Genomic DNA, 57,671 nt, shown 5'->3' on the forward strand with positions numbered 1-57,671 from the left:
AGCCGGATCCACCTGAGCCATGCGCAACTGCTGGCACTGGTGGAGGGTATGGACTGGAAACGGGTGCACGCGGTGACTGAGAGCCGGCCGCAGTCGGCTGGGTAAAAGCCTGCGGCAGACTGACTCACTGACGCAAAATCCCAGGCAATCCGGGGTGTTTTGTGCTACAATGCGGTTATGGCTCCGACCGATCCGCAACAGCTCCCAGATGACATTGACGCGCTCAAGGCGATGATCGCTGCTGCCCATGCCGAGATCGCCGAACTCAAGGTCATCAACGCCACGGCCGACGAGCGTATAGCGCGACTGACCTCGATCGTCGCCATGCTGCAGCGCGCCCAATACGGCACACGCTCGGAACGGCTGCGGCACGACCCGCTCAACGATGAGCAGATGGCCTTCGTGTTTGACGAGATCGAAACCGGCATTGAGGAGATCAAGGCTGGGCTGGAGGCACGCGACAGGAACAGTGCCGCTCCCCGTCCATCGCGGCCGCGAAAAGGCTTTGCTCCACACCTGGAGCGCATCGAGCAGGTCATCGAGCCCGAGGTGCCGGCCGACTGCGTTGGTCTGGAGGCCGTCCGCATTGGCGAAGACGTCTCCGAACGGCTCGATGTGACCCCGGCGACGTTCCGCGTTATCGTCACCCGTCGTCCCAAATATGCCTACCGCCTGGCTGACGGCGAAGATCGCATTGTACAGGCGCTGGCGCCCGACCACCTGATTGTCGGCGGCATCCCCACCGAGGCGCTGCTGGCCCAGGTGGCAGTCAGCAAATATGCCGATGGCTTGCCGCTTTACCGGCAAGAGGAAATTTACGCCCGCGATGGCGTGGAGCTGGACCGCTCGCTGATGGCCCAGTGGATGGGGCGGCTGGGCTTCGAACTCGAACCGCTGGCCCAGTACGTCCTTCACACCATCAAACAGGGCGAACGGATCTTCGCCGACGAGACCCAGTTACCGACCCTGGCGCCGGGCTCGGGCAAGGTGAAGACCGCCTGGCTCTGGGCCTATGCCCGGGACGATCGACCCTTTGGCGGATCAGGACCACCTATGGTGGCCTACCGGTTCGAAGACTCTCGGTCCGGCGATTGCGTCGCCCGGCACCTGGATGGATATCGCGGTATCCTGCAGGTTGACGGCTATACTGCCTATAACCGGCTGGGCAAGCAGAGCGGCGCCAATGACGCGGTGACCCTTGCCGGGTGCTGGGCCCACGCGCGGCGCAAGTTCTTTGATCTGCATGCAAGCGATGCCTCGCCCTTTGCCAGCGCCGTAGTCAAGGCCATGGCTCCGCTCTGGACCATTGAGGAGGATATCCGCGGCCATCATGCTAAATTGCGTGCCAGCGTCCGGGCAGAGCGCTCCAGTCCCATCGTGGCCGAGCTGTTCAACATGCTGGACCGGGAGCTGCCACGCCTGTCAGGCAAATCCAAACTCGCCGAGGCCATCCGCTATACCCTCAGTCGCCGCGTCGCACTCGAACGCTTCCTTGTCGATGGTCGTATCGAGATCGATTCCAACATTGTCGAGCGCGCCATCAGGCCCCAAACCATTACCCGCAAAAATGCTCTCTTCGCCGGATCGGATGGTGGTGGTCGGACCTGGGCCACGATCGCCACGCTGCTGACAACCGCCAAGATGAACGGCGTCGACCCCAATGCCTGGCTGGCACAAACCCTCAAGAGCATCGCCGCCGGTTGGCCAAACAGCCAGATCGCAGACCTCATGCCATGGAACTTCAAGCCGTAACGGCCTCGGCTACGCGCTGACGTCCGGCGCCGGCGCGGCGGGCCAAAGCGCGATCTGATAGGTATCGATCGGTTCCGGACCTTCATTGGTATCGGCCTCGGTGGCCTTGTCCATGGCGCGGGCGGAAAAGCGCACGCGATATGGGCCCGCCATCACCGCGAGCGGGATGGGATCATCGCTCGCCCATTCAAGCAGCGCCACTTCGCGGCGAGAGGCCTGCAGCGAGATTTCTACGATTTCGTCCCAGCTATCGTCGATTGGCGGCTCGGAGACTTCGAGCAAAACGGTGACGCCGACGATACCGGTATGGAGGCCCGTTGTCGCAAACAGCAAACCAGGCACGCGGGCGCCCAACAGGCCATTGCTCTGCCCCTTGAAGCAGCGCGCCATTTCGCCATCGAACCGTGTTCCGGCTTCGAGGTAAAACTGGCCATATTGAACGTCAAGCAGGCCGGAGAAGAGCGTGGTCAATGCGCTATCTTCGTCATCTGGATCGGACTATCTGGCCGAGCACGGTGGCCTGCCACTCGAAGCCGACAGGCGGAGAGTGGCGGAGGAAAAGGAACTGGCATCCAACGTTCTCCAGGCGGTTGCAGTGACCGTTGCCGAGCTATAATGGCCGGACTGCTTTAGCGCGGTCTATTGGTGCACGATCTTTAAGCTGCCTGGTGAAATCAACGATGCCCGTTTGCCTTTGGCACCCATCCACAAAGAGAAGCCCTCCTCAACAAGTGCAGCCGCTTCTTCAAGGGTCTTTGCATAGACCGCTTTGTCGGCATGATGCTTTTGCGAACCCCACTTCGGATCGCCAAGCTTGTAGCCACGTGGGGTAATTTCAGGCTCCTCGCGAACGCCAGCACGAGAGGACAACCGTTCGATCCTGAGCACCTTCCTTGTTGCTTGCATTCTTCCTACTTATTCTTCAGCCAATGCGCAGAGCCACTGATCAGCACGTCCATGACCGCCTGCCGATTCTTACTTGGCCACCCTTGAGGGTGTTTGGTTATTATCGCTCTAGGTCCGTCCATGTGCTGCCAGATAAGCGTCCAACCATCAGCCACTCTGTGATGGGAAGCTTCTGCATTTAGCGCTTGATCGAAGCTGGATCCCACTCGCGAGCCTAGAGGCCCCGCGCTCTTGCCGACATACAGTACACTGCTATGACCTCCAACTTCATAGGCTGGGCCGACGCCAGGACCAAATACGCCTGGCTCTGCCCATCCGTTTGCGACGGCTCTTTCGTTAGCGGAGACCAAGGCGGACCAGACCTCGTCAGAGATGATGCTGGGCATTGCAGGCTGCTCTATGTGTTTGTAATTGGCCGAAGTAGTGCCGTCAGTTAACCCGGCTTGCGGTGTCAGTGGATGGACGGACAATCTGCTGCAATCGTTCGATGATGCCTTCGGTAGTGCCAACATCAACACTGGCGGTCTGAAGAACCGTGTCGTGCCCCGTAACTTTGAACTGGGCCTGTATTCCTTCCCTATCTGCTAGCCCGTCGTGGTGAGGATAGAGCAGCGTCAGGATGGGGGACTTATACACGTGAGCGTAAGCCATCATCTGGTAAACGTCGGCCTGAGAAACCCCCTGTTTAGGGTCGTCAATCCGCGCCGAAATCCGTTTCCATTTTGTGTCGAGGACATGGACCACCTCTCTTCCGTGCCAGATCAATATGTCGGGCTTAGTCTGGAAAACCGCCCGCTCTGAGTCCAGTGCAGTGAGGCAATACCGAAGGCCGCCTTGTAGGGTAACTCTGTAGTCAGTTCCGGCTAGTGCGCGAGCAATAAGTCGGCCCACATACTCTTCGAAAAGATCATTCATTTCGAACAGCAAAGCTGTGCCCTGCCCTGAACCGCCACTGGTATTTTGATACTTGTCTCGCAGGAACAGCTGCGCCATTGCGAATAGATCCTGCCACTGGCGGTTTGTTCTGTCGATGAGCACATCCGCCCATCGCAGTGCTGGCGTGGGAACATCCGCAATTTCGGCGTAGACGAACGCTAGCTCCCGAAGACGCTGCTGGTTGGCGGCAGTGCGGGACATCTTAGATAAGTGGGTCACACACGCTTTCATGATGCGATTTAAGGAGATGTCGTCGGACAACTCGTCGAAACGGCACCCGAGGAGCGCGGGATTAGCAGCGTTTACGGTGAATTGGCGCACTACGTTGAGCGTCCCGCGCAGCGCTGCCAGATCGTCCTCCCGACCGACATACTGCCGGGGGATCCCACCTCGGACAGCCTGGGTCAGCTTTTCGCAATATATTCGGATGAGGATCTCGAGAAGCGTTTCGCGTTGCCAGTCCAGTTCGGTGATGCGTCCCGTTTCGACTTTCAAGTTGAGAGCCACGGCCAGCATGTGGACGAGCCGTTTGCGTATTGCCGCTGTTTGGGCGTCTGAGCTTGCATCATTGGCTACGTCGATCTTCGGCAGTATCTCTAATGTGCATTCCGGGGCAGCGAGAACTCCGACCACTCCGCGCGCACGCAGATCCCGGCGTCGATCTTCCAACACCCCTGACCCGCCCCTTCCAGAAAGAGAAGAACCTTTAGCTATCTCGACGAGGCGCGTAGCATGCCGCTCAGGGATGCAGCCAGCGCCCTCACCGTGCGGCAGCGTCTCCCATTCTCTAACCAAGTAGGATGTCATTGAGCATGGAATTCTGAAAAATCGAACTTGCTTTTCACAAGCCACCGCTGCTTCTCATCGCCTAGATCGTCCTGCGCTAACCCTGCAGGCGCCCTTAGCGGACGAGCCTCTATGAACCGAGAACCGCTCTGCCCTGTGTCACCAAGAACCGCAGCAACGCGAGACCAATCCTCATAGAAATATTCGGCTAGCAGCGGGATGACCCTGTAGCGCACCGCGTCTTCGACATCAGCCCGCGTCTTGCAGCTAGTAAAATACGCGTGCCCGATCTGATGCTCTCGATCAAACAGATACTCCACACGCTCGTTGATAGTGGCAAGAAGCTTGCGGACGTTTATGCCACCTACATTCTCTGATAGCACTGATAGATCCGGCATCAGCTCTTCGAACGTAAAGCGGCGGCGTAAAGCGGTATCTAGAAGCGCAATCGAGCGGTCTGCAGTGTTCATCGTGCCTATTATGTGAAGGTTTGCAGGTACGGCGAACGGCTTTTTTGAATAGGGCAGCGTTAGGCGTATCTCATTTGGCATGCCGAGCCGCTTATCTGGCTCAAGCAAGGTGATTAGCTCTCCGAGCACCTTAGAAATATTGGCTCGGTTGATTTCGTCAATGATTAGCACGTAGTTGAGCGTAGACTGGCTACCCTGAGGCACATCGCCGCCGAACACGATGTCGTCCAATGCCTCCCAATCCACGAGCGACTGATTCAGCTTGTAGATCGAGTGCCGCCTGAAGGTTTTTGGATAGAAACGGCTGCGCTCAGTTCCTTTGTCGTCGCGCCAAAGCCACTCCACCCTACGTCTGTGGGGGTGGAATGCCGCCAATTCGTCATAGAAATACTCACCCGTGACCTTTCCAAATGCTTGAATGCGGTCGCGTCCGTCAGACACTACAACGTAGTCGCCTACCTGCATATCGGCCCGGAGCGAGTAAGTGATCACCACATTTCCATCGAGGCCGGTCGCCTGTGGATCTTTTCTTTTCCACTCGGAGAAGATTTCGCTGAACTCGTCGAAACGTTCATCAGACCAGTCGATGTTTCCGCCCCAGCCGACGTGAATTAAGCTGTTGTCCAGACCGAAGCGGATACGCTGTCTGTCCTCCTCGATCTGACGGTTCCCCAACGCAACCTTGAAAACTCTCGCTGAGCGATCAAGCCTCTTTGCTGAATTCGCTGCGCTGCGATTGATCCTTGCGTTCTCGCTGACGCGCTTGAATACGCCGTCGAAAGGTTCAAGGCGGAAACCCGCACTGGATGAATTCTGAGAAAGCCCTTCAGCATCCTCCTCCATAGGAACTGGTCGGAGGCCTTCGACAAACTCCTCATAGGACATGGACTGGTGAAAGGTGACGAACTCAATCCGATGATTGTCTACTAGCTTTCGATATCTCTCCATCAAGGCAGCACGCTTGTCGTCTCCCTTGAGTTGTTCTGCGACGTGCTCACCTTCGCAGAGCCGCACCGCCTCCCACGCAGTACGGTAGGTCTTCCCGGTCCCTGGCGGGCCGTAGAGGATCAGGTTGGTTGGCGAACGAGGTGGTGTCAAAGTCGATTGAGTCACAGTCGCTTGGTCCGCCTGAGAGGATAATTGATAGGTGAATACGGTGGAGCTACTAGGGTTCGGTTCAGTATAGGTCGGGGGCGACACCTGGGCTAAGTGCTGGAACTTCTCACCGCCCAGTGCTTGACAGATGTTTGGGGAAGCGTCGGATAGGCTCAGTGCCCATGCAATATCGCTTACGACTATCGAGACTTCTTTCGCGGCGTTTTCTCGTGCTGGGGCTATGAAATAGTTCAGCGCACAAAGCCGAATTCTGTCGGCGCCCTTTAGTACGTAATCTCTATCCGGCGGCTGAATGGGTAAGTCGTTGCTGTCGACTATAACGAAACCGCTGTTGTGAAGGCGCGAAACAGGACCAGTAGGCTGGTTCCAGCCCCCGTGGATGTCTTTAGTACTTAGTACATGCCCAACAATAGCTTTAGTAGGATACACGCGATTCATACGGTGCCGCGTTGATCGTACCCAGTAGTCCCGCGGCTCGCCGAAATGATCGAACAGGTCACTCGCCTCTCCTTGGAAGCGATAACGGTCGAAAGCGTCCATGGCTGTCTCAACAGCAGCACGCGACAAGTCAACAGGCGTCGGGTCGGCATCAGGCCTAAGTAGCTCGTACCCGAGTTCCTCAAGCTTGCGAAACGCTTGACTCTCTCCGAACCCTCCGAAGAACTCCTTGGCCGAAAGAGCCCGACCGTTCGGCAGATACCGCAACGCGGCCGCGACAGTGGCTTTAGCCGGATGTTTCGGTTCCTCACCGGAGCTTTTGATCCAAACTTGCGGGCGTACAAAGCCACTGCGCGCAAGAAAGGCGTTCAGTCCTAGCTCGTCGCACTCCTGCATTGCGGCGTCGATTTCTGCACGTGTGAGAAGATCGAGCAAATTCTGCTGCGATCCGGCACCGGCGACGACAGTGAGATTGTGTACAGCAGGTACGCTCAACGCTGTAGCGATCTCGGGACCTATCTCGTAGCTCACCAGTTTCTCGGCGCCGAAGCGTAAGTAGTTCACCGGCCCGCCGCTTAAGGCCTTGCACCGAACAGCAAGGCCATCGACCAACATCGCACGAGCAACTTCTAGAATGTCGTCGGTCTGTATCGCCTCATCGGCTCGGTTGCTCGCTCCCGCTGGCTTAATCTTGAAAGCAGAGCGACCAGTAAGCCTATCTCCGTGTCGAACTGGCTGGTAGGCGACGCCGTCAGCATCATAGAAGACGACCCGGCGCTCTGCGGTCAGTCCACTCATTGAACACTTTCCAAGGCACAGAGCGAGTTCACTAGTCGCATCTGCTCTATAGACGCGCATTTTGCCTGGCGCAGCCGAGGTGACCCGAAGACCAAAGCCAATCCTTTGGCCCGAGAAACCGCGACGTTGATGCGATTCAGCGAAAACAGGAACTCCATTCCGCGGGAGGTTTCGTCAGCCGACGAAGCAGCCATTGAGACAATGCAAACCGGCGCTTCTTGACCCTGAAACTTATCTACCGTTCCAACCCGAAATCCGGCCGGCAAAGCTGCTCTCAATGCATTCACCTGTAGATTATAGGGGGCTACGACAATGATGTCAGACTCTTGCATGGGACGTGTGGCCCCATTCTTATCAGTCCAGCGTCCAGCTAGCAGGCTCTCACTTGCAGCTCGAATTGCTTCTACTTCTTCATAGGAGGTTTGAGCATTACCCTCGTGCTCGACGGGCACCCAGAACGCACCTGTGCCTGGGAATGCAGTCCCGCTGACACACTGACTCTCAGTATCAGGATGGCTCTGAAGCCGGCCTTCATAAACCTGCTCTGAAATAAATCGGCAAACGTTTGGGTGCATCCGTCGCGTCGTGCCGAGAAAGATGCCTTTGTCAGCAGGTACGGTTGCGTGGTCACCCAGCAGCCATTCCAGACAGGACATGTTGGCCGGCTCAGGATGCGACCCTTGGATCACCTGCGGCAGCTGGCGTGGATCACCGACAAGGACGATGTTGCGCGCTGCACGCCCCATCGCAGCCATGTTGGCCAGGCCAACCTGTCCAGCTTCGTCCACAAACAGCCAATCAAATGCTTGGATGTTTTCGTCTCGCGCGAAGAAGAAGGCCGTACCGCCCACAACATTGCCGCCCGCTGCAGCATTCGCATTATCGGTAGTGCGACGCACAGGAGAATTGTCAGGGTACCCGTCATCGTCACTCGAGACTTTATGAATAATATCTAGGGTGCGAGTGAGTTTGACATCCTTCAGTGCGTCCACGCATCCCATCAGCACGTTTCGGATCGCCTCGTGGCTGTTTGAAGCTACGCCCACCCGGTACCCTGCCTCGACGAGCGACAAGATGGTCCGGGCGGTCACATACGTCTTCCCACTTCCCGGAGGTCCTTGAACCGGAAGAACTGTGTTTTCCATCCTGTGCACAGCGGCGATTGTGCCAGCCACAAGATCGCTACCACTCAGGATATCCCCTGCCCCGCTCGACAACCGCGGCGCTCTGGCCTCCAGGAGGTCGCCTAGAGCCTGGTAACGGCTTGGCCCACACTGGTCTTCGATTACATCCATGAGCGCCGCTGCAATGACTTTAGTGTCAAGCGGCGGATCAGGATGAAGCGTCAGGTTTTCGGCCAGTAGAGCTCGTCTAGCCGCCCCAACTTTCAGCGTTACTGTCCGCCTGTGTCGATCCATTGCCTCAATGTTGACCGAGGCAAAGCCCTCGCTGGTGGGGATGGTAGCAGTTCGCCCCTCCCGCAGTTTGGACTCTTGAGGTGGGAATTCGTACGTTCGGGCTACTGAGCGCTTGATCGGTTCAATGTCGCTGATGGCCGTTAGGCCAGCGAGTGCATCGAGATCATCGATCAGTTCGTCTTCTTCTCGACCAAGGCTGTCAAAGATCGCCCACCAGGCGGGCTTGGCTTCTCGCTTGTGAAACAGGCCCAGATTGAACAGGCGCTGCTGCAGGGCTTCAGGAACGCCAGAGCTGGCTAGGCGTGCTCGCAAGGCGGCGGCTTCTTCGTCTTCCAGTACCTGCTTGTCAGCTGCGTCTACGGCCCTTACCGGCCAGGGTCCTTCAGGGCGGATCCGCACAAGCCAATTGCGAAGCATCTCTGTGGAGACACAGTCCACGCGATTGTAAGCCTCGATCTCGTCAAGGATCTGTTGATCGCCGCTTTCTCGCCAACGTTCGTAGGCCACCACAGACCCGCCTGCTGTCTTGACCTCTCCGTCCCGCTGCAAACCATAGAATGCCTCAAGTGACTTGATAGAGTAGTTTGGCTCGGAAGCTATCAAGCCACCGCGCACTACGGCATATAGGTCTACAAAGCGGCGCTCTCGCAGGAGACGATCAAGGAATGCTTCCCCAATCCCATACTTCGCGGTGAGCCGCCGCAGGGCGGTGATCTCGTAGGGTGCATAGTGGTAGAGGTGGGCGGCCGGATAGCGGGCGAGACGGTCACGAAAGAAGTCCAACAGCTCTGCTAAGGAGCGGGCTTCAGCGGCATGGTCGTGGGCCCAGAAGGATCTGAACCCGCCATCAAACCAGACACCATGGAGGTACTCTAGCCCACCTTCAAAATGTGGATCACCTTCAATGTCGTAAAACACATCGCCCGGCTGCGGGGCCGGTAAGAGATCGAACCCTTTGCCTGGCTGTGGTGGACGCAGCTGATGTTTCGGATCTCCGCTTTTGCGGGCCTGTTGCAGCCGAGCTTGTGAGCGTAACCTGTCCAAGGTGGCTTGTGCCATCCCGCGCACGCTGGCCTCGCTCGCAGCAAGTCCTTCCATTGTCACGATGCCGGCTGCTTCGAGCTTCTTCACCTGCCCCTTCGCAATATTGGCCACATTGAAGAGGCTATCTTCGGTCTTCCAGGTGCTGTTGCAGTGATCAGACCAGCGGCACAAACCACAAATGGCGGACGGCACCGCACGTGTAGAGGGTGGGTTGGCAACAAATGCTTCTAGCCGACCACGAGCCATGCGCGCATATGCGGAATAGTCCTTCAGCCGCAGACTGGCTCGCATGCCGTTTCCGAGTTCAACGTGCGCATACTCCGGCGCGACGCCTTGAACCTCCGAGAGAAGATCCGAGTAGAGGGCAAGCTGCAGGACATGGGTCGGATGTGGGCGGCGCTTGAGCTTGGTGTCCGTGACCTCATAGCTGAAGTTCCCGAGTGCTGAGGGTTTGTCTACCCGGTGCAGGAAGTCTGACCATCCGCCCCACTGCCCCGAAAGGAAGGCGCCCTGGTAGATTACTTCCGCACCCGACCGAAGAGCATCGAGCGTCGCACGAGTGCTGGATGACAGGTCACTGCGCTTGATCTCCATCACGCGCTTGCCGCTTGCTTTTAAAGCTTCCAAATGAGCGGCCTCGTGAGCATCGCCTTGCTTCTGAAGAAGCTCTGCGTCTTCAGTCGCTGCCGTCGGCTGGGGTCCAGCACCGCGCATGTGCTGCAGATCCAGCACCGTCGAGTGACTGCAGCCCATGAACCGCATGAGGTCCGAGGCTGAAAAAAGCATGCTTCCGTCGATGTTCCTCATGCCCCGCTCCCAAGCTTTCGATACAGCAACTTTCACCCGGCAGGCTACTAGCCTGTCGTATTGATTCCGTTACAGAGTGGGATTTGAGTAGTGCTACGGGGACTCGAACCAAATGGCGCCATATGATGGCCAGAAACTGCTCGAAGATGAGATCGTTCGAGTGCTGACAGGACTGACTTCGTCCTTCGAACCCAATGAGCTGGCCTATTTGGCTCTAACATCCAAAGTGGAAGCGCCTGTCCGTGATCGCCTGGCATTTACTCTCCATCAATCCGTGGGCTCGGACTATTTGGTCGCTCGTGAGTGGGACCGCGTTGACCTTGCGATACTCAGTCGGTCACAAGTGCCCGTTGCTCTGCTTGAGCTCAAGGCGATGTACTCATTTGATGATGCGATGCGCTATTGCCTTATCACTGCAGAGGACGAGGCAAAAACCCGCTCGTTTGCGCCTCAAGCTAGCGCCGTCTACTCTCTTTTGCTTGCCACCCACGTGAGTAGTCAAGTTCCACAGGGCCTAAGGCGAGTGGTCAAGTATGATGGGCACATAAACCGGGCTGCTCGAAAGGTCGGCGACCCTGAACTCGTGCGCACCGCGTTGTTAGCGCGGATGGATGAGGCGCTGAGGGAGCGTAACCTTGTGGCTTCGGGCAATCTAGCTGGCGGCATAGCTTTCGAACTGCCTGTGGATGTATTCTACTGGCTGGTGCGCGACCCCGGTCCTGTGCCGGTAGCTCTTGAGTTATGAAGCAAGTGTTTCGGGGCAATAGGGAGCGAGCCGCCACTGCGCATGCGGTCTGTTGGAAAGCCGAAAGCCAATCTTGACCCGTCTACGGCAACGTCCACTGCTGAAGTTTCTAGCTGATCCCTTCGGCACGTCCGCCCGCACCATGGAGCTCGACGGGAACTACATACGATTGACGCGCCGCCGCCGGGTCGAGTCGCTGTCGCTGCAGTCGTTAGCGAGGGCGCCGGCCGTTACGAGGGGTATGCTTGGAACCACGCTGACCGTCTTTACTGATAAAATGGACGAGGTCGCGTTGAAAGGCGCCAGCCACCAAGATGCCCGTGACTTCTCGCAACGGATCAAAGAAGCGTGGACCCGCTTTAACCTCGCGGCCCTTGAGAAAGAAGCGGCTCACCTGAATAGTATCCTTGCTGAAGTGAAGTCGTTGGTGGCGCCGTCTCGATATCCTGCGGCCTATCAGATCGCGCCCCTGCTCGAAAAAGCCCGTGCTCTAGATGCTTCGCTTCTTTCGAAGCTGAATGCCGAAGCCGTCGGTCCCGAGATCGTAGCACACATTGCGCCTGTCCGGAATTTTGCAGACGAACCGCGCACATTACGGGCAAACGGCATAGCGGCCTTCGTCGCCGCCGAACTGGATCGCTGGAAGGATTTCTTCGACACCATCGAGAGCAAGCCGCTGACGCCGGAACAACGCCTTTCGATCGTCGTCGATGAGGATGCGACGCTCGTTCTGGCCGGGGCGGGATCGGGAAAGACCAGCGTGATCACCGCCAAGGCCGCCTATCTGGTCAAAGCGGGCATCCGGTCGCCGGAAGAAATCCTGCTTCTCGCCTTTGCGAAAAATGCGGCGGAAGAGATGTCAGAACGTGTCGAGGCCCGATCCGGCGTGCCCCTTGTCGCACGGACCTTCCACGCGATTGCCTACGACATCATCGGCATCGTCGAAGGGTCAAAGCCCGCGCTGGCCGACCACGCCACCAATGACATGGCCTTCACCAATCTGATCAAACAGATCCTAAAAGACCTTGTCCTTCGGCGTTCTGATGTGTCGGAGGCGATCATCCGGTGGTTCGCTCATTTCCTGGTTGAGCCGAAGACCGAATGGGACTTTCAGACCAAGCACGACTTTTACTCCCACATGGAAGCGCAAGACCTGCGCACGCTGCAGGGCGAAAAGGTCAAAAGTTACGAAGAGCTGCAGATCGCCAACTGGCTGTATGAAAACGGCGTCGAATACGAATACGAGCCCGTGTACGAACACAAGATCCCCGAAACAGGCAGGCGCGATTACCTGCCGGATTTCCGCCTGACCGAAAGCGGCATCTACATCGAGCATTTTGGGGTGCGCCGTCAGAAGAAGGCCGATGGCAGCGAACAGCTGGTCACGGCGCCCTTCATCGACCGTCACGAATATCTGGCTGGCATGGAGTGGAAGCGGCAGGTCCATGCCGAGCATGAAACCACCCTAATTGAAACCTATAGCTATGAGCGGCAAGAGGGGCGCCTGCTGACCGGCCTTGCTGAAAAGCTGGCGCCGCATGTCACCCTGAAACCTCGCCCCGCCGACAAGATCTACGACCGGATCGTTGAGTTGAAGCAGGTCGATGACTTTTCGAAGCTGCTTGGAACCTTCCTGCGCAAGTTCAAGAGCGGCAGCCACAGCCTGCAGGACTGCGAGACAAAGTCCAACCAGCTGAAGCTAGGCAAGCGCGCCCGGGCGTTCCTTGATGTGTTCGCGGCGGTTTTCGAGGAGTACCAGAAGCGCCTGGAAGGCCGGATTGACTTCGAGGACATGATCCTGCGTGCCGCGGGCTATACCGAGACGGGACGCTACGTCAGTCCGTTCCGCCACATCCTGATCGATGAATTCCAGGACATCTCGCAAAGCAGGGCTCGGCTGTTGAAGGCGCTGAAGGCGCAGCATCCGGATGTGCGCGTCTTTGCCGTTGGTGACGACTGGCAGTCGATCTTCCGCTTCGCCGGGTCCGACATCCATCTGATGCGTCATTTCGGGCGGGAGTTTGGCGGCAGCTTCGATGGCGAAGCTGGGGTGCACCGGACCGTCGATCTAGGCCGCACCTTCCGATCGGTTGACCAGATCGCCTTTGCGGCCAGAACCTTCGTCCTGCGAAACCCAGCCCAGATAGAGAAGCAGATCGTCCCGGCCGGGTTCGCGACCGAACCCGCCATCAGAGTCGTGACCGTGTCCAAGGGCGAGGATGAGGCGAAATTGTCCCAGGTTCTTGCCGCCAGGTCAGCCGCTGTGGCACCGGAGGCGAAGCCTGCGACGGTGCTGCTTCTCGGCCGTTACCGCTTCGTCGAGCCGAACATGCAGGATCTGCGGCAACGCTTTCCGCGGCTGAAGATCAGCTTCAACACCATCCACGCTTCCAAGGGTCTGGAGGCCGACCACGTCATCCTACTGAACGCCGACAGCGGGCGCACGGGGTTCCCATCAGAGATCGTCGACGACCCCCTGCTGTCTCTAGTGTCGCCGGAGGAGGAGGCGTTCCAGAACGCCGAGGAACGGCGCGTCATGTATGTCGCGATGACCCGGGCCCGACACACACTGACGATCCTTGCCTCGAACGCCCGGCCATCGTCCTTTGTTACTGAACTGAAGAAGGATCCCGCTTACGGCATCGCCGCTCAACCTGGCGCGGAGCTGGAGGAGCATGACTGCGGCGAATGCGGTGGGCGGTTGTTGGGCGTCACTGGGAAGGATGGCCGAGTCTGGTATCGCTGCGAGCATGTGCAGCATTGCGGAAACCTCCTGCCCGTTTGCCAATCCTGCGGAACCGCTTTGCCTCGCTTCACCGATGGAACGGCCGACGTTCGATGCCAGTGCGGTGCCACCTATCCGACGTGCCCCGAATGCGAAGATGGTTGGCTGGTTGAACGCAGCGGCAGCTATGGCAAGTTCCTTGGCTGCGTCCGATATCCGAACTGCGTCGGCAAGGCTAAATTATCTAGCGACGACGGATCTGCGCTTAAGAAGCCGCGGCCCGGGAACCGGCCCAGATGAGTGTAGCACAGTGGTACCCATCGCCAGACCCGACAGGCTAATCGCCCCCGCGAGCAGCGCGGGCTAGCCGCTCAGCATTTCCGCAACGGCCGAAAAGGCCGATATCAAGGATCTATCGCGGCTCGAAATTGTGCCGGAAATCTTCCGGGCACGAACAACGAACACTCGGCATTTCAAAGCCCGCCCACCCAGGAAACCGGCGGTAATGGGGTGGTTTACAGTCAGTCTGCTTCTGGAAAGTATCGTATCATATCGGACATCACCGATCAGCTCTGGTAGACTGGTTTCTTGGTCATGACTGGGCAATGTATCCACTCGGCCTCCTCCAAGCTGTTGCTCACCTTTACAAAGGCCCAGCCATGACCTCGATCTTCAATTCTTGGCAGTTCTGGGCTGCCTTCTCAGCCGTGTTCGCTGCGATGACAGCAATCTTTGCCAAAATCGGCATCGAGAACATCAGCTCCGACTATGCCACGCTCATCCGAACCATCGTCATCCTGATCGTGGCTGGCGCCATCGTTTTGGCTACCGGCCAGTGGCAAGATCCCGCCACAGTGTCGGCAAAAACCTGGACCTTTTTGGTTCTCTCTGGCCTAGCAACGGGGCTGTCATGGCTTTGCTATTTCAGGGCACTCAAGATCGGCAACGCGGGGCAAGTTGCGCCCATCGACAAGTTGAGCGTGGTGCTGGTGGCCATTATAGCGGCTGCGTTCCTTGGCGAACGCCTTTCGGCTGCTGCTTGGGCTGGCGTCGGATTGATTGCTGGTGGAGCAATTCTAGTCGCTCTAAATTGACAAGACATAACGATCGGTCTTCGCTAACCGGGGTCTTCGTCCCCGCCAGTAGCGCTCCCAACTTCAATTTTCGGCCTGGAATTTGTATGAACGCCGTTAGTAAGTCCCTCCCAGGTATTCTCCTGTGCGTTGCTGTCACCCTGGTAGCCATCGCGCTGCAAGCCTTGGAAGTGTTGTTTGTTGGTCAGCCGTATCTTGAAGCTCTGGTGCTGGCGATCATAATTGGCGTCGTCATCAGGACGTTGTGGACGCCCGGGCCGCTGTTCGAGCCGGGTATTCAATTCAGCGCAAAACTGCTGCTGGAATTCGCGGTGGTTCTGCTCGGTGCCTCGATCAGCGCCAGCATGGTTGCTGAGTTAGGACTGGTGCTCGTCGTTGGCATCGCAGCCGTCGTTGTAATCTCTCTGGTAGTCAGTTTCGTCATCTGCCGCTCGCTTGGACTGCCGCAGCGGACCGCAATTTTGATTGCCTGCGGCAACTCCATCTGTGGCAATTCCGCGATCGCAGCTGTGGCTCCTGTCATTGGGGCTGACAGCGAGGACGTTGCATCTTCCATCGCCTTTACCGCCGTCTTAGGCGTCATTACCGTGCTGCTTCTGCCTTTGCTTGTGCCTGTTCTGGCGCTTAGTCTGACGCAGTACGGTGTTTTGGCAGGCTTGACCGTTTATGCCGTGCCTCAAGTTCTAGCCGCTACATTACCGATCGGCGCCCTGAGCAATCAGATCGGTACAGTCGTGAAGCTTGTCCGCGTGCTGATGCTCGGACCTGTGGTCTTACTGCTGTCATTGTTTGCACGACGCCTGACTAACGCTACAGCACCAACGGATACCCGCCCTGCATCCGGCGATCGATTGGGACTATTTGAACTGGTTCCTTGGTTCATTATCGGGTTTTTGCTGGTGGCGACGCTGCGCTCGCTTGGGCTCGTTTCACTTGTACTGATCGCCCCGCTGGCGTCGATCGCAAGTGTGCTGACCACGATTTCCATGGCGGCTCTAGGCCTTGGCGTGGATGTGCGGGTTGTCGCAAAAGCCGGGCTGCCCGTCACTGCGTCTGTCACCTTGTCCTTGATCGTGCTTGGCGTCATTAGCTATGGCCTGATTGTGGCCTCTGGGGTGTGAGGCCTTGCTGCCCACCGTCATCATTCAAGCGATAAGGACTCAATGGAGCTGATCTCAGCCGCTCGGATGGCATGGCCATTCATTGGCATCGCCTTCATATTTCGCCATTGGCTGCTTTTGGAGTAACGCATCTGCAGTTCGAACGTCTGAAAGGGGGTCGGAAGCGGCCGTCGGCTAACCCAGTCTAGTTCAGGCCTTCCTCACTCTGCCGACGATACAGAGGCGGCGGTCGTTGCGGAGCAAACTTGGACGATCCAGTCATTGCACGATGTGCAGCTTCCAACATCGCTTCCTTCTTTCCCGGTGCCTCCTCCCGCGGTGGTGGCGGTTGCTCCACCCAGCCAAAGCGCGTCTTCAGCGCAAAGATGGTTGCAATTAGCGACTGCCGATCATGACCTTGCGCGATGCGCAGTAGATTCTGTGCTAGTTGCGCCTCAAGCTTGGCATGGCCAACCTCCAGCTCCTGCGCAAAGTGCTTACGCAAGGTTTTGGGATCAACACCGATCACCTTGGCAATGCGTTCTTCTGCCATGGCCCACCCGGCCATCATCTCGACAACCCTTCGATCCTTGTCCGTCGGCTGATAAGAAGGACGGCCGCGCCGGGTCATGCCGCTACGTCCGCGGCTTTACGTTCAGCAGCTTCTGAAAAGGTCTGTCCACTCTGCTCCAGAAGCGCCTGCTTTCCAGTGAAAGCCTGCCAGCGCAGCACAGCCACATCGATGTAAGCCATTGAGAGCTCCACGGCGTAACAGCGCCGCTTCTCGAGCTCGGCAGCGATGATGGTGGTGCCGGATCCGCAGAACGGTTCGTAAATTGCATCGCCAGGCTTGCTGTTGTTGCGGATCGCTCGAGCCATGCACTCCACCGGCTTTTGCGTCGAGTGGGGAGTGTCCTGATCCTCGTTCTTTCCGTCTATGGCCCAGATGGTGGTCTGATCCCGAAACCCCTGCCAATGCCCCTGCCCGCCTTCGCGTACCGCGTACCAGCAAGGCTCGTGCTACCAGTGATAGTGGCCACGGCTCAGTACCAGGCGTGGCTTAGCCCAGATGATCTGCGAGCGCAGACTAAAGCCCGATGCAAAGAGGCTCTCGGCAACGGTCGTGGCATAGATGCCCGCATGCCAGACATAGGCGACGTCACCGGGGAACAACGCCCAAGCTTCCCGCCAATCGGCTCGATGGTCGTTCTCAACCTTGCCGGTGCGATCGGTCGAGGACACTCCTGCCCTCGTTCGCCACTCCGGGTCGTACTCCACCCCATAGGGCGGATCGGTCACCATCAAATGCGGTTTGGCTCCGTCAAGGAGCCGAGTAACGGTATCTGGATCAGTGCTGTCGCCGCAGATGAGCCGGTGCTCTCCCAAAACCCAGACGTCACCGGGCCTGCTCACGGGTTCTACCGGTACGTCAGGGACATGCGCTGCGCCACCCTCGACGACGCTGGGCATCAGCTTCCCAAGCTCGGCTGGCGAGAACCCGGTCAGCGGCAAATCAAAGCCCAGCTCGCCCAGATCGGCCAGTTCGGTGCGGAGCAGGTCCTCATCCCAGCCGGCGTCGAGCGCAAGCCGGTTGTCTGCCAGAACGTATGCTCGCCGCTGTGCCTCACTCCAGCCCGAGGCAACCATCACAGGCACCTCTTCGATGCCAAGCTTCTGCGCTGCCAGCACCCGTCCATGGCCCGCAATGATCCCACCCGCATCATCCACCAGCACCGGATTGGTCCAGCCCCATTCCCCAATGGAAGCAGCAATCTTGTCTACCTGCGACGCTGAGTGGGTCCGTGAATTTCGGGCATAGGGCACCAGCGCCGCGACAGGGCGGCGTTCGACGTGGTCGGCTGGCCAGAGTTTTTGGGGTTCGATCAGGTTCATGCAGCAAATCTACCACCGCCGCTAAACGCGGGTAAGATCGACATTTCTTCGCTCTAGCACGCTGCAATTCGCAGAATGCGAAGTCAGAGACAAAGCTGAGCTGCTCAAACGACCAGTTCAGTTTCCTCCCTCGCGCGCGCGTTTTTTATAGGCGGGAAAAAATCTCTGCGTGAGGGGGACGCGGGTCCGTGCCTCTCCAGCCTTCGACACTTATACCTCCCCCGCCCCAATCGGCAGCATTGAGGTGGGGAGTTGAGGCCGTCGGCATCAGCCTAGTTGAAGAACTCATCATCCTCTTCCACGAGCCTTGGGAGCTCCCATGGTTTCGGACCCAGAGGGGGCGTGGCGCTTACCCTGCTGCGGGAGGATGGTGACAGGCCCAGCTCGGCCATGAACTTGTGCATCAGCTCCAGGTTCTTGTTGGCAATGGCGAGCCATGGATTGGGCTGCACATAGCCGGCTGGTGTCCGCAGCAGCGCGGGGGTGGTCTTGAGGTTCTTTTCCGCCTCGGTCCAGCGGCCATAGGCTTGGCAGTAGGCAGCAAGCGCGCTGCGATCCAGAGCTGTCAGGATGCCAAGTCCATGCAGTTGATGGGCCAGGCGCTTCCACTCTGCCTTAGCCGTTGGCGACAGATGTGCCGGGCAGGAAGGGATGCACAAGTGTGGTTTCGGCTCTCGGTGGTTGAGCGGCCGATGACCCGCATTGCCCTCGATCAGTTTCAGTGCCGTCGCTTTTGGTTTGCGTCCCCGCATGGGCCATCACTCCGGAGTTGGTCGACTGCCTGAGGCCTGCACCAGCGGCCTCGCCTGCGCACAAGGCTTTGGACTATTTGAGCTCTGCTGCCTTGGTCACGGCTGGGACCCCCATGCCAATTTCGCGGTTGTGAAAGATGGACGGCGCCACCGGTCACCGGATGCGAGGGTGGACAGGTTTGATGTCCCCCCGCCCCCAATGAGATGAGCTATCATACTCCAACAGCTATGCTGCTGTGAATCCTGACATTTCTTCGAAGTTGTGCGCAAAACTACGCTGCTCGGGGCGTCACGGATGTTGTGACCGGCCCGGTAAGCCCTCGCTAACTATCTGGGCGCACGATTCTCACGGAACCGAGAACCACACCATGATTGCACAGCAGAACCGTCCTGCCCCGAGCCGAAAGTAGACGCAATGTGGTCGGCGGATGAGGATGAACGGCGTCTGGCCATCATCAGTCGAGCAGCAGCTGGTGCCCGCAAGGCACTCCGCGAGCGCAGTTGAGGCCCGTCACATTCCTTGGACCGCAGCACGTCCGAGCTCGCTAAGGCCGTACACGCCTCTGCTCTCACGAACGAACCAGCCGTAGACGTTGCGCCTGAGAATGGCCGGCGCTCTGCCGACAAGGGTCTTTAGCTGCTTGGGGCTCTGCGGCTGCTCCAGCATCGCCTTGGCGCAGGTGATGCAGTCCTGCCGATAAGCGGTCATGATCGGCTGCCGACTGCCGCCGCCTCTGTTGGGATCCCCAACTCGGCGCCGATGCTCCTCCAGCAGCCTTGATCGGCGCCGGGTGTCTCGTCGTGGTGTGGCAGCAAACGGGGCCACAATCACCTCGACTGATCCCGATGCACTGACGCCCAAGAGACCGAAGCCAAGGCGGCGGCAGAGGTTGCGGTAGCGAGCGTCGCGTTCCCTGCCCTTGCCGCTCCTCGACAGCGCCGCAGCCAACCACACCTCGTCACAGGCCGCGGCTCTGTCGACACCCTGCAAAACCAGCTCGAGGTTAAAGCTCAGCTTCATCTCGCAGATGACGAGCACCGGCGGCTCACCTTCCCGCACACCTAACAGGTCACACCCGTTGACCTCGCCCTTCACTGCGAACCCGCGTTCTTCGAGGAAGCGCTTGAGGGGGAGGTAGAGGTCGGTCTCGGGCAAGGTAGGAAGGCTTCTGCGCAGTGGTATCCCGGTCTAGCCTTACCTGAGTCACCCAGCCCCAGCATCCTTTCTCGACGCATGCGCCCACCCTGAAGGGGCGCAACGCGTACAGGGGTATGGGGGGATGTGTGAGCACACCGTTGGCAGGCGTTGGTACCGGGGTTGGAAGGGGTTTTCGGATCGTTGGAACGGCGTTGGAAATCGGGTTGGAAGGGCGTTGGAAGAGGCGTTGGAAGGCTATTGAGCGTCGCGAACCTGGATGTAGCTTCGGCGTCTTGACTGCGGCCCCTCCTCTTGGACTTCGATCTGCCGCGTGGCGAACAGCCGGTTCATCGCCTCGGTCAGCACCCTCTTCGAGAGCCCGCCTGCCCTTGCGTCCTTCGCGAATACTACCGGAGCGTAGTTCGCGCTCGGCGTTGCGCTGACATGTCGTCCTTCGACAGCAAACTTGGACAGGAGACTGAGGAAGGTTCGTTCCGCCTCCTGCTCGGCAAGTGCATTGCGGAAGTCGGCACCAAGCTCCGACACCTCCGGCACGAGAACACCGTTGGACCAGCGCAGCGGTATCTCACCTCCCACACGGCCGTAGTTTGCCTTCACCGTCCGGAGCACTCGAGCGTCGGGATCCGGCTCGACCGCCCTGCCCGCTTCACCCACCGTCACCCGCTCGAGGTAGAGCCGGCTGCGAACGCTGTTGTTCCATGCGGTATTGCCGCTGGAGCCGGTGCCACTAGCCATCCCGCTGAGCGAGGGGTGTGCCAGCAGGATCACCGACATGTGGTACTTGATGGCCCAGCCACGCAGCAGACCGATGAACTGCCGCGCCTGAGCCCGCTGGTTTTCGTCGCCGCCGAACAGGTCCGCCAACGTATCGAGGATCATCAAGACGGGCTGTAGACGGGCGATCTCTTGCTCAACGGCACTAAAGAGCGAGGTCGCGACCAGGACGTTGCTCCCTGGCGTCGGCGCTGCCAGCAACGCGTCCTCACCGGCTAGAGGGGCAATGTGGAAGTCGTCGAGACCGGACAGCGGCACACCTGTCCGTTCCGCGATGGTGGCGATGCGCCGGTGCAGTTCGTCGAGATCGTCCTCGGCGCTAAGGTACAAGCAGGGGCCCTGCGCCACCTCTCGCCCGATCCACCTCGTGTTGCTCACGGTGGCCAGCGCCAGTTGAGCGACCAGGAGCGACTTGCCGGTACCGCCATCGCCGTTGACGATGGTGACGGTGCCGCCAGGGATCAGATCCGACACGTGCCATTCCCGCGCAGGCACCTCCAGGCCGTCGAAAACACTGGCCCGCACGACATCGATGTAGCGCTTGCCTTTAGCGTTCTCTCCTCCGGGGGACCGCCAGTCGGCGGAGGTCAAGGGCGCGCTAGTCATGCCGCGCTCGCCTCCGGCGCGCAGACGATCTTGCGGTCGTCAACAACGCTGCGGAGCAGGTCGACAAGCTGCCGGCGATGTCGCTCATCCTTGCCAGCGATTGCACCGTCGAGTTCGAACAAGAGCCGCGCAGCCGCGGATGGCCGAACCACGGCGGCACCCCGGCAGCCCGCCTGCAGCCACTCGAGCGGGGTGCGGTGCATCTGCAGCGGCTTGCCACCGAAGTATGTTGCCGGGTTCATCGCCTCCCAAAGACCCAGCAACGGCGCGCGACCGAACATGGTCAGCACGGTCGTCGGACGGTCCAGCGGCCACGCCACCAGGTCGATGACGGTTTCGCCGTCTTCGGCCAGCGCTTCGCAGATGAAGCCTGCACTCAGTTCACCGGGCGCTTCGAAGTCGAACCGGGCGCTTCCGCAATCCACAATCGGCAGGATACCCGTGGCGCCGGCGAAGCCGCTGATGCGGCCGAGCTCAAGCCCATGTCGCCGCACGTAGTACAGGAAGTCGGCGGTGGCATACGAGCGTTCATAGAAGCTCTGGCGAGCAACGATGAGGGCATGGTGCATGTCCATCATCATTGCTCCACCGGCTCAACCGGGACATCAGAAGCGCCGTCGATGAGGCTCTTCTCGAAGCCCGCACGGGCGAAGGCCAGACATTGTATCTGTATCCAGGGCTCGCTTATCCGGTGCTTATGGAACAGGCTTTTCAAGGTAACCAGCAGCCGTTCGTTGGCAGCGCGAGCCTGAGACTGCAGGGGCGTTGATTGGTCCTTTGCTGCGGCAGCCAATGTGGCTCCGACAGCAGCGCCGGCTTTCCCGAAGTCCTGTACGACCGGGAGTGGGATGAACCTCTTCATGAGCCCACCCGCTCGTCCGAGACGCGTCGCTGCGTCGAGACGTCATGGTATTGTGCAGCTTCGTAAGCTTCGATGTCCTCGAGGCGGTAGCAGACGCGACCGCCAATCTTGACGTAATTGTGCCCTGCGTTCTGCCAACGCCACCGCTCAAGAGTACGGGGGCTGATGTTCCAACGGCGGGCAAGGTGCCGCTGATCGAAGTGTTGTGTAGTCATGGTGCGTTTCCTCAGGTTCGGGATTGAACCTGGGGAAAAGCGTGCGTGCTTCGTACGTTAGAGCGCCAGCCAGAGGAGACGGTAGAGCGTGTCAGTGACTTGTAAGAGCAGCAGAGGAGATCCTCTGAGGCGACTCTTACGCATCTCTGACGTCCTCATCTGAAACCGTCTCCAGAGGAACGGCCAGCAGCTGGCATATGCCGTCACCCCGTTTGATGTAGTGTTGCAGAGTTGGCCAATTCGGGCTGCGGTTGAATGGCTTGGCGATGGTGTCCACGTTCGAACCGGCCTGATCCAGGACCTTGGTAGTCTTCAGCTCGTTGGGAAAGGCCTCGACTAGCTGCCTGATTATCTCCTGCTGGATCTCGCCCTTCAGCCGCCAGCTTTTCTCGCCGATCGTCAGCTTGCTTAGGTCCTCACTCAGCGTAATCTGGGCGGACTCGTCTGCTTCAGTCACATCCTCCTCCAGATCGCCTTCAACTGCAGCAACGTGCTGAAGTCCGAAGATGCGGGTGACCCACGCGTTCTCCTGCAGTTCGATGTCGGTTAGCGAGAGATTAAGGTACGAACCCGTGCCATGGTCGACATCAAGCTCCAGCACCTTCCAGATGTCGGCAGAAATCCTGCTCCGGGTAGCGCTACAGGAAATTGGCTTCTGCAGCGCTGTAGCTATAAGCGCCTCTTTCCTCAGATCTGGCAGCAAAGATCGTTGCAGCTCGCGGCCTATCTCACGTCGTTGGCTAGCGGCATCCGGACCGCTCACCGCTTCCAGCAAAGCAACGAGCTGAGGATCTCCGTAGCGCTTGAGGGCTTCCAACAAGGGAAACGACTGGGATCGGGGAAAAATCTCGAACATGCTCCACGCCTCCTTGCGTTAGAACATATCGCGAACAACCACTCAGGTGGAGTCACATCTTCTCATGTCTACGCTCCAGCTTTCAGCCTTGCTTTTGTAGCCGCGAACCTTCGCTAAGTACCTGATTTGGTTTGAGTCCCCTGCGTCGAATCCACATCATGCTTCCAACTGGAGGCACCAGATGAACCCGCTGCACCCTAACAAGATGACCTTAGATGAGCGCTTGGCAGAGATCGTGGAGATCCTAGCCGACGGCGTCATTCGCCTCCGGTCGCGACAGTCAACCGGACTCTCTCCGCAGTCCGCAGATCATCGGCTGGATAGCGGCCTGACACCACGCATGCATGTGCCCACCGATCACTCAGGAGCCCTTGCATGACCGCTGTAGTCAAGAAGACGAACCACGACCAAGACCAGAGCGTCCTCGCTCAGATCGCCGACCTGAAGTCCCTGTCGATTGCCGACCTCAAGGCGAAGTGGCAGGTGCTGTTCGGCACCCCTGCCCCGCTCTACAACCGCCGCTTCATCGAGAGCCGCCTCACCTACCGCATACAGGAGCTAGCCTATGGCGGTCTGAAGCCGGAGACCATCAAGCGCTTAGAGGAACTAGGCGAGGAACTCGATGGCGGACGGATCGAGGTCAGGAAGCGCTCGGCGAACCTCCTGCCGATTACCGGGACGCGTCTGCTGCGGGAGTGGCAGGGCGTTGAGCACACGGTCACCGTTACCGACAGCGGCTTCGACTACATGGGGCAGCCGTACCAGTCACTTTCCGCGATAGCTCGGCGGATCACCGGCACCCGCTGGAACGGCTGGACCTTCTTCGGTCTCAAGAACGGGAGGAGCCGCTGATGGAACGCCCACCCGTTCGAAAGCTCCGCTGCGCTGTCTACACCAGGAAGAGCACCGAGGAAGGCCTGGACATGGCCTTCAACTCGCTCGACGCGCAGCGGGAAGCCTGCCACGCCTACATCACCAGCCAGCGCCAGGAAGGCTGGATTCCCGTTCGCGACGACTATGACGATGGCGGCTTCTCCGGCGGCAATCTGGACCGTCCTGCCCTTAAGCGGCTGATGAAGGACATCGAGGATGGCCTTGTGGATGTTGTGGTTGTCTACAAGATCGATCGCCTCTCCCGCTCACTCATGGACTTCTCCAAGCTGGTGGACGTGTTCGACCGGCACGGCGTCACCTTCGTGTCTGTGACCCAGTCGTTCAACACCACCACCTCCATGGGGAGGCTCACGCTCAACATCCTGCTGTCCTTTGCCCAGTTCGAGCGGGAGGTCATTGGGGAGCGCGTCCGGGACAAGGTTGCTGCCTCTCGCAAGAAGGGCATGTGGATGGGTGGCCTGGTGCCGTTCGGCTACCGCGTCGAAAACCGCAAGCTGGTCTTGCGGGAGGATGAAGCAGCCGTGGTGCGGCAGATCTTTGAGCGCTTCCTCAAGCTTGGCTCGGCCACCCGACTGGCTCAAGAGCTGCAGGAGCAGGACCTACGCACCCGCTCCGGCAAGCCGATCGACAAGGGGTACATCTACAAGCTGCTCAGCAATCGCACCTATGTTGGCCTCGCCGTGCACAAGGGTACTGCCTACCCCGGCGAGCATGAGCCAATCATCAGCCAGGAGCTCTGGGACAAGGTCCACTCGATCATGGCCGTGAGCCCACGCTCCCGTGCCTGCAAGACCAAGGCGCAGACGCCGGCTTTGCTCAAGGGCCTGCTGTTCTGTTCGCGCCCAACGGCACGGCTATGACGCCAACACACACCAGACGCCGCGGAAAGCTCTACCGCTACTACGTCACCACCTCGGTGCTGAAACTCTCGCCAGATACCTGCCCGATCCGTCGCATCGGCGCAGGCGAGATCGAAGGAGCGGTAATCAACCAGTTGCGGGTGATACTCAGGTCGCCGGAGATCGCGGCGCGAACTGTCGCTGCGACACAAACTCAGGACAACACAGTCAGCGAGGTGGAGGTGCGCACCGCCCTGCAGCAGTTCGACGGCCTCTGGGATCAGCTCTTCCCTGCCGAGCAGGCGCGCGTCATCCAATTGCTCGTCGAGCGAGTGGACCTCGGCGTCGACGGGGCCACCATCCAGATCAGGAGCGAAGGGCTGAGCGGCCTGGCCGCTGAGCTGCCCATGATGAGCAGAAAGGAAGCGGTATGAGCACGGAGCAACGCGAGCGAGCATCCTCCACCTTCACCGTGTCGGTGCCCTTGACGATCCGCACACGTGGCGGTCGGAAGCTCGTGCTGTCGCCTGCGGGGGGTGCGATCACCGCCCCCGCCCGGCCCCGGATCGACAATACGTTGGTCAAAGCGCTCGCACGCGCCTTCCGCTGGCGAAAAATCCTCGAGAGCGGCAGGTTCGCCACCGTTGCCGAGATGGCCGCCGCCGAGAACATGGACAGATCCTATGTCAGCCGTGTCATGCGCATGACGCTGCTGGCTCCTGAGATCGTTGAAAGCATCCTCGAGGGGCGCCATTCACCGGATCTGCTGTTGCCAAAACTGTTGGAGCCAAGATCAGAAATCTGGTCAGAGCAAAGGCTTAGCTAAATCAGGTCGCTGCTGAAGCATCCGCCCCCAAACAATCAACAGATCCATTTCAGAACGTCATAATCTAGAGTTTGGCCAGCCGAAGCGGAACTTCGCGACATAAAAGTGTGTGTGCAGGTACGCCAAGTCGCTTTCCCAATCGCGAATAGCATCTGCTAAGTTACCCCGATCCCTGCGTTTTGCATTTCTGCAAAAAGACGCAAGTGACTCGGCAAGCTTCTGAAGTCTTGGTGCTGATGCCTTTGCTCCCCACTGTTGCAGATACTCCGCCGGAAAGACTGGTGGGAGTTCCCCCTCAAACACACGGCGAAGGATCATCTGCCGAATAGCAGGAGCCTCCCCTCTAGTCTGACCTACACGATAATCTAAATAGCTCAGAACCCCCGCTGCCGGGGCATCGCCTAGGTCAAAACCCCCAGCTCCCCCAGGCGCACCTGTGCTCGGCCAGCGGAAGTAATCTCGTGAGCTTAGCGCGCTTAACCCGCGCCGCTTCCACTCCTGCTCGATCTTGGAAAGTGCCAACTCGCCTCGTTGTCGCCGCCGCGCATCGAGGCTAACACTCAAACGAATGGCGTTCTTCCAGATTCCCAAGATCTTCGGCAAATCCAAGCCTGTCAGTTCGGGCATTTCGAGTAAGCTGCTACTCTCACGCCGCTTCGGCTCGGGGGCCTCTATAGCATCGACGAAACTGGCCCGAATATCCATTAGCTTCTGCCGCTCTTCAGCTCGAGCATATCGCCCTACTTCAGCCGTTACTGGCCTTGCACTGGGGCTCCAGCCGCCTCCCTTCTTGGAGGCGCCCTTTCGTTTGCTTTTCACGTTAGCTCTCAGCGGGAACGTTTTAGCCATATGCTTCGAACTCATTGGTGCAGCCGAATACTTGCATCGGTAGTATCCGGCTGCAAGCTTCTAGATGTTGATAATCGTTTGGCGCCTCACCTTGTCGACACCGTTGTAGAAGGAAGAATCCCTGGCTATTGGTCCTGAGGGAGTTCTCGAGAAACGCCTTGCCGTTGCGCCGACCTAATGTTGGTTCAAACCGCTCATAGCCCTGCTACTTAACACCTCCTACCCACGCTTGCCAGCGGGCCTGAAACATGGTGCTAAAGGCCTGGCGAGACATAACAGATGTCGGGGACACTCTTCCCGACTACGCCGCAGCTTGGCAGCCTTACGGACAGGGTTTTTCAATGGCGAGTAGTTCAGCGGATCAACTTAAGCCAGTTTGGGAAACCAGATTGCTCGTAGGTTTTCTTGGCGAACGCGCGCAGTTTGGATGGTGGCCGACAGGCTTCTATGAGTCGTCGGGCCGCCTTTTTCTCGAGCCGGTCTTTTCCAGGACACCGCAAGTCGCGCAGTATCATGGGGTCATCGAAGCTGCCCGCCGCCTCCACGACGAACACCTGAGCGTCGGCACTTTTCACCTATTTCGTCTGCCAGAGGAGATAGAGCAGGATCTCCACGTGCTTGTGCAGACTGCGGCGGAAGAATGGGCCCCTGCGGCACTCTATCGAGACAAGCAGACGGCGCTCACCGCGCTTGCCCGTATGGCTGGCGCTTCAAAGAAAGGTGGCGTCGGCCCCATATCAATCGGACATGTGAGAGATATTACCGACCACCTGACAGAAATCGCCTCAGTTTACTTGTCGGCATTTTCGTCCAACGCCCAATCTTTCCCATACCTGGTGAGCTAAGCTATGGCGAAGGGCGATCTCTACACGACGCAGTTGCAAGCAGGATTGGGGCTCGTGAGCGAGACCAAGGCACTGTTAGAACTGTGGTCGCCGGGCATGTCCGTGTCGCAGCTTTGTCAGGTGGCGCTTGATTCGGGCAGGTTTCCGAACGTTACTGCTCGTCGCCTTCGCAATATTGTCGTCGAGTGCTTCGCACCTCGTTACCTCGTTTCAAACGGTGCGCCAGCTCAACATCTAAAGCAGGTCGTGGGTACCGTACCCGGTTCAGATCTTGCCCAGCTCATGCTGGTATTCACGAGTCGAGCCAACCCGATTTTGAGCGATTTCATTGGGAGCGTCTATTGGCAGCGATATGCCGGGGGCTACACCGAAGTTTCCAATGAGGATGCGCGCGTTTTCATCGAGCGCGCGATCGACGATGGTAAGACGGCAAAGCGCTGGTCGGAGTCAACGGTCAGGCGGGTTTCCGCTTATTTGACCGGATGTTGTGCGGATTATGGATTGCTTGAGCGAGGGCTGCGATCAAGCCGCCGAATACTGCCCTTCAGGATATCGTATCCCGCTGCCGCGTATCTGGCTTTCGATCTTCATTTCGCGGGCATCGGAGACAATGCCCTGCTGACCCATCCCGATTGGCAACTCTTCGGGTTGGCCCGCGAAGATGTGTTGGATGAGCTCAAGAAGCTCTCGCTCAAGGGACATCTCATCATCCAGGCCGCGGGCGATGTCGTTCGGATCAGCTGGAAACAACCGAGCATGGAGGCGCTTTGCGATGCCCTCTCTCAGAGATGACTTCGACGAGTTGCGCGAGCGCATCCGACATGGGCGCGAGCTGAGCCATGCCAGCTTCGAGCCCATTTACTATCTGATATTTGCGCCAGACCAGATCCTGGAGGTGAAGCGCCAGACACCTGCATGGATGGCAAAGCTTCATCAAGAGGGCTGGGACGTTCACCCGTTCTCGATCGCGGAGAACCTATGGGGCATCCTTCAGAACGATCCATTTTGGTCCCTTTGTCTGGCGGAAGACAAAGCCTCACCCCAAGACTGGGTGCGCACCAATAAGGCGCTGGCCGATATTGTTACATCCGGAGGCGGTCTGCTTCGGCGTCTCGAGGAAGCGCTTAGGCCGCTCGAAGCCAAGCCGAACGCACTGCTCCTCGTGACGGATCTCGAGGCGCTGCACCCGTTCCTGCGCATCGGTGCGATAGAAAGCCAGTTGCAAGGGCAATTCCATGTTCCAACCGTGTTCCTCTATCCCGGCATTCGAACCGGAAAAACCCGTCTGAAGTTTCTGGGCTTTTACCCGGAAGATGGGAACTATCGGTCCGTCCATGTCGGCGGTTAGAAGATAATCAAAGGCTGGGGGGCTGTGCCGTGAACATCCGCAATCTATTCGATCCGTCCAAGGATATCTATCGGACGATAGAGAAGGTCATCACTTATGGTGCCGCGCAGGAAGCGCGCCTGAAGGCTGAGATCTCCGAATATGTCGTGACCGAGAGCATCGAGGAGCAGTTCCGAAAACTCCTTGATCGTATGCAGCTCGCCATGGAGGCGGGGGGACAGAACGAGGTTGGGGTTTGGGTTTCGGGCTTCTATGGGTCAGGCAAAAGCTCTTTCACTAAGTATCTCGGCCTTGCCTTCGACGACCAGCGCACGATTGACGGAACCCCGTTCATGAAGCACCTGCAGGATCGCCTGCATAAACCCCAGACCAAAGCGTTACTCAGCGCGGTCGTGCAGCGTTTCCCGGCTGCTGTAGTCTTGCTCGATCTGGCCAGCGAGATGCTGGCTGGCGCAACCATGGAAGAGGTTTCCACGGTTCTCTATTTCAAGGTCCTCCAGTGGGCCGGTTATTCGCGGAATCTGAAAGTAGCCGCTTTCGAGCGAATGATCGAAAGGGACAATCGCACCGAGGAGTTGCACCGCCGCGTTGTTGAGGCCTTGCCTGGAGCGACCTGGGACCGCGTTCAGAACAATCCGCTCGCGATCGACGGGCTTATCCCGAAGATCGCGCATGAGATGTATCCGGGATTGTTCCCCGAGGCAAAGTCGTTCTCTTCAAGCACTGAGGGCTTCTTCCAGTTTGAGGATCAACGTGTCCAGGAGATGATCGACATCGTCCGCGAAAAGAGCGGCAAGGAAAACATCATCTTCATCATCGATGAAGTCGGTCAGTATGTCGCGTCACGCGATAACCTGATCCTCAATCTCGACGGACTAGCAAAAAACCTCAAGCGTCTTGGCGACGGCAAGGTCTGGATCATATCCACGGCGCAGCAAACACTGACCGAGGACGATCCACGGGCAGCCTTGAATTCCGACAAGCTCTACAAGCTCAAAGATCGCTTCCCGATCCAGATCGACCTAGAATCCAGCGACATTAAGGAGATCTGCTATCGCCGATTGCTTGGGAAGTCGCCGGCGGGCGAGAAGCAACTTGGAGAGCTGTTCGATTCCCACGGCCAGGCACTTCGACATAACACCAAGCTGCAAGACGCCAAATACTACGAAGCGGACTTCAGCCGTGAGACGTTCATAAACCTCTATCCGTTCCTGCCTGCTCATTTTGACATTCTGCTGCACCTCTTGGGCGCTTTGGCGAAGTCCACCGGCGGCATCGGTCTGCGGTCCGCGATCAAGGTGGTACAGGACGTGCTCAAGGGAGAGGGTGGGACCACGGCGATGGCCGATCAGCCGGTCGGCTGGCTCGCAACGACCGTCACGCTCTACGACGAACTCGAGAAGGACATTCGGCGCGCATTCCCGTCGATCCATCAGGCGGTCGGGAAGGCTCTCATTCGGTTTCCGGACTCGCAACGGCATCAGGACATCGCAAAATCCGTTGCTGTCTTGCAGATCCTCGGCAACTTACCGGTGACGGTGCAAAACGTCGCTAGCCTGATGCAGCCGTCGATCACCGCCCCGTCGCAACTCGAGGCGGTGCAAAAGGCGGTCGAGGAAATGCTCGGCGATGTTCACGTTCCGCTAGGAGAGAAAGACGGCAGTCTCGTTTTCTTGAGCGAGAAGCTCCGGGACATCGAACAAGAGCGTGGCGCATTGGCGCTGCGTTCCGTGGACGTCAAGCGCGTCTTCAATGACGCCTTGCGCGAGGTGTTCGATCCGCTTCCGCGGGTCAATCTGCATGGCACCCTGGCCGTTGCATCCGGCCTCAAGGTGCAGACGGGTAGTGCAGTGACCAGCCTTGCCGGCGATCAGAATGCTATCCAGACAATCGTCGAGTTGGTCCCGGCTGCGGACCATGACGCCGGGCGCGCCCGCATGCTCGACGACTCGCGCAGCCGTACCGGCCGGAACGTCATCGGCCTTTTGGCGCGGACAAACCCCGACTTGGACGACCTTGCCAACGAGATCTACCGCAGCCAGCGAATCGCTGAGCTCCATCGAAACGAGCCCGACCAAGAGGTCCGAGACTACTGCGCCGGGCAACTCGATCGGGCGGCGAAACTTGCCGTTCAATTGCAGAGCAAGACTAAGCAGACTCTGCAGGGTGGATCGTTCGTATTCCGGGGCCAAGCCACAGCAGTTTCAGCGCTCAACGTGGACCTGCTGGAGGCCGCCAAGAAGCTCCTTGCGGACGTCGCCGACCAGGTGTTCGACCGCTACGCCGAGGCGCCGGTCCGCGTCGCCACGGATACTGCTGAGAAATTCCTTAAGGTTGCCAACCCTTCGGCGATCAACAGCAGCCTGGATCCGCTCGGTTTGGTGCAGACGGTTGCCGGCCGTTCGACGTTCCGCTCCGACCATAAGTCGATGATCAGCATTCGCGACTACGTCGACAAGCGGGGCACCGTCGATGGAAAGCGGTTGCTCGATGACTTCAGTAGCGATCCCTTCGGATGGTCGCCCGACACCACGCGCTACATCCTCGCCGCCATGCTGATGGCGGGGGAGATCAAGCTCAAGGTTTCTGGTCGAGAAGTCACCGCAGCGGGCCAACAGGCGATTGACGCGCTCAAGACCAACAACTCATTCAAACCGATCGGCGTGGCGCTGCGGGACGAGCGCCCATCGAACGAGACGCTGGCGCGGGCCGCCGAGCGGTTGACGGATTTGGTCGGCGACACGGTCATTCCCCTCGAGCAGGAAATCAGCAAGGCGACCGCCAAGCATTTCCCGCGGTTCCAATACGACTACGGCTCGCTGGCGGAGAAGCTGAGCGGTCTCGGCCTTGCTGGGAGCGATCGCGTCCAGGCAATGAATCAAGATTTGGCCGACGTGCTCTTTACTGACGCTTCAGACGCGCCGCAGCGCCTGGGCGCGGAGGCTTCGGCCCTATACGACAACCTGAAGTGGGCGTTCGAGGTAAAGCGCTCGCTGGACAATGGCCTTGATGGGACCTTGCGGGAGTTGCAGTCGCACCGTTTGGACGTCGAAGCGCTTCCCGATACGGGCATCCCCGGCGAATTGCGCAACGAGCTTCGGGAAGACCTCTCGACGCTGTCCGATCGCTTGAAGACGGACGACTTCTATAAGCATGTCGCGGATTTCAACTCTCTGCTCACCCACGTTAAAGGGCGTGTCCGCGAGTCCGTGATCGCACTGGGTGATCAGCAGAAGCTTCGGATCAAAGAGGGTGTCGAGGACCTCCAGCGCCTGTTTGAATGGCCGGAGCTTACCCAGGAGGAACGCGGGAATGCCGTAGATCGACTCGAGGCTCTCGCTCTTGCCGTTCCGCACGACATGGCCGGTCTGAAGAAGCTCCTGGCCCGCGACTACGACATCAGCAGCACCATCGAGGACATCAAGCGGTCGATCAACCGGCAGCGGCAAGAGCGCATCCGCCAGGAGCTCGACGAGGAGGCTGCAAAGTACAAGGCGCAAGGCGGCGGCAAGCTCGCACGCTCGATCGCTGTACCGTCCAAACTTTCCTCCGCCAGCGATCTCGACGCGCTGATCCTTGAGCTCAACGAGATCAAGACCCAGCTCGCGCTTTTCGACGAGATCGAGGTTTCCTTCGTAGTGGGCGGAGACGAGTGACGATGGCCTTCGATCAGCCTACCCGAAACCGCCTCCAACGCTTCGTCACTGAGGCCCGAGGCGCTCTGGAAGAAGAGTTTACGCGTCAGCTGCAGAATGACTACGGGATGGATCCGGCCTCAGGCACGGTCGCCCCGCTGGAGAGCCTTCGCCACATCGACGACCAGCAGCGCGAGACGGCGCGGATTCTGCGCGATACACTGGCTCACTATTGCGCCGGCGCCGACACCGACACGAAGGCAGGTCTCGACCGCATCGTGCGCGAACAGGCGTTCACGGTGCTTAACCGCTTGGCCGCGCTGCGCATGGCCGAGGCGCGAGGGCTGCTGATCGAGTCCGTCGGCAATGGCTACCAGGCCAAGGGCTTCCAGCTCTATGCCCGCCTGGCTGGTACCGGCCTGGGTGAAACCGGCGACGCCTACCGCGTCTACCTGCAAAGCGTCTTCGATGAGTTCGCGCAGGACCTGCCTGGCCTCTTTGACCGCTACTCGCCGCAGGGGCGCCTCTTCCCCCGTGAGGCCGCACTGCTTCAGGTCCTGGCACTCATCAACCACGGCGAGATCGAACCGCTCTGGGCCGAGGACGAGACCATCGGCTGGGTCTACCAGTACTTCAACTCGAAGGAAGAGCGCAAAGCGATGCGCGACGCGTCCCAGGCGCCGCGCAACAGTCGGGAGCTCGCCGTTCGCAACCAGTTCTTCACACCGCGCTATGTGGTGGAGTTCCTGGTCGACAACACGCTCGGGCGGCTCTGGTTCAACTGGACGGGCGGGCAAACCTCGCTGCGCGACCGTTGCCAGTATCTGTTGGTGAAACCAGACGAGCAGCCCGAACCTGCCGCGCGCCTGCGCGATCCCCGCACCGTCAAGCTGCTCGACCCCGCCTGCGGCTCGATGCATTTCGGGCTCTATGCCTTCGACCTGTTCCAGGCAATCTATCGCGAGGCATGGGATTGGGAGCAGGCGAATGGCCCGAACGCGCTGGATCGGGCAACCGGTGGCAGCCCCGATCTGAAGCCGCTGTCAGAAACCTATGCCGACCAGGACGCCTTCCTGCGCGACGTGCCGCGGCTGATCATCGAGCACAACATCTATGGCGTCGATATCGACCCGCGCGCGGCGCAGATCGCGTCGCTGGCGCTGTGGCTCCGGGCGCAGCGCACCTGGCATGAGGCGGGCGTGAAAGCCAAGGATCGACCGCAGGTGGGCCAGGGCCATGTGGTGGCAGCGGTGGCGCCCCCGGCCGAGGTGGAGCTGCGCAAGCGGTTCATGGAGGAACTCGATCCTCTGGATGCCGAGCTGTTCGAACAGACGCTGTTCTTGCTCAAGGGCCTGCCCGAGCTTGGCGTGCTGCTGCAGGTTGAGAAGGAGCTGCCCGCGCTGATCCGCAAGGTCTTTGGCGAGCATGGGCAAATGTTCGCGAAGGAGGACATGGCGCAGTGGCAGAAAGCCGAGGCGCGGCTCCACGAGGCGCTGACGGACTATGCCCGTGCGGCGCGGTCCACCTATCAGGGGCGATTGTTTGCCGAGGACGCGCTGCAGGGCCTGCGGATGATTGACCACTGCCGTGAGATCTTCGATGTGGTCGTAATGAATCCGCCCTTCGGCGAACTAGCAATAAATTCAAAGGCCGCCTTAGCAAAGGCGTTTCCGCGAAGTAGTAATGATCTTCTGGCTGTATTCGTCGAGCGCGGACTTGAGCTCATGCGAAAGGGTGCGCAGATTGGAGCGATTACCTCGCGCACCTGCTTCTTTCTTTCGAGCTTTCAGAAGTGGCGTGAAGAAGTTGTATTAGGTGTCGCGCACCCTGCGGTTGTTGCTGATTTGGGCTTAGGCGTCATGGATGACGCCATGGTTGAAGCCGCCGCCTATGCCCTGGAGAAGCAATAATGACTGAATTTCTGCGCCTTTTGGCCGAGGAAGAGAAGTCAAGCGCTCTTCTTGCAGTTTGCGTTTCGCTAAGGTCCGGGGCTCCCGATATTCGGGTGTTCAATATGGACACTGCCTCATTTGGTGTGGTTCCGGGAACGCCGTTTGCATACTGGGTTAGCGATCAAGTTCGCAATACTTTTAAGAAATTTGAGCCTTTTGAGGGCAACGGCCGCGTTGTGAGGCAGGGTCTTGCAACTGCAGATGATTTCCGCTTCGTCAGAGCTTGGTGGGAAGTATCAGCAAATTCCGACAAGTGGCCAGGTTTTGCAAAGGGGGGGAAGTTTTCGCCTTTCTATGCGGATGTCTATCTTGTCGTGAATTGGGGTGCGGATGGAGCCGAGATCAAGAATAATCTGAATGAAAGGGGTGGTGTGAGGTCAAACGTATGGATGCTTTCTGACACCGCAGCTAAATACTTCAGAAAGCCCGGCCTTACTTGGCCGTCGCGCGCCAGAAAATTCGCTCCGCAGGCGCTTGCCAGCAATTGCCTTTTCTCGCAGCGGGGTTACCTCGCATACTTCCCTGATGGGGACCAAATCGTCTCCCTCGCGCTGTTTAACAGCGCCGCATTTGATTACATATTCAAGATAACCTTGGGTCGATTTGGCTATCCAGAGTTCTTGGTGGGCATCTTGAAGAAGATGCCCCTGGCTGTGCCCGACCCTTCTGCCGCTCAGCGGCTGGAGCACCTTGCACGCACCGGGTGGTCCAACAAGCGCGCGCTCGACACCATTGAGGAAACATCGCACGCCTTTTACTTGCCTTCTGCCTTGCGGGCGCGACTTGGAGATTACGATCCTTCAGTTATCGAGGCCAAACTTGACGAGATTCAGACTGAGATCGACGAGATTGCATTCGACCTTTACGGTTTCAATAACAAGGATCGGGTTGCCGCAATTGGTTCGGCGGATGAAGTTTCCGATGTCGCAGCTGAGGACACAGACGATGGCGAGGACGAGGATGCGGCTGAGGCGATCAATCAGACCGACGGTCTGGCCAGTTGGGGCGTAGGCGTTGCCTTCGGTCGCTTCGACTGGCGTCTCGCAACCGGCGAGCGGGAAGTCCCATCCGAACCTGACCCCTTCGACCCGCTGCCCGCCAAAAGCCCCGGCATGCTGCCCGACAGCGCCGCGCCGTTCCATGTTCACAGTGGCATCTTGGTGGACGACCAGGGCCACCCTCATGACCTGCCGCGGCTGATCGAAGAAGTCCTCGCCCGCGTCCAGGCGGATGTGCCTGGTGACGCGCGCCGCTGGCTGCAGCGCGACTTCTTCCCCCTGCACCTGAAGCAATACAGCAAGAGCCGCCGCAAGGCTCCGATCTACTGGCCGCTCTCGACCACCTCGGGCAGCTACACGCTGTGGCTCTACTACCCGAGGCTGACCAGCCAGACGCTCTATTCCGCCGTCAACGACTTCGTGGAGCCAAAGCTGAGGCAGGTCAGCCGCGATGCCGCCACACTGCGCGAGAAGGGCGCCGTCCGCTCGCGCGATGACGAGAAGGCGTTCGAGGCGCTCCAAGCCCTTGAGCTGGAGCTGATCGAGCTGCGCGATACCCTACTGCAGATCGCGCCCACCTATCGCCCGAACCATGACGACGGCGTCCAGATCACCGCCGCGCCGCTCTGGCAACTCTTCCGCCACAAGCCCTGGCAGAAGATCCTGAAGGACACATGGGCCAAGCTCGAAAAGGGCGACTACGACTGGGCGCATGTGGCCATGGCCTATTGGCCCGACCGCGTGCGCGAGAAGTGCGAGACCGACAAGTCGCTAGCGATCGCCCACGGCCTCGAGAACCTCTACGTCGAGCCGGAGGCCCAGCCGAAGAAGGCCCGCAAAAAGCGGGGTGACGCGTGAGCATCGCCGCCTTCATCCGCGACACCATCCTGCGCCCCCGCTTGCTCGAGGCGGGCTGCATGGTCGTCTACGACCCGGATCGACGTTATCAAGCGATTTGCGCCGGCCTCGAGGACGACCGTATCCGCGTGGTGGATGCATCGGAGAGCAGCATCGAAAGCAGGCTGGCGGCGATCGAAGCGCTGCGCGAGGTCGGTCGGCCAAAGAGCGACCTAGATGCGGTTCTGATCTACGTGCCCAAGCGGCGGTCGGAGACGGAGGAGGAACAACAGGTCGATCCATTCTCGATCTATGCCGCCAGCGGCGCCAGGTTTCCGCGGGACGACGGCGACGATTATCTGAGCCTCTGCCTGCGCGCGAAGCCCGACCATTCGACCGAGGTTCGCCGCGTTTTCGCCGGCTCGCCGTCAGGCCCGGCTTTTTCGGTCATCGATGCGATTGGCGGCGGCGTCAGCTGGCCGCAGTTGCGCGCCGCCCTGAAGGTCGAGTCCGGACGGGAAATCCTCGTCGCTCTGCTCGAGCCCAGTGTGGCGCAGGTCGACGCGCTCAAGGCTCAGGAGGGATGGGGCGACGAAGCCCGTGAGTTTCTGAGGGCGACCCTGGACATGAGCGTCAAGACTAGGGGCAAGACGTGGAATGCCCTCGCCGACGAACTTTGGCGCTATGTGCTTTTCAGCGAATTCGTGTTCGACCTGCCAGTCGCGTTGCCGGCGTCGCTGAAAGACGTGCCACATGCACCGACCCAGGCAAAGCCGATCGTCGAGGATGTCTGCGATCGGCTGCGCAACAACCCAAATACACGCAACACCTACATAGAACGAGCCGAGGCGATTGAAGCCGAATTGGATCTGCCGGATCGGTGCAGTTCGATTGAAGACCTGGGTGAGCGGGACACGTTCCCGTTCGAGGAGCGAACCTTTCTTAAGGCTGCGATCAAGGGAATCGCGGCCAACGACATGGACGCCGCCCGTCGCGTGTTGGCCCGCCACAAGAACTCCGTGTGGCTTGGAAAGGGCGAAAGCCAGGCCCAATGGGAGCTGCTTCGCGCCGGTCTCAGCCTCATCGAGGCCTGCGACGATTATGAGCGGCAACTGCCGGAAAATGCGCGTTCTCAGGCCGATCTGCTGGAATTCTATCTGGGGAGCCTCCGGGAAGCCGATCGCCTTCAGCGCGAATTCGAGCAGGCGGTCGGAGACTTCTTGGATCCTCATGGCCTGATGCAAGAGGTGATCGATGAGGCGCGAGCCCGCTATCGTCGTCTCGCCGAGCGAGTCCAAGCCGTTTTCGTCAAACACCTTGAGACGACCGGCTGGACGCCACCAGGACGGCTCGCCAATGCCGACGTCTTCGATCGCTTGGTAGCGGATCGCCTGAAGGAGAGCGGACGACGGATCGCTTACCTGATGATTGATGCGCTGCGCTACGAACTCGGCGTGGCGTTGGAAAAGATGCTGTCCGAAGACGGACCGGTTGAACTGCAGGCGGCCTACGCCCAGCTTCCGACGATCACGCCGGTGGGAATGGCCAGCCTGTTGCCCGGCGCCCGGACGGAACTGACGCTCAGCCTGGAGGGGGACTCGCTGGTCCCGAAACTGGGCGGAGCGCGTGTCGCCAACGTCAGCCAACGCATGGACGTTCTGAGGAAACGGCTCGGCGACCGGTTCCAGGAGATGACGCTCAACGATTTCGTTCGCGGCAAGCCAAAAATCTCCGAGACGGTCGACCTTCTCATTCTGAGGTCCACCGAGATCGACAGCCAGCTGGAGAGCAACCCCGAGACTACCCTCGGCCTGATCCCAGGGACGCTGAAGCTCATCCGCGTGGCGCTGCATAAGCTTCGCGGGATGGGCTTCAGGGACGCAGTCATTGTGACCGACCACGGCTTCTTCCTGAATGCCCAGGCGGAAGCAGGCGACGTGTGCATCAAACCCCAGGGCAACTGGCCAATCACCGCACATGATCGGATGATGTTGGGTGATGGCAATGCCGACGTGCACAGCACGGTCATCGGTGCGGAGAAACTAGGCGTTCGAGGTGATTTCGCGCAGGTCGCCCTGCCTCGGAGCATGGCGCCCTATCGGGCGGGACACCTATATTTTCACGGCGGGGCCTCTCTCGCAGAAGCTGTTGTACCGGTGCTGGTGGCGCGGCTGGACACCGATGAGCCGGCTGCGGTTGGTCGGGTGACGGTCGTGCTTTCCTACAAGAACGGCGCCAAGCGCATTACAACGCGCGTGCCAGTGATCGATATCCGGGTGCAGTCCGACGACATGTTCTCGCTGGATGTGAGCGTCGAGGTGCTGATCGAGGCCCAGGACGCCAAGGGCAATGTCGTGGGCGAGCCTCGCCCAGGCGGCGATGTGAATCCCGCCACGCGCACGCTCACACTCATGCCGGGTCAGAGCAAGCAGATCGCCTTGCGCATGGATCCGGACTTCGAAGGAAAGTTCACGGTCAAAGCGCTCAATCCAACGACACTGGCGAGCTTCAGCACCCTCGCTCTCGAAACGGATTACACAGTATGAGCGAATTGGATGCACTCGATCGGCAGCTGACGTCGGCGTTCGACGGCAAGGTCGTCCGCAAGGATCTGCTGCATCGGATTAAGAAGGGGACGAACGTACCGACATTCGTGCTGGAGTTCCTCCTCGCGCGCTTTTGCGCCAGCGACGACCCGGCCGAGATTGACGCGGGGATGGAGGCCGTTCTCGCGACTCTACAGGACAATTATGTCCGCCCCGACGAGGCCAATGCAGCCCAATCGAAGGTCGCGACCAAAGGAAAGCACCGATTCATCGACAAGGTGCATGTGCGATTTGTCGAGAAGGAGAAACGCCACTGGGCGTCGCTGGAGAACTTCAACTCGCAGCGCATCGCCGTCGGTGAGAAATTCTACCGCGACAACGATCGCCTGCTCGAGGGGGGGATATGGGCGGAGGTGACGCTAGCGCACAACGCGATCGAAGAAGACGATTACGCTTTCTACATCGAGGACCTGCGCCCAATTCAACTCTCGCGCTTTGACTTCGAGCAGTACGCGGAAGGCCGAAAGGCGTTTTCACGGGACGAGTGGCTCGACGCGATCATGCGGTCGGTGGGCCTGGAGCCGGCCAAGCTCTCCAAGCGGGTGAAGCTACATTTCATCGCGCGACTGGCGCCTCTGGTTGAGCCGAATTACAACTACATCGAGCTCGGCCCTCGCGGCACAGGTAAGTCCTATTTCTTCAGCGAATTTTCGCCTTACGCCACTCTAATCTCGGGCGGTCAGGCGACCAAGGCGACACTCTTCTATAACAACGCCCGGCGAAAGGTCGGCCTCGTAGGCTATTGGGACACCGTGGCCTTCGACGAAGTGGGAGGGATCAAAGTGCGCGATCCCGACACCATCCAGATCATGAAAGATTTCATGGCCAATGGCCGCTTCTCGCGCGGCGCGGAGGTGATCGCCGACGCGAGCTTGAGCTTCGTCGGAAATATCGATCTTTCAGTCGAACAGGTCGTCAACTCGACCGAGTACGACCTTTTCCAGCCGCTACCGCCCGAGTTGGACTTGGCGGTGATGGACCGGTTCGCCGCGTATATCCCAGGCTGGGAGATGCCCAAGAACAGCAGCGAGTTTCTGACGAACCGGTATGGTTTTATTACTGACTATCTGGCCGAGGCTTTCCATTACCAGTTTAAGCACACGAACCGGTATGAAGAGGTCAGTCGCCGCATCCGACTCGGTAAGGCCATTGAGGGGCGGGACGAGAAGGGCATTAAGAAGACGGTCGCGGCCTTCTTGAAAATCCTACACCCGGACAGCGGCGCCACCGACGAGGAGTTTGAGGAGTACGTCGCATATGCGACCGAATGCCGGCGTCGGGTGAAGGAGCAAATGAACAAGCGCAAACCCGATGACGAGTTTGCGCGCATCAACCTGTCGTACTTCGGGGCGAGCGGAGAAGAAATAGTCGTCTTTTGCCCTGAGTCCAGAGACGCGCTCGCCACACAGCAGCCAGAGCGCCGGCGTCTCAACCAGGATGAGACGGAAGAAACGACCAAGCCACGTGCGGCGCGGCCCGATCCGGTTAAAGCCGAACCATCCGCCGCGCCTGTCCAGCCGTCTGTCGATGAAGCTCGGGTTGAGGCCGCTGCCGCAGAGCCGCAGGAGCAGCATTTCACAATTCTGTATGGCGACACCGGGCACAGCTACGAGTCGATCATGGGACCGTATATCCGCGGAGCCAAGGCGGTCACGATTGAGGACCCTTATATTCGCCTGCCTCATCAGATTCAGAATTTTGTCCGCTTCTGCGAGACCTGCCTCAAATCGGGTACGGTCAAGTCGATCGACCTGATCACTGGCTACGACGACAAAACTCAACTCGCATACATCTCTGAGAAGATTGAGGATCTGAAGCAAAGCCTCCTAGAAATGGACGTCGTGCTTAGTGTGAAGCTGAACCCAAACATGCACGACCGGGAAATTCGACTGGACAATGGCTGGGTCATAAAGATTGGGAGGGGGTTAGATTTTTATCAAAGGCCTGGAAGCTGGTTTGAAATCGGCACGAACGATCTCAGCCTTCGAAAGTGCCTCGAGACAAAGGTCGATATCTTCAAGACGGCGAACTGAAAAGGCACAGGAAGCCGTCCGCAGACCTAAGAACCGGGGGCCGGATGCGCTTTTGGACGCGCCTAGCCGCTTCCGTCGAGAGGTAAGCACCGAGACCGTCATGCACTAACTTGAGCAGTTGGCAACGTTTAGGAGTTCGACGCCAGACTCTCTTGAGGATCCGGAACACCGCTTGCGACTGTAGGCCCCAGGGCGAGCTAACCCGCTGCCCCACCCCAACAAAAAGCTATGTACCAAAAGGCCGAAGTCACCAGCATTGGAGAACACTGGGCCTGGAGAGAGCATTTCAGCCCCCTGCCCCCACAATGACAGTCATCAGGTGCAGCCGCGAAGGCCCGCAGTACCTAGGGTTCTCACCTCTGCACTATCCGCTGGGAGAATGTTCGTTGCTGAAGGAGTGGCGGGTAGGGAGGGATTCGAACCCCCGGAAGGCTTGCACCTTCGCCGGTTTTCAAGACCGGAGCAATCAACCGCTCTGCCACCTACCCGTTGCGTGCCCGTTTAGCCGCGCCGCGCCGCTCTGTCCAGAGGGCGCGACGCGCGATTATCAGGGGGTGAGGATTACTGAGCCGGTCGTCTGTCGCCCTTCAAGCGCTTGATGCGCTTGCCTAGCATCGGCAAGCGGAAAGCGCGCCGAGATATCGACCTTGATGTCTCCCGATAGGATCGCACCGAATAGAGCTTCGGCACCGTCGAGGAGCACCGCTCGGTCGCCAAGATAAGTAGCCGTTGTCGGACGGGTCACGTAAAGAGAGCCCTTGCGCGCGAGAATGCCCAGGTCCGGGACGGAGACGACGCCCGAGGCATTGCCGAAGCTGACCATGAGCCCCCTGGGCCGCAGGCAATTGAGCGAGGCATCAAAAGTCGCCTTGCCGACCCCGTCATAGACCACATCGACACCCCTGCCTCCGGTAATCTCTTTTACCCGCTCAGCAAAATCTTCGGTCCGATAGTCAATGACGTGATCGCAGCCATTTCTTTTCGCGAGCGCAACCTTTTCGGGCCCGCCAGCCGTGCCGATCACTTTAGCGCCCAGCGCCTTGGCCCATTGCGTGGCGATCTGGCCCGTGCCGCCTGCGGCAGCATGCCAAAGGATCGTCTGTCCGGCTTCGACCTTCCACGTCATGAACAAAAGATAGTACGCGGTCAGCCCTTTGAGCAGAACAGCCGCCGCAGTCTCGTCGCTGATGCCATTGGGAATAGGTACCAGCCGATCTGCCGCGATCAGGCGCTCCTGCGCGTAAGCGCCGATCTGTCCTTGATAGCAGACACGATCCCCGACTTTGACCGTGTGGACGTCAGGCCCGATGGCCTTGACCACCCCTGCCCCTTCATTGCCCCCCACGAAGGGCAGCGACACCGGATAGAGCCCGGAGCGCTGGTAGGTGTCGATGAAATTAAGGCCAATAGCTGTTTGTTCGATCAAAGCCTGACCGGGTCCCGGTTGAGCAACCGGCCAATCTTCAAGCGTCATGACGTCAGGTCCGCCCGTCTGGCGGATCACGATGGCCTTCGTCATCGCGGAGTCTTCGGTTTGCGCGGCGCAGATTTGGGGCGCGATTGCGCTTGGCGCACATTGGCGGAAACCGGACGTCTGTTGACGGCAGCAACGCCTGCTTCGGACGAGACCGAGCCGGTGTCGCCGGTGAATGGCGTTACTGGATGCTTCCCACCGCCCTTTGCCTTGCGGCTCTTGGCAAAAATGTTGATCGCCTCGACAAGCACCGAGAAAGCCATGGCCGAATAGATATAGCCCTTCGGAATGTGGAAGCCCAAGCCATCGGCCACCAGGGTAACGCCGATCAGCAACAGGAAAGCCAGCGCCAGCATCTTGGTCGTCGGGTGATCGGCCACGAATTTGGCGATCGGGCCGGAGGCGACGAACATCACGCCCACGGCAACGAGAACGGCTGCGACCATGACGGCGACCTGATCGGCCGGCACCATGCCTACGGCGGTGATGATCGAGTCGATCGAAAACACCATGTCTATGACGACGATCTGGAGAAGGATAGCCTGGAGGCTAGCGGTCGCCGCTTCCTTCAGCCCGACTTCGTGCGGCTCTTCAATGGCCGCATGCATTTCATGGGTCGCTTTATAAATAAGGAACGCGCCACCAGCGACGAGAATGATGTCCTTCCAGGAAAACGCATGCCCGAACGCGGTGAAGACCGGGTCCTGCAGCTGAACGATCCAGCTGATCAGGAACAGCAGGATGATGCGGAAGACCAGCGCCAGGCCGATGCCGAGCTTGCGGGCAAATTCGGCCTGCTCGCGTGGCAACCGCGAAACGAGCACCGAAATGAAGACGATGTTGTCGATCCCGAGGACGATCTCCATGACCGTCAGGGTTAGAAAAGCGACCCAGACATTAGGATCGTAGAGAAGCTCAAGCATCGTGGGCTCCGAAAAGAGGATTCGTCATCACTGTAATGGGTTCTGGGCGTTTGTGGAGAGTAGTTTGCATGCACCATAACGCCGCGCGGCACTTCCGTTTCCGCTCTCAATGTCCGCGCAGTGGTTTTTTCTCTCCGGCCCCATCTGGAGAACTCCAATGCCACCTGCGCGCTGGCGGCGCCATCTCTGGTGGTGTTAGGGTTCGTCACCCACATGTCGGAACCTGATCATGGAATCTTTTACGCCTCTGACGGCCGCGATTGGCGGCGCTTTGATCGGCCTCGCCTCGGCAATTCTCTGGCTCGGCAACGGCCGAATCGCTGGAATTTCCGGGATTTTCGGTCAATTGCTGCCCCCGGCGCAAAGCGTCCTCTGGCGTGCGGTGTTCATCGTTGCGCTCGTCGCGGGCGCATGGGCGGCCGCGCGCTTTTTCCCCGAGCTTGGTGCTGGCGGCGTTGAGCCGGCGCGCCTCGTCGCGCCACCCACAGGGTGGAACATTCCCATGCCAATATGGCTCGTCGCCTCCGGCCTTCTCATTGGCTTCGGCACGCGCATCGGGAACGGCTGCACCTCAGGCCATGGTGTCTGCGGGTTGGCCCGCCTGTCGTTCCGGTCGCTCATCGCCGTCTGCGTCTTTTTTGGCGTAGCTGTCCTGACCGTTGCAGTGACGGGGATCGTCTGATGACCCGCCTGCCCTATCTTGCTACTGCCGCCCTTTCAGGCCTGCTCTTTGGTGTGGGTCTTTACGTTTCCCAGATGGTCGATCCTCTCAAAGTCCTCCGCTTTCTTGATTTCACAGCCATACCGTCCAGCGGTTGGGATCCGAGTCTGGCGTTCGTCATCGTGCCGGCAATTCTGGTCATGTTCGTCGCCGTGCGGATCAGCCGCAGGCGTACGGCGCCGCTCTTTGATGCACGCTTTAATGAACCCGAATATAAAGGCATTGATAGTCGGCTGGTCGGTGGTGCGGCCTTGTTCGGGATCGGCTGGGGTATGTCCGGCATCTGCCCGGGCCCGGCAATCTCGCTGATCGCCTTTCCGCCTGATGGTCTATGGATTTTTCTCGCCGCACTGGCGACGGGATCCCTTGCTGGCAGCTTGTTGCGGCCGCGCCAGCCCGCCCTGAAGACTGCGGAGGCAACATGACTGAAAAAGACGCCGATATCATTGTCGTCGGTGGCGGACTGGCTGGCCTCGCTGCCGCGGTCAGCACAGCGCGTGCCGGCTACTCGGTCATCCACCTTGCCCCAAACGCCCCATCGGATCGACGCACTTCGGCACTAATGATGCCGAGTGTCAATTTCCTCGTCTCCTCCGGCCTTATCGAGGAGCCGGCCGAGCATGGCCATCCATTGACGGCCATTCGCATCATTGACGCCACGAACCGCCTCATTCGCGCTCCCGAAACGCTTTTCGATGCGCGTGAGGCTGGCTTGCCTGCGTTCGGCTGGAACTTTGCAAATGCTAGGCTGCTGGAGCGCTTCCAGGCCGCTGCACCCTCGAATGGTCTCATCACACGCTACGAGAGCGTTACTGCTTATTGTCGTGAGGATGGCATCGGCGTTGTCACACTGTCCGATGGCTCGACAGTGGGTGCCCCACTGGTCGTCGGCGCGGATGGAAAGAAGTCGCTCATTCGTGCGCAAGCCAGGATCGCGGCCCGCGAGCATAACTTCGAGGAAGCTGCGTTGGTTTGCGATCTCGAGCTCAGCCGCTCCATCGGCAGCACCTCGATCGAGTTGCATTATCCTCACGGGCCCTTCACGCTCGTTCCGGCTGGCGGCAAGCGTGCCAATCTGGTCTGGATCGATGAAGGAAAGGTTTTGCGCGACGCCCAGGCATCCGGCCCCGAAGCGCTGCTTTCGACGTTTCAGCAGAAATCGCAAAACCTTTTTGGCGCGTTGAAACTTGCTTCGCCCAGCGTCGTCTTTCCGCTCAGCGTCTTGAGCGTCGCTCAGGCAGGATCAGGCGGTACTGTCCTCGTCGGAGAGTCTGCCCACGCGTTCCCACCCATCGGCGCCCAGGGCCTCAACCTTGGCCTGCGCGATGTCGCCGATCTCGTCGCCAGTCTGGCTGCCGCCGACAAGACTGCGCTTGATTGGCCGGACCAGGTCAGCGCCGACTATTCCGATCGTCGCGCGGGTGATCTTGCACGCACCGGCACCGTTGTCGATGCGCTGTTCCGGTCGCTGCTCGCCGAAATGCTGCCGACACAAATGATGCGCGCGGGAGGTCTCTGGGCCCTCAAATTGCTCCCGCCATTGCGACGTCAGGCTTTTTCGCTCGGCATGGGTAAGCGCTCAGCCTGACATAAAGGAAGAAGGGCGCAGCTTTCGCTGCGCCCTTCTTCATCATGATGATGAGTCGACTTATTGAGCCGGCGGGGTCGCCGGTGCTTCGGTTCCGGCCGCCGGTGCGTCAGCACCCGGAGCGCCAGTCTGGTTAGTCAGTTCCTGGCGGAGCTGTTCGGCCCGATCCTGCAGAACTTGCTCGAGCGCATTTTCGCCCGACGTTTCCTGCTGGAACTGCTCAAAAGTCATGGCAGTGTCGCTGTCATAGGCCGCGGTGAAACCAGACAGGTTGATCTCGATGGTGAGGTCCTGGTTCTGCCGGTTCTTGGCTGTAAGAGTGAGCTTGTTGCCGCCCTTGAGCGAATTCACATACTGCTCGTTGATCACGAGCTGCGTGGCGCACGAGGTCGGGTCGCAGATCATGTAGGGTACGCGGACGGGCTTCGCCCCGTCGATCTGCCAGGTGAGGCCGAACGGCAAGAGGACCCCGAGCGGCACGGCTGCGACGGCGAGAAGACGCGATTCCTGGCCTGGATCGTCACGCAGGAGGAACGAGCCAAGGAACTGCCCATTGGCGAGCACCACTTGGCGCATGATGCAGGCCTTCTGCCCATCTGGCAGCGGATCGCAAACCTTGAGCCAGTTCTGCGCCGGGCTGGCAGCGGCAGCGTTTGCATCGGCAGCTGGGGGAGTGGCCGGAGCCTCGGCAGCGGGAGCGTCCGGCGCGGGTGTGGTGGTCTCCTGAGCGAAAGCCGACAGCGGCGAGAGCAGCAAGGCAGCCGCAGTCAAACCGGCAACGAGGGGTTTCCTGAATTCCATAGAGTGTCCTTGCCTTCCTTGGCGGTCTTGGCGGCACTCCGCCACCTAGAAACTTACCTGCCCTTCAAGGGCTCAAATCGGGCAATAACATGACCGGAACCCCTTGCCAAAATATTATGACCCGCGAAAGTCTTCCCTGGCCCTCAAACCCCTGCTTCGGCCAGTTTCGCGAGCTTTGAGAGGATCGCAGCGGTGCCCTTGAGACGCTGTTCCGGGCTTGGCCAGTTGCGCGAGAACACGAGTTTCTGATCGGGCTTGATGCGAACCTGGTTTGCAGGATCGCTAACAAGTTTCACCAGGCCAGCCGGGTTGGGGAATTCCCGGTTCCGCAGCGTCAGCACTGCACCCTTGGGACCAGCATCAACCTTCTCGACATTGGCCTGCCGGCAGAGCGACTTGACGAGGATGACCTTGAGCAGCGCCTCGACTTCCTCCGGCAGCGATCCGAATCGGTCGATAAGCTCGGCACCAGCCGCATCGATATCGCGAATGTCGCTAAGATCGCCCAATTTGCGATAAAGCTGCATGCGCAGCGTAAGGTCGGGCACATAGTGCTCGGGGATCATCACCGGCATGCCGAGCGAAATAGCCGGACTCCACTCGTTACGATCCTCGTATTCCTCTTCGCCATTCTTGAGCGAGGCGACTGCCTCTTCGAGCATCGATTGGTAGAGCTCATATCCAACCTCACGGATATGTCCGGATTGCTCGTCCCCGAGAAGATTACCCGCACCACGAATATCGAGATCGTGACTCGCAAGCTGGAAGCCGGCCCCAAGGCTTTCGAGCGATTGCAACACGCCGAGGCGCCGCTCGGCGGTATCGGTCAGCTTCTTGTCTGGCGGCACGGTAAAAAGCGCATACGCGCGCTGCTTGCCGCGGCCGACGCGCCCACGGATCTGATAAAGCTGCGCCAAGCCAAAATTGTCGGCGCGATGCACGATCAGCGTATTGGCATTCGGAATATCGAGCCCGGATTCGACGATAGTCGTGGCAAGCAAAACGTCGAACTTGCCATCGTAAAAGGCATTCATGATGTCGTCGAGTTCGCCCGGCGCCATCTGGCCATTGGCGGCGACGAATGAAACTTCCGGCACCTGCTGGCGCAGGAACTCGGCGATATCAGGCTGGTCCTTGATCCGCGGAACGACGTAAAAGCTTTGCCCGCCGCGATATTTTTCGCGCAACAGCGCCTCGCGGATCGAGAGCGGGTCAAAGGGTGAAATGAACGTTCGGATCGTCAGGCGATCGACCGGCGGCGTCGCAAGCAGGCTGAGATCACGCACGCCGGTGAGCGCCAGTTGCAGCGTACGCGGAATCGGGGTGGCCGTCAGCGTCAGCACGTGAACATTGGCCTTGAGTTCCTTGAGGCGCTCCTTGTGCGACACGCCAAAATGCTGCTCTTCGTCGATGATCAGAAGTCCCAGGTCCTTGAACTTAATTGTCTTGGACAAGAGCGCATGAGTGCCGACGACGATATCGACCTGCCCGTCGGCAAGGCCTTCCTTGGTCGCTTTGAGTTCGTTGGCGCTGACCATGCGCGAGGCGTGGCGCACGCGCACCGGTAGGCCTTGGAAGCGTTCCGAGAATGTCTTGAAATGCTGGCGGGCCAGCAGCGTCGTCGGCACGACGACCGCCACCTGCTTGCCTGACAGCGCCACGGCAAAGGCCGCGCGCAATGCCACCTCGGTCTTGCCGAAACCCACATCGCCGCAGACGAGGCGGTCCATGACCTTGCCCGAGGTGATGTCATCGAACACAGCCTCGATCGCCGTAAGCTGGTCCTCGGTTTCCTCATATGGGAAGCGCGCAGCGAATTCGTCATATGCTCCAGCATTGATGTCGATGATATCGGCCTTGGTGAGCAGGCGCTGCGCGGCGAGCTTGATAAGCTGCTCCGCCATTTCGCGGATGCGCTTCTTGAGCTTGCCCTTCTTTGCCTGCCAGGCAACGCCACCGAGCTTGTCGAGCGTGACGCTGGCATCGTCCGACCCGTAGCGGGTCAGCAACTCGATGTTTTCGACCGGCAGATAAAGCTTCGTCTCTCCGGCATATTGCAGCTCAACGCATTCATGCGGCGCCCCGCCCGCTTCGATGACCTTGAGCCCGAGAAAGCGCCCAATGCCGTGATCGACATGGACAACGAGATCGCCTGCGGAAAGCGATGCGGCTTCGGTCAGCGCATCCGACGCCTTCTTCTTGCGCTGCGGCCGCAAAATGCGCTCGCCCAGAATATCCTGCTCGGAAAGAACGAGGAGATCATCGGTCTCGAAACCGGTTTCGAGCGGCAGCACAACAAGCGAAGTCGTCGCCGCGCTGGTCGTCTCGGCATCGCGCCAGTTTTCCGCCATGCGCGGATTGGTCAGCCCGTGATCCTTGAGCACCTGCGCCATGCGATCGCGCGTACCCGCGCTCCAGCATGCGACGACGGCGCGGCGGCCGGCACGGCGTTCGGCCAAAAGCCTCTTCACCACTGCTTCAAAAAGATTGACGTCTGAAGCGGCGCGCTCTGCCGCGAAACTCGGCGCGATATGTCCGCCAGCGTCGTCGCCCTTCTTCGTATTGGGCGAAAGGAACGGCGAAAACTGGACCACGGTGGCGCCCGCAAGAGCCTGCGGCGCAAGATCGAGATCATAAAGCAGATCGGGCTTGATCGGCTTATAGGGAGCCCCCGCTCCGGCAATCGGAGGCGCCAGGCGTGCAGCCTCACGCGCATCATAGTAATCGCGGATCTGCGTCGCGCGCTCGGCATAAGCCTCGCCCACTTGATCATCGAAAACGAATGGCGCGTCGCCGACATAGTCTGCCAAGCGATCCATATGTTCATAGAAAAACGGCAGCCAGTGCTCGGTGCCCGAATAGCGGGAGCCGCCGCTGACCGAGGCATAGAGCGTATCGTCGACCGTATTCCCGCCAAACGCCGCCGTGTAATTTTGCCGGAAGCGCTTGATGGTTTCCTCATTAAGAATGACTTCGCTCATCGGCGTCAGGTCAACACGCTCCAGCGTCCCGGTGGTTCGCTGGCTGTCGGGATCGAAGGTGCGGATCGATTCGAGCTGGCTGCCAAAAAAATCGAACCGCAGTGGCGCAGCGGCACTCGCTGGATAGAGATCGACAAGACCACCCCGGACGGCGAACTCACCGCTCTCGCGCACGGTCGGCACCCGCAGATAGCCATTGTTCGACGCCCAGGCGATCAGCCTCTCGCTGTCGACGACACGTCCGACTGCCGCCGAAAACGACATGCTTTCGACCACGTCGCGTGGCGGCAATTTCTGGATCAGCGCGTTGACGGCGGTGAGCACCACGGCGCCCTTGCCGCCGCTCGTCAGTGTCGCCAGCGTGCTCATGCGTGCAGCGATGGTAACGTTATTGGGCGATACACGGTCATAGGGCAGACAGTCCCATGCCGGCAACGTTAGAATGGTGTGGCCGGGCAACATGGCGCCGAGCACTTCGGCCATCCGCTGCAAGCGCCGCCCGTCCCGCGCGACAAAGACTATGCTCGCGGCATCATCGGGCGCGGCCTTGAGCCGATCCTCCACCAGCCTGGCGAGCACCACTGGCTGCATGCCATCGGGCACATTGGAGATCGTCCGGACGGAGGGAAGACCGCTCATCTCATTCATTGCTCGATCCGTGCCTGATGGTCGGAGACAACCCGATCGAGAAAATCGCGATCGACATGCGCTGGCGGCTCCTCCTGCCGCATGACCCATTTGAGCAGCGGCGGGTCTTCCTCGTCCATAAGTGCTTCCAGCCGATCGAGCGTCGCACTGTCGAATTCCTCGATATTGGCGTCGCAGAACGGGCCGAGGACGAGGTCCATCTCCTTCGTTCCGCGGTGCCACGCACGATAGCGCAAGCGCTTGCGGCGAATAGCAATATCCTCACCGGCTGTCATTTTACGACACCATGATCAAAGTTTGTTCTCGATTTGGACAGGTCTTTACGCGCAAACGCAACGCTTGTCACGGCAGCTAATGCTGCCGGGCGTGAATGGTTTCCGCATTAACCGGCTTCAGCTTACAGCGAGCCAGTAAAGATAGAGCGCACCGAAAAACAGCACCCAGGCAACGCCGGCAAGCGCAACCGCGCTGATCATCCTGATGCGGCGCGGCCCGTCATCGAGCGCACTGAATTGCCTCGTGCCATAAAGATCGTGAACCTTGGGCATCGCCCCTCCCGCTGGAACTTTTGTTCCTTGTTAGGGACTAGCTTGTTCCGTTAACCACCGCTTTGCAAGTCGTAATACTCAGGTGCCTTTCTGAAGCTGGTGCACGCGCCGCCCCGAGCCGCTAAACTTGGGAAGGAGAAGAATCGTGTCGCGTCCAGAATCTCTTCAGCCGCTCTTTCGCTCGCTTCACACCATCAAGGGTGTGGGTGACAAGCTCGCCGCCCTGCTCACCCGGTTCTTCGGCGCGCCCGACGGGCAGGAAGCGATCGTCCTCGACATCCTGATGCATATGCCATCCGGCGTCGTCGATCGGCGGCGGCAAGTTGGCATTGCCGAGGCCTATCTCAACCAGATCGTCACGCTAAAACTCCACATCGACCGCCATCAGCCGCCTCCGCGGGGGCGCGAACACATCCCTCATCGGGTTTTTGCCCATGATGAAAGCGGCGACATCAGCCTCGTCTTCTTCCGCGCCCAGGGCGGATGGGTGGAAAAGGCGCTGCCGGTGGGTGAAGAGCGCTACGTTTCGGGCCAGATCGGATTCTTCAATGGCGAGAAGCAGATCACTCACCCCGACTACATCGTCGAGCCGGACAAATTCGCCACGCTGCCGCTTGTCGAACCGGTCTATCCGCTCACCAATGGCTTGAGCTCAAAGGCTCTCGCAAAACTTGTGCGCCAGGCCGTTGAAGCCGTTCCGGCTCTGCCGGAATGGATCGACGTCGAAACCATCAGGCAACGCAAATGGCCAACCTTCGCGGAAGCCATGCGGATGGTGCATCTGCCGGACAATCCCGGCGAGGCCGAGCTCTGGGCCCCTGCCCGTCAGCGCCTCGCCTATGACGAATACCTCGCCGGCCAAATCACCCTCCAGCTGCTCCGATCGTCCATGGTGTCAGATGCAGGCGTAGCGCGGCAATTCACTGGGCAGATCACCGCAAAGGTTACCCGTGCGTTACCCTTCAGCTTAACCGAGGGGCAGAACCGGGCACTTGAAGAAATCCGTGCCGACCTCGCGGCGCCCGAACGCATGTCGCGCCTCCTCCAGGGCGATGTGGGCTCGGGCAAAACCGTGGTCGCACTGATGGCCATGGCTGCCATGGCCGAATCCGGCGCTCAATCTGCCCTGATGGCGCCGACGGAACTGTTAGCCTCGCAGCATTTCAAAACCATCAAGCCGATCTGCGACGCGGCTGGGCTCGGCTGTGCGCTTCTGACCGGCAAGATGCCTGCTGCTGAGCGCCGCGCCATTCTGGCCGGTATCGCTAACGGCACGACCACCATCGCCGTCGGCACGCACGCCCTCTTTCAGTCCGGCATCGAATTTCAAAATCTTGGCCTGACGGTCGTTGACGAACAACACCGTTTCGGCGTCCACCAGCGTCTGGCGCTTTCTGAAAAGGGCCGGCACACCGACCTTCTCGTCATGACCGCCACGCCAATCCCGCGCACGCTCGTCCTTACCCATTTCGGCGACATGGCCGTCAGCGTGCTTCGCGAAAAGCCGCGCGGACGCCAGCCGATCGATACGGCAGTACTCTCCATCGGGGATTATGCCCGTGTCATCTCACGACTCCAGGCGCGGCTCACCGAAGGCGCGCAGGCCTATTGGGTCTGCCCCCTGGTCGAGGAAAGCGAAACGCTGGAGGTAGTATCGGCTGAAGACCGCTTTGCCGAACTCCAGAAGATTTTCGGCTCCGACGTCGCGCTCGTCCACGGCCGCATGTCGGCCGCCGCCAAGCAGGACGTGATGGCGCGCTTCAAGGCCAGCGAAATCAAACTGCTGGTCGCCACCACCGTCATCGAGGTCGGCGTGGACGTACCCAACGCCACCATCATGATCATCGAACACGCTGAGCGCTTCGGCCTTGCCCAGCTCCACCAACTGCGCGGACGCGTCGGGCGCGGCACACAGCGCTCGGCCTGTCTCTTGCTCTATAAGGACCCATTGAGCGAGACGGCGCAGGCGCGCCTCGAAACCATTAAGTCCACCGAAGACGGTTTCGAAATCGCCGAGCGCGATCTCGAGCTGCGCGGTCAGGGCGACATTTTGGGCACCCGCCAATCCGGGATGCCCGGCTATCGCCTCGCCGTCCCTGACGTCCACCGCCACCTCCTCGAATTCGCCCACGACGACGCCAAGGCGCTTATGCAGCGGAACCCGGCGCTAACCGGCGACGAAGGCGAAGCCGCGCGGACGCTCTTGTATTTGTTCCGGAAAGACCTGGCGATCCCCCTGATCAGAGCAGGCTAAATCGCCCCACCCGCCGCTCCATCGTCACCACCGGACTTTTCCCGGTGGCCCACGCCTCCCCGCGATGGATTGCCGGGACAAGCCCGGCACTGACGCAGACTTGGAGAATGCGGGCTCGTCACTCCACCGTCACCGACTTCGCCAGATTGCGCGGCTGATCTACGTCCGTGCCCATGAACACCGCCGTATGATAGGCCAGCAACTGGACCGGGATCGTTGCCAATATAGGGGCAACAAACGGATGCACGTGCGGGATTTCGATGATGTCGGCGACGCCGTGGCCGACGGTCCTGGCGCCTTCGGCATCGGTGATCAGAATGATCTTGCCGCCGCGCGCCGCCACTTCCTGCATGTTGCTGAGCGTCTTGTCGACGAGCTCGTCCGAGGGGGCGACGACGATCACCGGCATGGCTTCGTCCACCAAGGCGATCGGCCCATGCTTCAATTCACCGGCGGCATAGCCCTCGGCATGGATATAGCTGATTTCCTTGAGCTTCAGCGCACCTTCCATGGCGATCGGGAACATCGGGCCGCGGCCGAGATAGAGCACGTCCTTGGCCTTCGAGAGGCGCTTGGAAATCTCGATGATCTGGCCTTCGGAGCGGAGCGCGGTCGATACCGCAGATGGCAAGGCTGTCAGGGCCCGCACGAGTTCCGTTTCCAGCTCCGCGCTCACCACGCCCCGCGCGCGCCCCGCGGCTACGGCCAGGCTTGCCAAGGAGGTTAGCTGCGCCGTCAAAGCCTTGGTCGAGGCGACACCAATTTCCGGCCCGCAGAGGATCGGGAAGACGACGCCGGATTCGCGCGCGATGGTCGATTCCAGCGTGTTGACGAGGCTTGCCACATGCTGGCCCTGGCTGGCGCAATAGCGCAGCGCCGCCAGAGTGTCCGCGGTCTCGCCCGATTGCGAGATGAAGAGCGACAGACCGTTCTTGTCGAGCGGCGGCTCGCGATAGCGAAATTCGCTCGCCACATCGATATCGACTGGCAAACGCGCATAGCGCTCGAACCAGTACTTTGCGACCGCGCCGGCGTAATAAGCCGTGCCGCAGGCACTCATGGTTAGGCGCGAAAGATCGGCAAAATCGAATGGCAGGTTTTCGCGGATCGCAACTTTCTCTGCGCCCATGTCAACATAGTGGCTGAGGGTATGCGAGATGGTTTCCGGCTGCTCGTAGATTTCCTTGGCCATGAAGTGGCGATGGTTGCCCTTATCGACCAGAAGCGCCGAGGCCTGCGAGAGCATCTGCTCGCGCTGCACGATGGCGTCCTTGCCATCGCGGATGGTGACGCCCGAGGGGGTAATCACTGCCCAGTCGCCATCCTCGAGATAGGTGAGGCGCGAGGTGAACGGCGCGAGCGCCATGGCGTCTGAACCGAGGTACATTTCCGTTGCACCATAGCCGACAGCGAGCGGCGCGCCATGGCGGGCAGCAATCAGCAGATTGGTCTCGCCCCGGAACATGAAAGCCAGCGCAAAAGCGCCTTTCAGCTTTTTCAGCGTGCGCGCAACGGCCAGTTCGGGATCGGCTCCATTGGCCAGCTCGCGGCTGACCCAAAGCGCCACGGATTCCGTGTCCGTCTGTGTTTGCGGCAGGTAGCCATCCTGCGCCAGATCGGCGAGTAGCTCGCGAAAATTCTCGATGATGCCATTGTGGACTACCGCGACGCGGTCGGTGGCATGCGGATGGGCGTTGGTTTCGGTCGGCGCGCCATGCGTCGCCCAGCGTGTGTGGCCGATGCCGATATGACCCGAGAGCGGCTCCATACCAAGCTTGGTCGCAAGATTGCCGAGCTTGCCTTCAGCCCGTCGCCGCGCGATGGAGCCACCTTCGAGCGTTGCCACACCCGCACTGTCATAACCGCGATATTCGAGGCGCTTCAGCGCGTCGACGAGGCGACCAGCAACCGGTTCGACGCCAACGATACCAACAATGCCGCACATTTTACTTTCCCTTCGCCGCTTGCTGGGCTGCCTTTTTGGCGAGCGCCTTTTCGCGCAGTTTGGGCGCATAGCCCGGCTTGTTTTCCTGCCTTGCCCGGCCAAAGGCGAGCGCATCATCCGGCACATCCTCGGTGATGACGCTGCCTGAAGCGGTATAGGCACCGTTACCGATCCGCACGGGCGCCACCAGCGAGGCGTGCGAGCCGATAAAGGCATTGTCGCCGATAATGGTCTTGTCTTTGTTTACGCCATCATAATTACAGGTGATCGTGCCCGCGCCGATATTGGTCTTTGAGCCGATTTCGGCATCGCCAAGGTAGCTCAGGTGACCCGCCTTGGTCCCTGCGCCAATCTTCGATTTTTTGACTTCGACGAAATTGCCTAGATGCACGTCCGGGCCAAGCTCTGCGCCGCCACGAATCCGTGCAAAAGGACCGATGGTTGCCCCCTCCCCGATCACCGCGTCCTCGATGTCGCAGAAGGCCCGGATTTCGACGTTGTCAGCGATTTTCACGCCGGGCCCGAAGACGACATTCGGAAAAATCGTCACGTCGCGCCCGATCTCGGTATCCCAGGAAAAGAAAACGCTCTTTGGGTCCCTCAGCGTCGCCCCGTTTTCCATGGCTTCATTACGCTTGAACTCCTGGAACGTCGCCTCGGCTTCGGCAAGCTTGATCCTGTTATCGACACCAACCAGTTCACCAGCGTCGGCTTCGATGAAATCGACCTTCCGGGAGTCCCCGGCAGCGATTTCGACCGCATCGGTCAGATAGTATTCGCCCTTGGCGTTCTTGTTGCCGATACGGTCGATTACCGAACGCAGCACGTCACCGCGAAACCCCATAATGCCAGAGTTGCAGAGCCCGATCTGCCGTTCTTCCTCGGTCGCGTCCTTGTGCTCGCGGATAGCGAAAATCTGCCCGTCCCTGGTCAGCAGCCGCCCATAGCCCGTCGGGTTTTGCGGACGGAAACCGACAACCACCATATCGGCGCCACTATCGAGCTTCTCGACAATTCTTGCAATCGTTTCGCTGGTGATGAGTGGATTGTCGGCATAAAGCACCAGAACATGGCCCTTTGCCGCCTCAAAAGCCGCCCGTGCCTGCTGCACAGCATGAGCCGTTCCGAGCCGGTCCAGCTGCTTGGAAATATGCGCGCCCGCCTCGAACCGCGTGACGGCAGCCTCCACGGCCTCATGGTTCGGTCCCACCACAACGGCGATCGTCGCGCCCGCAGCCTTGGCCGTCCGCAGCACGTGGCTCACAACTGGCAAGCCCCCCACGGGGTGCAAAACCTTGGGCACGGCCGATTTCATGCGCGTGCCTTCGCCCGCGGCGAGAATGATGGACAGCAGTTCAGTCATTGGGCCACTCCACTCGCTGCGTTCATCCCAGCGCTTTGCCACAAATATATGGCGGCCGTCATTGGTGAATAGATAACCAATGCCACAGTTTAATAGCGGCGTGTAATGCCCTTGATTCGAAGGGTTGTCGAGGATCGGTAAGTGGCGCCAAAAGAAGAAGAGTTCCGGCAAACGGACGTGACCGCCTGGGGCATCGCCGCGCTCGTCTGCGCCGGCGTGGCTGTCGTGGCGGCCAATGTTTCCAGTCTTATTCCATCCAGCGTCCTCACGGCGCTGCATGTGCCCAGGAACGATACGGTGTCGATGGCTCAGCTCCGCCAGCAGGTCATGGAACTGCGCACCGAAACCGCCCAGCTTCGCCGCCAGAATGAAATTCTCACCACCCGCTTTTCGCTTCAGGAGCAGACGGGCAACGAGGTGATCCGCCGCGTCCGCGCGCTCGAAGTCTCGATGCCGAACGTTCAGGAATTGCGGCCCACTGCGGCGAACATCGATCGGTCGGTCACCACAGCCTCGATCGGCCAGAAATTTGACGCCGACGGCGGAACGGTCGTCGTGCGCCATTCGCCAATGCCCGAAAACATCACCCAGCCCCTCCCCGCGGCCATTGAGCCGACCGTGGTTTCCGCGTCCGGCGCCGAGGTGGGCTATGGCGTGGCAATCGGCCCGGGTTTCGGCGCCGGCAAGGGTAAGGCGCAATGGCGGGACCTCGAAGTGCGCCTCGGTTCAATGCTCATGGACATGGATCCGCTTCTTGCCGACGACGCCAATGCCGGCAACCAGCGGCTCGTGCTAGGGCCGCTCCAGCAAATGGCGGAAGCCAGAGACTTCTGCCAACGGCTTGAGCAGATGGAGATCGCCTGCACGCCGACCGTCTATTCGGGAACCCCGCTGACGCCTTGAGCGTCTCTCCACTGCTGCGCTGGCATGCCGGCGCATTATCGGTTGACTCCGAGACGTTCCTGACTATTTTCCGCGCCAACGCCGCAGGGCGTTCCGCAAGATCGATGCGCCGGTAGCTCAGTGGTAGAGCATTCGACTTTTAATCGAATGGTCGAGGGTTCGAACCCCTCCCGGCGTACCACTCTCCCAAATGATCAGCCGACGAGCCCCAGCTGCTGGGCCGAGTGAAGCTGCGCATAAACGCCGCTCTTGGCCAAGAGCATCTCGTGCGGCCCCTGCTCGACAATTCCATTCTCGGTCAGGACGACGATGCGATGGGCATGCCGCACGGTGGCGAGGCGATGCGCGATGATCAGTGTCGTACGGCCGGAAGACAGTTCGTTCAGAGCCTGCTGGATAGCCGCTTCCGTTGCCGTATCGAGCGCCGAAGTCGCTTCATCCAGAATGAGGATCGGCGGGTTCTTGAGGAAAATCCGGGCAATCGCCACGCGCTGCTTCTGCCCGCCTGAAAGCTTGACGCCCCGCTCGCCGACGACGGTGTCGAGCCCAGCGGGCAATCCCGCGATCATTTCTTGGAGCCGCGCCCGGTGCGCCGCTTCAAGGATAGC

Annotated in this window: 47 protein-coding genes and 2 tRNA genes (1 of these 49 running past the window's edge); 24 read left to right on the forward strand and 25 right to left on the reverse strand. The window is 59.7% G+C overall.

Annotation, left to right across the window (positions count from 1 at the left end; all coding sequences use genetic code 11):
- Nucleotides 1-177 precede the first annotated feature (177 nt).
- Nucleotides 178-1,752 (forward strand): IS66 family transposase, encoded by a 1,575-nt coding sequence (tnpC, locus tag VW35_RS04125; protein WP_046141781.1) that lies wholly within the window; start codon nt 178-180, stop codon nt 1,750-1,752.
- 9 nt (nt 1,753-1,761) lie between these two features.
- Here tnpC and VW35_RS04130 read toward each other — a convergent pair whose 3' ends face one another.
- A complete protein-coding gene (locus tag VW35_RS04130; protein ID WP_046141782.1) occupies nt 1,762-2,223 on the reverse strand; it encodes a hypothetical protein in 462 nt (153 codons plus the stop codon).
- On the opposite strand from VW35_RS04130, the gene VW35_RS21480 reads away from it, so the two are divergent.
- Nucleotides 2,216-2,368, forward strand: coding sequence for a hypothetical protein (locus tag VW35_RS21480; RefSeq protein WP_161796852.1), 153 nt, complete (start codon nt 2,216-2,218; stop codon nt 2,366-2,368). The two genes, VW35_RS04130 and VW35_RS21480, sit on opposite strands and share 8 nt — an antisense overlap.
- Nucleotides 2,369-2,391: 23 nt before the next feature.
- On the opposite strand, the gene VW35_RS04135 is transcribed toward VW35_RS21480, so the two are convergent.
- From VW35_RS04135 to VW35_RS04150, 4 genes are all read right to left on the reverse strand, one after another.
- Complete coding sequence (locus tag VW35_RS04135) at nt 2,392-2,640, reverse strand: hypothetical protein (RefSeq protein ID WP_244465824.1); 249 nt, start codon at nt 2,638-2,640, stop codon at nt 2,392-2,394.
- Nucleotides 2,641-3,087: 447 nt separating this feature from the next.
- Nucleotides 3,088-4,401, reverse strand: coding sequence for an McrC family protein (locus VW35_RS04140; RefSeq protein WP_046141784.1), 1,314 nt, complete (start codon nt 4,399-4,401; stop codon nt 3,088-3,090).
- A complete protein-coding gene (locus VW35_RS04145) occupies nt 4,398-7,202 on the reverse strand; it encodes a ScoMcrA-related endonuclease (RefSeq protein WP_244465825.1) in 2,805 nt (934 codons plus the stop codon). The genes VW35_RS04140 and VW35_RS04145 overlap by 4 nt, the downstream gene beginning before the upstream one ends.
- The gene (locus VW35_RS04150) at nt 7,199-10,471 is read right to left on the reverse strand and encodes a TM0106 family RecB-like putative nuclease (protein WP_046141785.1); all 3,273 of its coding nucleotides are present in this window, start codon (nt 10,469-10,471) and stop codon (nt 7,199-7,201) included. Before VW35_RS04150 ends, VW35_RS04145 begins: the two co-directional genes overlap by 4 nt.
- A gap of 112 nt (nt 10,472-10,583) precedes the next feature.
- On the opposite strand from VW35_RS04150, the gene VW35_RS04155 reads away from it, so the two are divergent.
- From VW35_RS04155 to VW35_RS04170, 4 genes are all read left to right on the forward strand, one after another.
- Nucleotides 10,584-11,216, forward strand: a complete 633-nt coding sequence (locus tag VW35_RS04155; RefSeq protein WP_046141786.1) for a hypothetical protein — start codon at nt 10,584-10,586, stop codon at nt 11,214-11,216.
- Between the two features lie 73 nt (nt 11,217-11,289).
- Nucleotides 11,290-14,241 (forward strand): UvrD-helicase domain-containing protein, encoded by a 2,952-nt coding sequence (locus VW35_RS04160; protein ID WP_046142468.1) that lies wholly within the window; start codon nt 11,290-11,292, stop codon nt 14,239-14,241.
- A gap of 359 nt (nt 14,242-14,600) precedes the next feature.
- On the forward strand, nt 14,601-15,035 hold the full coding sequence (locus VW35_RS04165; protein ID WP_046142469.1) for an EamA family transporter: 435 nt from the start codon (nt 14,601-14,603) through the stop codon (nt 15,033-15,035).
- 86 nt (nt 15,036-15,121) lie between these two features.
- A complete protein-coding gene (locus VW35_RS04170; RefSeq protein WP_046141787.1) occupies nt 15,122-16,156 on the forward strand; it encodes a YeiH family protein in 1,035 nt (344 codons plus the stop codon).
- Nucleotides 16,157-16,340: 184 nt separating this feature from the next.
- On the opposite strand, the gene VW35_RS04175 is transcribed toward VW35_RS04170, so the two are convergent.
- The 10 genes from VW35_RS04175 to VW35_RS04210 all read right to left on the reverse strand — a co-directional run bounded on the left by VW35_RS04175 (nt 16,341) and on the right by VW35_RS04210 (nt 23,252).
- The gene (locus VW35_RS04175; protein ID WP_152662476.1) at nt 16,341-16,766 is read right to left on the reverse strand and encodes a hypothetical protein; all 426 of its coding nucleotides are present in this window, start codon (nt 16,764-16,766) and stop codon (nt 16,341-16,343) included.
- Nucleotides 16,763-17,083 (reverse strand): site-specific DNA-methyltransferase, encoded by a 321-nt coding sequence (locus VW35_RS21915; RefSeq protein ID WP_280136758.1) that lies wholly within the window; start codon nt 17,081-17,083, stop codon nt 16,763-16,765. The genes VW35_RS04175 and VW35_RS21915 overlap by 4 nt, the downstream gene beginning before the upstream one ends.
- Nucleotides 17,084-17,155: 72 nt before the next feature.
- Nucleotides 17,156-18,028 (reverse strand): ParB N-terminal domain-containing protein, encoded by an 873-nt coding sequence (locus VW35_RS04180; RefSeq protein ID WP_244465826.1) that lies wholly within the window; start codon nt 18,026-18,028, stop codon nt 17,156-17,158.
- A gap of 272 nt (nt 18,029-18,300) precedes the next feature.
- A complete protein-coding gene (locus VW35_RS04185; protein ID WP_046141788.1) occupies nt 18,301-18,780 on the reverse strand; it encodes a phage terminase small subunit P27 family in 480 nt (159 codons plus the stop codon).
- Between the two features lie 511 nt (nt 18,781-19,291).
- Entirely contained in the window at nt 19,292-19,936 is a 645-nt protein-coding gene (locus VW35_RS04190; protein WP_046141789.1) for a DUF2161 domain-containing phosphodiesterase, read from the reverse strand.
- Nucleotides 19,937-20,173: 237 nt separating this feature from the next.
- Nucleotides 20,174-21,319 (reverse strand): AAA family ATPase, encoded by a 1,146-nt coding sequence (locus tag VW35_RS04195; protein ID WP_052951491.1) that lies wholly within the window; start codon nt 21,317-21,319, stop codon nt 20,174-20,176.
- The gene (locus tag VW35_RS04200) at nt 21,316-21,894 is read right to left on the reverse strand and encodes a hypothetical protein (RefSeq protein ID WP_161796853.1); all 579 of its coding nucleotides are present in this window, start codon (nt 21,892-21,894) and stop codon (nt 21,316-21,318) included. Before VW35_RS04200 ends, VW35_RS04195 begins: the two co-directional genes overlap by 4 nt.
- Nucleotides 21,895-21,896: 2 nt before the next feature.
- Nucleotides 21,897-22,181, reverse strand: coding sequence for a hypothetical protein (locus tag VW35_RS04205; RefSeq protein ID WP_046141791.1), 285 nt, complete (start codon nt 22,179-22,181; stop codon nt 21,897-21,899).
- Nucleotides 22,178-22,396 (reverse strand): MerR family transcriptional regulator, encoded by a 219-nt coding sequence (locus VW35_RS20890; RefSeq protein ID WP_083982412.1) that lies wholly within the window; start codon nt 22,394-22,396, stop codon nt 22,178-22,180. Before VW35_RS20890 ends, VW35_RS04205 begins: the two co-directional genes overlap by 4 nt.
- 136 nt (nt 22,397-22,532) lie before the next feature.
- Nucleotides 22,533-23,252 (reverse strand): hypothetical protein, encoded by a 720-nt coding sequence (locus VW35_RS04210; RefSeq protein WP_046141792.1) that lies wholly within the window; start codon nt 23,250-23,252, stop codon nt 22,533-22,535.
- A 375-nt stretch (nt 23,253-23,627) separates the two neighbouring features.
- Between VW35_RS04210 and VW35_RS04215 the strand changes: the two genes are divergently transcribed.
- The 12 genes from VW35_RS04215 (at nt 23,628) to brxL (ending at nt 40,914) form a co-directional block, all read left to right on the forward strand.
- Nucleotides 23,628-24,104 (forward strand): DUF2924 domain-containing protein, encoded by a 477-nt coding sequence (locus tag VW35_RS04215; protein ID WP_046141793.1) that lies wholly within the window; start codon nt 23,628-23,630, stop codon nt 24,102-24,104.
- Nucleotides 24,104-25,006, forward strand: a complete 903-nt coding sequence (locus VW35_RS04220; RefSeq protein WP_244465827.1) for a recombinase family protein — start codon at nt 24,104-24,106, stop codon at nt 25,004-25,006. The genes VW35_RS04215 and VW35_RS04220 overlap by 1 nt, the downstream gene beginning before the upstream one ends.
- Nucleotides 25,003-25,419 (forward strand): recombinase zinc ribbon domain-containing protein, encoded by a 417-nt coding sequence (locus VW35_RS21920; protein ID WP_244465828.1) that lies wholly within the window; start codon nt 25,003-25,005, stop codon nt 25,417-25,419. Before VW35_RS04220 ends, VW35_RS21920 begins: the two co-directional genes overlap by 4 nt.
- Entirely contained in the window at nt 25,416-25,811 is a 396-nt protein-coding gene (locus VW35_RS04225; RefSeq protein WP_046141794.1) for a hypothetical protein, read from the forward strand. The genes VW35_RS21920 and VW35_RS04225 overlap by 4 nt, the downstream gene beginning before the upstream one ends.
- Before the next feature lie 1,190 nt (nt 25,812-27,001).
- Nucleotides 27,002-27,505: a BrxE family protein gene (locus tag VW35_RS04235; RefSeq protein ID WP_046142472.1), complete on the forward strand. Its 504-nt coding sequence runs from the start codon at nt 27,002-27,004 to the stop codon at nt 27,503-27,505.
- A gap of 3 nt (nt 27,506-27,508) precedes the next feature.
- Nucleotides 27,509-28,297: a BrxA family protein gene (locus VW35_RS04240; protein WP_046141796.1), complete on the forward strand. Its 789-nt coding sequence runs from the start codon at nt 27,509-27,511 to the stop codon at nt 28,295-28,297.
- The gene (locus VW35_RS04245) at nt 28,278-28,853 is read left to right on the forward strand and encodes a BREX protein BrxB domain-containing protein (RefSeq protein ID WP_046141797.1); all 576 of its coding nucleotides are present in this window, start codon (nt 28,278-28,280) and stop codon (nt 28,851-28,853) included. Before VW35_RS04240 ends, VW35_RS04245 begins: the two co-directional genes overlap by 20 nt.
- Nucleotides 28,854-28,882: 29 nt before the next feature.
- A complete protein-coding gene (brxC, locus tag VW35_RS04250) occupies nt 28,883-32,509 on the forward strand; it encodes a BREX system P-loop protein BrxC (RefSeq protein WP_046141798.1) in 3,627 nt (1,208 codons plus the stop codon).
- 2 nt (nt 32,510-32,511) lie between these two features.
- Nucleotides 32,512-34,398 carry an Eco57I restriction-modification methylase domain-containing protein gene (locus VW35_RS04255; protein WP_046141799.1) on the forward strand — a complete coding sequence of 629 codons (1,887 nt, stop codon included), beginning with the start codon at nt 32,512-32,514 and terminating at the stop codon, nt 34,396-34,398.
- Entirely contained in the window at nt 34,398-36,296 is a 1,899-nt protein-coding gene (locus tag VW35_RS04260) for a BREX-1 system adenine-specific DNA-methyltransferase PglX (protein WP_046141800.1), read from the forward strand. The genes VW35_RS04255 and VW35_RS04260 overlap by 1 nt, the downstream gene beginning before the upstream one ends.
- Nucleotides 36,293-38,821: a PglZ domain-containing protein gene (locus VW35_RS04265; RefSeq protein WP_046141801.1), complete on the forward strand. Its 2,529-nt coding sequence runs from the start codon at nt 36,293-36,295 to the stop codon at nt 38,819-38,821. Before VW35_RS04260 ends, VW35_RS04265 begins: the two co-directional genes overlap by 4 nt.
- The gene (gene brxL / locus VW35_RS04270; RefSeq protein ID WP_200896864.1) at nt 38,818-40,914 is read left to right on the forward strand and encodes a BREX system Lon protease-like protein BrxL; all 2,097 of its coding nucleotides are present in this window, start codon (nt 38,818-38,820) and stop codon (nt 40,912-40,914) included. Before VW35_RS04265 ends, brxL begins: the two co-directional genes overlap by 4 nt.
- Nucleotides 40,915-41,312: 398 nt before the next feature.
- On the opposite strand, the gene VW35_RS04275 is transcribed toward brxL, so the two are convergent.
- From VW35_RS04275 to VW35_RS04285, 3 genes are all read right to left on the reverse strand, one after another.
- Nucleotides 41,313-41,402 (reverse strand) — tRNA-Ser (locus tag VW35_RS04275).
- A 59-nt stretch (nt 41,403-41,461) separates the two neighbouring features.
- Nucleotides 41,462-42,433: a quinone oxidoreductase family protein gene (locus VW35_RS04280; RefSeq protein ID WP_046141802.1), complete on the reverse strand. Its 972-nt coding sequence runs from the start codon at nt 42,431-42,433 to the stop codon at nt 41,462-41,464.
- Nucleotides 42,430-43,311 carry a TerC family protein gene (locus VW35_RS04285; protein WP_083982414.1) on the reverse strand — a complete coding sequence of 294 codons (882 nt, stop codon included), beginning with the start codon at nt 43,309-43,311 and terminating at the stop codon, nt 42,430-42,432. Before VW35_RS04285 ends, VW35_RS04280 begins: the two co-directional genes overlap by 4 nt.
- Before the next feature lie 229 nt (nt 43,312-43,540).
- Between VW35_RS04285 and VW35_RS04290 the strand changes: the two genes are divergently transcribed.
- The 3 genes from VW35_RS04290 to VW35_RS04300 are packed head-to-tail and all read left to right on the forward strand — an operon-like array spanning nt 43,541 to nt 45,620.
- The gene (locus VW35_RS04290) at nt 43,541-43,993 is read left to right on the forward strand and encodes a YeeE/YedE family protein (RefSeq protein WP_046141803.1); all 453 of its coding nucleotides are present in this window, start codon (nt 43,541-43,543) and stop codon (nt 43,991-43,993) included.
- A complete protein-coding gene (locus VW35_RS04295) occupies nt 43,993-44,457 on the forward strand; it encodes a DUF6691 family protein (RefSeq protein ID WP_046141804.1) in 465 nt (154 codons plus the stop codon). The genes VW35_RS04290 and VW35_RS04295 overlap by 1 nt, the downstream gene beginning before the upstream one ends.
- The gene (locus VW35_RS04300; RefSeq protein ID WP_046141805.1) at nt 44,454-45,620 is read left to right on the forward strand and encodes an FAD-dependent monooxygenase; all 1,167 of its coding nucleotides are present in this window, start codon (nt 44,454-44,456) and stop codon (nt 45,618-45,620) included. Before VW35_RS04295 ends, VW35_RS04300 begins: the two co-directional genes overlap by 4 nt.
- 60 nt (nt 45,621-45,680) lie before the next feature.
- Here VW35_RS04300 and VW35_RS04305 read toward each other — a convergent pair whose 3' ends face one another.
- From VW35_RS04305 to VW35_RS21485, 4 genes are all read right to left on the reverse strand, one after another.
- Entirely contained in the window at nt 45,681-46,421 is a 741-nt protein-coding gene (locus tag VW35_RS04305) for an invasion associated locus B family protein (protein ID WP_083982418.1), read from the reverse strand.
- Between the two features lie 143 nt (nt 46,422-46,564).
- Nucleotides 46,565-50,050, reverse strand: a complete 3,486-nt coding sequence (gene mfd / locus VW35_RS04310; RefSeq protein WP_046141807.1) for a transcription-repair coupling factor — start codon at nt 50,048-50,050, stop codon at nt 46,565-46,567.
- Nucleotides 50,047-50,325, reverse strand: a complete 279-nt coding sequence (locus VW35_RS04315; RefSeq protein WP_046141808.1) for an FAD assembly factor SdhE — start codon at nt 50,323-50,325, stop codon at nt 50,047-50,049. The genes mfd and VW35_RS04315 overlap by 4 nt, the downstream gene beginning before the upstream one ends.
- A gap of 117 nt (nt 50,326-50,442) precedes the next feature.
- Nucleotides 50,443-50,598: a hypothetical protein gene (locus tag VW35_RS21485; protein ID WP_161796854.1), complete on the reverse strand. Its 156-nt coding sequence runs from the start codon at nt 50,596-50,598 to the stop codon at nt 50,443-50,445.
- Between the two features lie 145 nt (nt 50,599-50,743).
- Between VW35_RS21485 and recG the strand changes: the two genes are divergently transcribed.
- Nucleotides 50,744-52,852: an ATP-dependent DNA helicase RecG gene (gene recG, locus VW35_RS04320; RefSeq protein WP_046141809.1), complete on the forward strand. Its 2,109-nt coding sequence runs from the start codon at nt 50,744-50,746 to the stop codon at nt 52,850-52,852.
- Between the two features lie 118 nt (nt 52,853-52,970).
- On the opposite strand, the gene glmS is transcribed toward recG, so the two are convergent.
- Together glmS and glmU are read right to left on the reverse strand one after the other, a co-directional pair.
- Nucleotides 52,971-54,797, reverse strand: coding sequence for a glutamine--fructose-6-phosphate transaminase (isomerizing) (glmS, locus tag VW35_RS04325; RefSeq protein ID WP_046141810.1), 1,827 nt, complete (start codon nt 54,795-54,797; stop codon nt 52,971-52,973).
- 1 nt (nt 54,798) lies between these two features.
- Nucleotides 54,799-56,160 carry a bifunctional UDP-N-acetylglucosamine diphosphorylase/glucosamine-1-phosphate N-acetyltransferase GlmU gene (gene glmU, locus VW35_RS04330; RefSeq protein WP_046141811.1) on the reverse strand — a complete coding sequence of 454 codons (1,362 nt, stop codon included), beginning with the start codon at nt 56,158-56,160 and terminating at the stop codon, nt 54,799-54,801.
- 141 nt (nt 56,161-56,301) lie between these two features.
- Here glmU and VW35_RS04335 point away from each other — a divergent pair, with 141 nt between their 5' ends.
- Entirely contained in the window at nt 56,302-57,063 is a 762-nt protein-coding gene (locus tag VW35_RS04335) for a coiled-coil domain-containing protein (protein WP_046141812.1), read from the forward strand.
- Nucleotides 57,064-57,169: 106 nt separating this feature from the next.
- Nucleotides 57,170-57,244: transfer RNA gene (locus VW35_RS04340), tRNA-Lys, on the forward strand.
- A 13-nt stretch (nt 57,245-57,257) separates the two neighbouring features.
- Here the strand turns inward: VW35_RS04340 and VW35_RS04345 are convergent.
- Nucleotides 57,258-57,671: the end of an ABC transporter ATP-binding protein gene (locus tag VW35_RS04345; RefSeq protein ID WP_046141813.1), read on the reverse strand. The gene runs 1,311 nt beyond the window's last position; only the last 414 of its 1,725 coding nucleotides appear in the window; the start codon falls outside the window, past its right edge — the gene reads right to left on this strand; its stop codon occupies nt 57,258-57,260.

Source organism: Devosia soli (genome assembly GCF_000970455.1).
In the GTDB taxonomy this organism is placed as follows: domain Bacteria; phylum Pseudomonadota; class Alphaproteobacteria; order Rhizobiales; family Devosiaceae; genus Devosia; species Devosia soli.

What these genes read in the sequence shown, in the direction of transcription:
- VW35_RS04170 (WP_046141787.1), top strand. Translation starts at nt 15,122, where the DNA reads ATGAACGCCGTTAGTAAGTCCCTCCCAGGTATTCTCCTGTGCGTTGCT.
- VW35_RS04285 (WP_083982414.1), bottom strand. Translation starts at nt 43,311, where the DNA reads ATGCTTGAGCTTCTCTACGATCCTAATGTCTGGGTCGCTTTTCTAACC.
- VW35_RS04195 (WP_052951491.1), bottom strand. Translation starts at nt 21,319, where the DNA reads ATGACTAGCGCGCCCTTGACCTCCGCCGACTGGCGGTCCCCCGGAGGA.
- VW35_RS04305 (WP_083982418.1), bottom strand. Translation starts at nt 46,421, where the DNA reads ATGGAATTCAGGAAACCCCTCGTTGCCGGTTTGACTGCGGCTGCCTTG.
- VW35_RS04140 (WP_046141784.1), bottom strand. Translation starts at nt 4,401, where the DNA reads ATGACATCCTACTTGGTTAGAGAATGGGAGACGCTGCCGCACGGTGAG.
- VW35_RS04295 (WP_046141804.1), top strand. Translation starts at nt 43,993, where the DNA reads ATGACCCGCCTGCCCTATCTTGCTACTGCCGCCCTTTCAGGCCTGCTC.
- VW35_RS04240 (WP_046141796.1), top strand. Translation starts at nt 27,509, where the DNA reads ATGGCGAAGGGCGATCTCTACACGACGCAGTTGCAAGCAGGATTGGGG.
- VW35_RS04225 (WP_046141794.1), top strand. Translation starts at nt 25,416, where the DNA reads ATGAGCACGGAGCAACGCGAGCGAGCATCCTCCACCTTCACCGTGTCG.
- VW35_RS04180 (WP_244465826.1), bottom strand. Translation starts at nt 18,028, where the DNA reads ATGAACCTGATCGAACCCCAAAAACTCTGGCCAGCCGACCACGTCGAA.
- tnpC (WP_046141781.1), top strand. Translation starts at nt 178, where the DNA reads ATGGCTCCGACCGATCCGCAACAGCTCCCAGATGACATTGACGCGCTC.
- VW35_RS04290 (WP_046141803.1), top strand. Translation starts at nt 43,541, where the DNA reads ATGGAATCTTTTACGCCTCTGACGGCCGCGATTGGCGGCGCTTTGATC.
- VW35_RS04165 (WP_046142469.1), top strand. Translation starts at nt 14,601, where the DNA reads ATGACCTCGATCTTCAATTCTTGGCAGTTCTGGGCTGCCTTCTCAGCC.
- VW35_RS04155 (WP_046141786.1), top strand. Translation starts at nt 10,584, where the DNA reads ATGGCGCCATATGATGGCCAGAAACTGCTCGAAGATGAGATCGTTCGA.
- VW35_RS04220 (WP_244465827.1), top strand. Translation starts at nt 24,104, where the DNA reads ATGGAACGCCCACCCGTTCGAAAGCTCCGCTGCGCTGTCTACACCAGG.
- VW35_RS04215 (WP_046141793.1), top strand. Translation starts at nt 23,628, where the DNA reads ATGACCGCTGTAGTCAAGAAGACGAACCACGACCAAGACCAGAGCGTC.
- VW35_RS04255 (WP_046141799.1), top strand. Translation starts at nt 32,512, where the DNA reads ATGGCCTTCGATCAGCCTACCCGAAACCGCCTCCAACGCTTCGTCACT.
- VW35_RS04210 (WP_046141792.1), bottom strand. Translation starts at nt 23,252, where the DNA reads ATGTTCGAGATTTTTCCCCGATCCCAGTCGTTTCCCTTGTTGGAAGCC.
- VW35_RS04145 (WP_244465825.1), bottom strand. Translation starts at nt 7,202, where the DNA reads ATGAGTGGACTGACCGCAGAGCGCCGGGTCGTCTTCTATGATGCTGAC.
- VW35_RS04315 (WP_046141808.1), bottom strand. Translation starts at nt 50,325, where the DNA reads ATGACAGCCGGTGAGGATATTGCTATTCGCCGCAAGCGCTTGCGCTAT.
- glmU (WP_046141811.1), bottom strand. Translation starts at nt 56,160, where the DNA reads ATGACTGAACTGCTGTCCATCATTCTCGCCGCGGGCGAAGGCACGCGC.
- glmS (WP_046141810.1), bottom strand. Translation starts at nt 54,797, where the DNA reads ATGTGCGGCATTGTTGGTATCGTTGGCGTCGAACCGGTTGCTGGTCGC.
- mfd (WP_046141807.1), bottom strand. Translation starts at nt 50,050, where the DNA reads ATGAATGAGATGAGCGGTCTTCCCTCCGTCCGGACGATCTCCAATGTG.
- VW35_RS04175 (WP_152662476.1), bottom strand. Translation starts at nt 16,766, where the DNA reads ATGACCCGGCGCGGCCGTCCTTCTTATCAGCCGACGGACAAGGATCGA.
- VW35_RS04150 (WP_046141785.1), bottom strand. Translation starts at nt 10,471, where the DNA reads ATGAGGAACATCGACGGAAGCATGCTTTTTTCAGCCTCGGACCTCATG.
- VW35_RS04260 (WP_046141800.1), top strand. Translation starts at nt 34,398, where the DNA reads ATGACTGAATTTCTGCGCCTTTTGGCCGAGGAAGAGAAGTCAAGCGCT.
- VW35_RS04245 (WP_046141797.1), top strand. Translation starts at nt 28,278, where the DNA reads ATGCCCTCTCTCAGAGATGACTTCGACGAGTTGCGCGAGCGCATCCGA.
- brxL (WP_200896864.1), top strand. Translation starts at nt 38,818, where the DNA reads ATGAGCGAATTGGATGCACTCGATCGGCAGCTGACGTCGGCGTTCGAC.
- VW35_RS20890 (WP_083982412.1), bottom strand. Translation starts at nt 22,396, where the DNA reads ATGACTACACAACACTTCGATCAGCGGCACCTTGCCCGCCGTTGGAAC.
- VW35_RS04185 (WP_046141788.1), bottom strand. Translation starts at nt 18,780, where the DNA reads ATGCGGGGACGCAAACCAAAAGCGACGGCACTGAAACTGATCGAGGGC.
- VW35_RS21920 (WP_244465828.1), top strand. Translation starts at nt 25,003, where the DNA reads ATGACGCCAACACACACCAGACGCCGCGGAAAGCTCTACCGCTACTAC.
- VW35_RS04235 (WP_046142472.1), top strand. Translation starts at nt 27,002, where the DNA reads ATGGCGAGTAGTTCAGCGGATCAACTTAAGCCAGTTTGGGAAACCAGA.
- VW35_RS04300 (WP_046141805.1), top strand. Translation starts at nt 44,454, where the DNA reads ATGACTGAAAAAGACGCCGATATCATTGTCGTCGGTGGCGGACTGGCT.
- VW35_RS04205 (WP_046141791.1), bottom strand. Translation starts at nt 22,181, where the DNA reads ATGAAGAGGTTCATCCCACTCCCGGTCGTACAGGACTTCGGGAAAGCC.
- VW35_RS04200 (WP_161796853.1), bottom strand. Translation starts at nt 21,894, where the DNA reads ATGGACATGCACCATGCCCTCATCGTTGCTCGCCAGAGCTTCTATGAA.
- VW35_RS21485 (WP_161796854.1), bottom strand. Translation starts at nt 50,598, where the DNA reads ATGCCCAAGGTTCACGATCTTTATGGCACGAGGCAATTCAGTGCGCTC.
- VW35_RS04280 (WP_046141802.1), bottom strand. Translation starts at nt 42,433, where the DNA reads ATGACGAAGGCCATCGTGATCCGCCAGACGGGCGGACCTGACGTCATG.